The 57,084-nt window shown below is 63.5% G+C and carries 53 protein-coding genes and 3 tRNA genes (1 of these 56 cut by a window edge); 26 read left to right on the forward strand and 30 right to left on the reverse strand.

Annotated features, from left to right (window positions below):
• The 5 genes from N7333_RS00315 to N7333_RS00335 form a co-directional block, all read left to right on the forward strand.
• Positions 1–126 carry the final stretch of a hypothetical protein gene (locus N7333_RS00315; RefSeq protein ID WP_279858012.1) on the forward strand. The gene continues 1,404 nt to the left of window position 1, outside the view, so only the last 126 of its 1,530 coding nucleotides appear in the window; its start codon lies beyond the left edge, outside the window; its stop codon occupies positions 124–126.
• Positions 127–131: 5 nt separating this feature from the next.
• Positions 132–491, forward strand: coding sequence for a DUF2523 family protein (locus N7333_RS00320; RefSeq protein ID WP_129481800.1), 360 nt, complete (start codon positions 132–134; stop codon positions 489–491).
• A gap of 2 nt (positions 492–493) precedes the next feature.
• Positions 494–1,795, forward strand: coding sequence for a zonular occludens toxin domain-containing protein (locus N7333_RS00325; RefSeq protein ID WP_279858013.1), 1,302 nt, complete (start codon positions 494–496; stop codon positions 1,793–1,795).
• 121 nt (positions 1,796–1,916) lie between these two features.
• Positions 1,917–3,200, forward strand: coding sequence for a hypothetical protein (locus N7333_RS00330; protein ID WP_279858014.1), 1,284 nt, complete (start codon positions 1,917–1,919; stop codon positions 3,198–3,200).
• A complete protein-coding gene (locus tag N7333_RS00335) occupies positions 3,197–4,192 on the forward strand; it encodes a tyrosine-type recombinase/integrase (protein WP_279858016.1) in 996 nt (331 codons plus the stop codon). Before N7333_RS00330 ends, N7333_RS00335 begins: the two co-directional genes overlap by 4 nt.
• Here the strand turns inward: N7333_RS00335 and N7333_RS00340 are convergent.
• Positions 4,162–4,935, reverse strand: a complete 774-nt coding sequence (locus N7333_RS00340; RefSeq protein ID WP_279858018.1) for a hypothetical protein — start codon at positions 4,933–4,935, stop codon at positions 4,162–4,164. The two genes, N7333_RS00335 and N7333_RS00340, sit on opposite strands and share 31 nt — an antisense overlap.
• 207 nt (positions 4,936–5,142) lie before the next feature.
• Positions 5,143–5,219 (reverse strand) — tRNA-Met (locus N7333_RS00345).
• A 223-nt stretch (positions 5,220–5,442) separates the two neighbouring features.
• Here N7333_RS00345 and N7333_RS00350 point away from each other — a divergent pair.
• On the forward strand, positions 5,443–5,670 hold the full coding sequence (locus N7333_RS00350; RefSeq protein WP_003244658.1) for a hypothetical protein: 228 nt from the start codon (positions 5,443–5,445) through the stop codon (positions 5,668–5,670).
• Here N7333_RS00350 and N7333_RS00355 read toward each other — a convergent pair.
• Positions 5,667–6,020 (reverse strand): excalibur calcium-binding domain-containing protein, encoded by a 354-nt coding sequence (locus N7333_RS00355; RefSeq protein ID WP_129481804.1) that lies wholly within the window; start codon positions 6,018–6,020, stop codon positions 5,667–5,669. The genes N7333_RS00350 and N7333_RS00355 overlap by 4 nt on opposite strands.
• Before the next feature lie 138 nt (positions 6,021–6,158).
• Between N7333_RS00355 and N7333_RS00360 the strand changes: the two genes are divergently transcribed.
• Together N7333_RS00360 and N7333_RS00365 are read left to right on the forward strand one after the other, a co-directional pair.
• Positions 6,159–6,323 carry a hypothetical protein gene (locus N7333_RS00360; RefSeq protein ID WP_096825672.1) on the forward strand — a complete coding sequence of 55 codons (165 nt, stop codon included), beginning with the start codon at positions 6,159–6,161 and terminating at the stop codon, positions 6,321–6,323.
• 26 nt (positions 6,324–6,349) lie between these two features.
• Positions 6,350–6,796, forward strand: coding sequence for a hypothetical protein (locus N7333_RS00365; protein WP_129481805.1), 447 nt, complete (start codon positions 6,350–6,352; stop codon positions 6,794–6,796).
• Between the two features lie 8 nt (positions 6,797–6,804).
• On the opposite strand, the gene N7333_RS00370 is transcribed toward N7333_RS00365, so the two are convergent.
• The 4 genes from N7333_RS00370 to N7333_RS00385 form a co-directional block, all read right to left on the reverse strand.
• Positions 6,805–7,383, reverse strand: a complete 579-nt coding sequence (locus N7333_RS00370) for a hypothetical protein (protein ID WP_003244654.1) — start codon at positions 7,381–7,383, stop codon at positions 6,805–6,807.
• A gap of 101 nt (positions 7,384–7,484) precedes the next feature.
• Entirely contained in the window at positions 7,485–8,396 is a 912-nt protein-coding gene (locus tag N7333_RS00375; RefSeq protein ID WP_011921109.1) for a DMT family transporter, read from the reverse strand.
• 336 nt (positions 8,397–8,732) lie between these two features.
• Positions 8,733–9,440: a DNA/RNA nuclease SfsA gene (gene sfsA / locus N7333_RS00380; protein WP_129481806.1), complete on the reverse strand. Its 708-nt coding sequence runs from the start codon at positions 9,438–9,440 to the stop codon at positions 8,733–8,735.
• Positions 9,430–10,611, reverse strand: a complete 1,182-nt coding sequence (locus N7333_RS00385; protein WP_129481807.1) for a pyridoxal phosphate-dependent aminotransferase — start codon at positions 10,609–10,611, stop codon at positions 9,430–9,432. Before N7333_RS00385 ends, sfsA begins: the two co-directional genes overlap by 11 nt.
• Before the next feature lie 257 nt (positions 10,612–10,868).
• On the opposite strand from N7333_RS00385, the gene dksA reads away from it, so the two are divergent.
• From dksA to N7333_RS00470, 17 genes are all read left to right on the forward strand, one after another.
• Positions 10,869–11,315, forward strand: a complete 447-nt coding sequence (gene dksA, locus N7333_RS00390; RefSeq protein ID WP_003244648.1) for an RNA polymerase-binding protein DksA — start codon at positions 10,869–10,871, stop codon at positions 11,313–11,315.
• Between the two features lie 50 nt (positions 11,316–11,365).
• Positions 11,366–12,250, forward strand: coding sequence for a tRNA glutamyl-Q(34) synthetase GluQRS (gluQRS, locus tag N7333_RS00395; protein ID WP_129481808.1), 885 nt, complete (start codon positions 11,366–11,368; stop codon positions 12,248–12,250).
• 139 nt (positions 12,251–12,389) lie between these two features.
• Positions 12,390–12,566, forward strand: coding sequence for a hypothetical protein (locus tag N7333_RS00400; RefSeq protein WP_003244646.1), 177 nt, complete (start codon positions 12,390–12,392; stop codon positions 12,564–12,566).
• Positions 12,550–15,504, forward strand: coding sequence for a sensor histidine kinase (locus N7333_RS00405; RefSeq protein ID WP_003244645.1), 2,955 nt, complete (start codon positions 12,550–12,552; stop codon positions 15,502–15,504). Before N7333_RS00400 ends, N7333_RS00405 begins: the two co-directional genes overlap by 17 nt.
• A 53-nt stretch (positions 15,505–15,557) precedes the next feature.
• A complete protein-coding gene (locus N7333_RS00410; protein WP_012019565.1) occupies positions 15,558–16,991 on the forward strand; it encodes a sigma-54 dependent transcriptional regulator in 1,434 nt (477 codons plus the stop codon).
• Between the two features lie 826 nt (positions 16,992–17,817).
• Complete coding sequence (locus tag N7333_RS00415) at positions 17,818–19,209, forward strand: polynucleotide adenylyltransferase PcnB (protein ID WP_129481810.1); 1,392 nt, start codon at positions 17,818–17,820, stop codon at positions 19,207–19,209.
• The gene (gene folK / locus N7333_RS00420; protein WP_129481811.1) at positions 19,206–19,694 is read left to right on the forward strand and encodes a 2-amino-4-hydroxy-6-hydroxymethyldihydropteridine diphosphokinase; all 489 of its coding nucleotides are present in this window, start codon (positions 19,206–19,208) and stop codon (positions 19,692–19,694) included. Before N7333_RS00415 ends, folK begins: the two co-directional genes overlap by 4 nt.
• A 273-nt stretch (positions 19,695–19,967) precedes the next feature.
• On the forward strand, positions 19,968–20,768 hold the full coding sequence (gene panB, locus N7333_RS00425) for a 3-methyl-2-oxobutanoate hydroxymethyltransferase (RefSeq protein ID WP_003244641.1): 801 nt from the start codon (positions 19,968–19,970) through the stop codon (positions 20,766–20,768).
• Positions 20,765–21,622 (forward strand): pantoate--beta-alanine ligase, encoded by an 858-nt coding sequence (panC, locus tag N7333_RS00430; RefSeq protein WP_129481812.1) that lies wholly within the window; start codon positions 20,765–20,767, stop codon positions 21,620–21,622. The genes panB and panC overlap by 4 nt, the downstream gene beginning before the upstream one ends.
• Positions 21,623–21,700: 78 nt before the next feature.
• Positions 21,701–23,365 carry a glucose-6-phosphate isomerase gene (pgi, locus tag N7333_RS00435; protein WP_003244639.1) on the forward strand — a complete coding sequence of 555 codons (1,665 nt, stop codon included), beginning with the start codon at positions 21,701–21,703 and terminating at the stop codon, positions 23,363–23,365.
• A 290-nt stretch (positions 23,366–23,655) separates the two neighbouring features.
• Positions 23,656–25,593 (forward strand): acetate--CoA ligase, encoded by a 1,938-nt coding sequence (gene acs, locus N7333_RS00440; protein WP_012019570.1) that lies wholly within the window; start codon positions 23,656–23,658, stop codon positions 25,591–25,593.
• Between the two features lie 120 nt (positions 25,594–25,713).
• Positions 25,714–26,580, forward strand: a complete 867-nt coding sequence (locus tag N7333_RS00445) for an oxygenase MpaB family protein (protein ID WP_129481813.1) — start codon at positions 25,714–25,716, stop codon at positions 26,578–26,580.
• 84 nt (positions 26,581–26,664) lie between these two features.
• Entirely contained in the window at positions 26,665–27,846 is a 1,182-nt protein-coding gene (locus tag N7333_RS00450; RefSeq protein WP_252576689.1) for an acetyl-CoA C-acetyltransferase, read from the forward strand.
• Between the two features lie 142 nt (positions 27,847–27,988).
• Entirely contained in the window at positions 27,989–29,005 is a 1,017-nt protein-coding gene (locus N7333_RS00455) for a class I SAM-dependent methyltransferase (protein ID WP_129484209.1), read from the forward strand.
• 104 nt (positions 29,006–29,109) lie between these two features.
• Entirely contained in the window at positions 29,110–31,992 is a 2,883-nt protein-coding gene (locus N7333_RS00460) for a DUF748 domain-containing protein (protein ID WP_129484208.1), read from the forward strand.
• Complete coding sequence (locus tag N7333_RS00465) at positions 31,989–32,285, forward strand: DUF2845 domain-containing protein (protein ID WP_129484207.1); 297 nt, start codon at positions 31,989–31,991, stop codon at positions 32,283–32,285. Before N7333_RS00460 ends, N7333_RS00465 begins: the two co-directional genes overlap by 4 nt.
• A gap of 13 nt (positions 32,286–32,298) precedes the next feature.
• The gene (locus N7333_RS00470; protein ID WP_129484206.1) at positions 32,299–32,601 is read left to right on the forward strand and encodes a DUF2845 domain-containing protein; all 303 of its coding nucleotides are present in this window, start codon (positions 32,299–32,301) and stop codon (positions 32,599–32,601) included.
• A 153-nt stretch (positions 32,602–32,754) separates the two neighbouring features.
• Here N7333_RS00470 and N7333_RS00475 read toward each other — a convergent pair whose 3' ends face one another.
• The 17 genes from N7333_RS00475 to rlmE form a co-directional block, all read right to left on the reverse strand.
• The gene (locus N7333_RS00475; protein ID WP_003240584.1) at positions 32,755–32,952 is read right to left on the reverse strand and encodes a CsbD family protein; all 198 of its coding nucleotides are present in this window, start codon (positions 32,950–32,952) and stop codon (positions 32,755–32,757) included.
• Between the two features lie 54 nt (positions 32,953–33,006).
• On the reverse strand, positions 33,007–33,357 hold the full coding sequence (locus tag N7333_RS00480; RefSeq protein WP_003240582.1) for a BON domain-containing protein: 351 nt from the start codon (positions 33,355–33,357) through the stop codon (positions 33,007–33,009).
• Between the two features lie 396 nt (positions 33,358–33,753).
• A complete protein-coding gene (gene pnp / locus N7333_RS00485; RefSeq protein WP_003240580.1) occupies positions 33,754–35,862 on the reverse strand; it encodes a polyribonucleotide nucleotidyltransferase in 2,109 nt (702 codons plus the stop codon).
• A 171-nt stretch (positions 35,863–36,033) separates the two neighbouring features.
• Complete coding sequence (gene rpsO / locus N7333_RS00490; protein WP_003240577.1) at positions 36,034–36,303, reverse strand: 30S ribosomal protein S15; 270 nt, start codon at positions 36,301–36,303, stop codon at positions 36,034–36,036.
• A gap of 219 nt (positions 36,304–36,522) precedes the next feature.
• Entirely contained in the window at positions 36,523–37,443 is a 921-nt protein-coding gene (truB, locus tag N7333_RS00495; RefSeq protein WP_129484205.1) for a tRNA pseudouridine(55) synthase TruB, read from the reverse strand.
• Positions 37,444–37,445: 2 nt separating this feature from the next.
• Positions 37,446–37,835: a 30S ribosome-binding factor RbfA gene (gene rbfA, locus N7333_RS00500; RefSeq protein ID WP_003240572.1), complete on the reverse strand. Its 390-nt coding sequence runs from the start codon at positions 37,833–37,835 to the stop codon at positions 37,446–37,448.
• Between the two features lie 112 nt (positions 37,836–37,947).
• Positions 37,948–40,434 carry a translation initiation factor IF-2 gene (gene infB / locus N7333_RS00505; RefSeq protein ID WP_129484204.1) on the reverse strand — a complete coding sequence of 829 codons (2,487 nt, stop codon included), beginning with the start codon at positions 40,432–40,434 and terminating at the stop codon, positions 37,948–37,950.
• A gap of 27 nt (positions 40,435–40,461) precedes the next feature.
• The gene (gene nusA / locus N7333_RS00510) at positions 40,462–41,943 is read right to left on the reverse strand and encodes a transcription termination factor NusA (protein WP_003240569.1); all 1,482 of its coding nucleotides are present in this window, start codon (positions 41,941–41,943) and stop codon (positions 40,462–40,464) included.
• A 160-nt stretch (positions 41,944–42,103) separates the two neighbouring features.
• On the reverse strand, positions 42,104–42,562 hold the full coding sequence (gene rimP / locus N7333_RS00515; RefSeq protein ID WP_003240566.1) for a ribosome maturation factor RimP: 459 nt from the start codon (positions 42,560–42,562) through the stop codon (positions 42,104–42,106).
• Between the two features lie 129 nt (positions 42,563–42,691).
• Positions 42,692–42,768, reverse strand: a tRNA-Met gene (locus N7333_RS00520).
• 97 nt (positions 42,769–42,865) lie between these two features.
• Positions 42,866–42,951 (reverse strand) — tRNA-Leu (locus tag N7333_RS00525).
• A 7-nt stretch (positions 42,952–42,958) separates the two neighbouring features.
• Positions 42,959–43,336 (reverse strand): preprotein translocase subunit SecG, encoded by a 378-nt coding sequence (gene secG / locus N7333_RS00530; RefSeq protein ID WP_003240564.1) that lies wholly within the window; start codon positions 43,334–43,336, stop codon positions 42,959–42,961.
• Positions 43,337–43,339: 3 nt separating this feature from the next.
• Positions 43,340–44,095: a triose-phosphate isomerase gene (tpiA, locus tag N7333_RS00535; RefSeq protein WP_129482925.1), complete on the reverse strand. Its 756-nt coding sequence runs from the start codon at positions 44,093–44,095 to the stop codon at positions 43,340–43,342.
• Positions 44,096–44,160: 65 nt separating this feature from the next.
• Positions 44,161–45,498, reverse strand: coding sequence for a phosphoglucosamine mutase (glmM, locus tag N7333_RS00540; RefSeq protein WP_096825656.1), 1,338 nt, complete (start codon positions 45,496–45,498; stop codon positions 44,161–44,163).
• A 13-nt stretch (positions 45,499–45,511) separates the two neighbouring features.
• The gene (folP, locus tag N7333_RS00545; RefSeq protein WP_129482926.1) at positions 45,512–46,363 is read right to left on the reverse strand and encodes a dihydropteroate synthase; all 852 of its coding nucleotides are present in this window, start codon (positions 46,361–46,363) and stop codon (positions 45,512–45,514) included.
• Between the two features lie 8 nt (positions 46,364–46,371).
• Entirely contained in the window at positions 46,372–48,285 is a 1,914-nt protein-coding gene (ftsH, locus tag N7333_RS00550) for an ATP-dependent zinc metalloprotease FtsH (protein ID WP_129483039.1), read from the reverse strand.
• 172 nt (positions 48,286–48,457) lie between these two features.
• Positions 48,458–49,081, reverse strand: coding sequence for a 23S rRNA (uridine(2552)-2'-O)-methyltransferase RlmE (gene rlmE, locus N7333_RS00555; protein ID WP_003240552.1), 624 nt, complete (start codon positions 49,079–49,081; stop codon positions 48,458–48,460).
• Between the two features lie 90 nt (positions 49,082–49,171).
• On the opposite strand from rlmE, the gene yhbY reads away from it, so the two are divergent.
• Complete coding sequence (yhbY, locus tag N7333_RS00560; protein WP_003240550.1) at positions 49,172–49,483, forward strand: ribosome assembly RNA-binding protein YhbY; 312 nt, start codon at positions 49,172–49,174, stop codon at positions 49,481–49,483.
• A gap of 84 nt (positions 49,484–49,567) precedes the next feature.
• Here yhbY and N7333_RS00565 read toward each other — a convergent pair whose 3' ends face one another.
• From N7333_RS00565 to dnaJ, 6 genes are all read right to left on the reverse strand, one after another.
• A complete protein-coding gene (locus N7333_RS00565; RefSeq protein WP_049767410.1) occupies positions 49,568–50,008 on the reverse strand; it encodes a hypothetical protein in 441 nt (146 codons plus the stop codon).
• On the reverse strand, positions 49,986–50,462 hold the full coding sequence (gene greA, locus N7333_RS00570; RefSeq protein WP_012019582.1) for a transcription elongation factor GreA: 477 nt from the start codon (positions 50,460–50,462) through the stop codon (positions 49,986–49,988). The genes N7333_RS00565 and greA overlap by 23 nt, the downstream gene beginning before the upstream one ends.
• Positions 50,459–53,680, reverse strand: coding sequence for a carbamoyl-phosphate synthase large subunit (carB, locus tag N7333_RS00575; RefSeq protein WP_129482927.1), 3,222 nt, complete (start codon positions 53,678–53,680; stop codon positions 50,459–50,461). The genes greA and carB overlap by 4 nt, the downstream gene beginning before the upstream one ends.
• A gap of 36 nt (positions 53,681–53,716) precedes the next feature.
• On the reverse strand, positions 53,717–54,865 hold the full coding sequence (gene carA, locus N7333_RS00580) for a glutamine-hydrolyzing carbamoyl-phosphate synthase small subunit (protein ID WP_279858060.1): 1,149 nt from the start codon (positions 54,863–54,865) through the stop codon (positions 53,717–53,719).
• Between the two features lie 188 nt (positions 54,866–55,053).
• A complete protein-coding gene (dapB, locus tag N7333_RS00585) occupies positions 55,054–55,857 on the reverse strand; it encodes a 4-hydroxy-tetrahydrodipicolinate reductase (protein ID WP_003240540.1) in 804 nt (267 codons plus the stop codon).
• A gap of 47 nt (positions 55,858–55,904) precedes the next feature.
• Positions 55,905–57,032, reverse strand: a complete 1,128-nt coding sequence (gene dnaJ / locus N7333_RS00590; RefSeq protein WP_003240538.1) for a molecular chaperone DnaJ — start codon at positions 57,030–57,032, stop codon at positions 55,905–55,907.
• Positions 57,033–57,084 lie beyond the last annotated feature (52 nt).

A 57,084-nucleotide genomic window follows, 5' to 3' on the forward strand; every position in this document is an offset into this window, starting at 1 on the left:
ATCAGCACGGGCGGCGTGTCCCTGCGCATCTGCCCGGCCGACTACTCCGAACAGCTCTCCTACCTGCGCTATGTCCTGCTCCTGGCGGCCGCTGCCCTGGCCGCCGTCATTGTCCTCAGAGGGTAACCACCATGTTCGAATGGCTCGCTGGTTTTCTCGATCAAGTCATCGCCTTCTTCCAGTTCGTTTGGGACTTCCTCAGCTCCGGCATCTACGACTTCGTCAAAGACGGCCTCGTCCTGCTCACCAAAGCCGCGATCTATTCCTGGGTGCAAGTGCAACTGCTCGCCCTGGAAGTCGCCTATGAAGCGGCCCAAGGGGTCATGGATGACATCGGTCTTGCCGAAGCCGTGCGTGAGCGCTGGGGTGCACTGCCTGCCGAAGTGGTCAACGCGCTTAACTTCTTCGGCATCCCCCAGGCGCTGAACATCCTCTTCTCGGCGCTCTCCACCCGCTTCGCCCTCAAGTTCGTACCGTTCATAGGGCGCTAACCATGTCGATCAAAATCCACCACGGCCCCAACGGCTCCTACAAGACCAGCGGCGCCATTCAAGACGACGCCGTACCGGCCCTCAAAGAGGGTCGGTTGATCATCACCAACGTGCGTGGTTTCACCCTGGAGCGGGTGCTGCAGGTCATGCCCGATCTGCCGGAGTCGGTCGACATCATCAACCTCGACCTGGAACAGCAAGCCGACATGGAGCGCATGCGCACCTGGTTCCAGTGGGCACCCCGCGGCGCCTTCATCATCTTCGATGAAACCCAGCTCGTCTTCCCCAAAGCCTGGCGCGAACGCGACCTCGAGCGCTTCGACTTCCCTGGCGGCTCCGAAGCCGCCCAGGCCGCTGACCGGCCCATGAACTGGCTCGACGGCTGGACCCGCCACCGCCACTGGAACTGGGATGTGGTGCTCACCACCCCGAACATCAGCTACATCCGCGACGACATCCGCATGACCTGCGAGATGGCCTACAAGCATTCCAACCTTGCCGTCATCGGCATCAAAGGTCGCTACAAGGAGGCCCAGCATGACGCCCAGCTCAACCGGCCACCCGCCGAAGGCACCATCATTGAATACAAGCGAATCAAGCAGGAGACCTTCCGGCTCTACCAATCCACCGCCACCGGAAAAACCCAGGACACCAAAGCCGGAAAGAGCCTGCTCAAGTCGCCGAAGCTACTTTTTCTACTGGCATTTATTGCCTGCCTGTTTGTCGCTCTACTATCTCTCGGCACACCTAAGTTCGGCGCTCCTAGCAGCGCTCAAGCCCCTGCGCTCGATGCTGCTCCAGCTGCTTCGCCCGGTGTGGCGAGTCCTGCGCTTCCTGCTGATACGCGTCTTGATGCTGCTGGTGATCTTCTGGTTAACCAGCCGCCTGATGTACTGGCTGGTGAGCTGAACCACCCCTTTGCCCCGCGAACCTTTGCGGTTCGTGCACTGATGATCGCCCAGGCCGAAGGCAAGAACAGAGAGCTAGGCCTGTTCGACGTGATCGACAGCGACGGCCAGGTGCTCGGTCAATCCCTGGCCGACCTTCGCCAGCTTGGCTACCTCGTACGCATCCTCAGCCCCTGCATGGCCCATATCAGCCACCCCATGGGCTACTCCGGGCACGTCATGTGCCGTGGCCGACCACCACAGCGAGACAGCAGTGGCAACCGACAGGTAGCCAGTGGCATGTCCGCAGCTTCGCCCGTCCGCTCGGATGGCCTCAGCCGCTCACCGTCTACCTACACCCAAACGCGGGTGACCGTTGTGCCGGATAGTGAATATGCCTCCAGGCCGTGGCGGTGAGCGCGCCGCGAGCGAGCGGTTCAGTTCAGAGGGAGCGAGCGGCGCGCACGCCGCTGACGCCCCTGTAGCACGTCAGATAAACCAATTTTAGTAACCACGTTACACCAGAGAGATACAGAGAATGAGCGCACCAAAGGACTACTACCGCATCGATATCGAAACGGGGAAACAGACCCCGAAAAGTCGTCTGTTCTGTGATCCTCGTGCGGGTGGTTTCGTTGATCTGTCCAACGTCCGAATCCTGGCCTGTAGCGTCGATACCGTCCGCCAGTTGTATCGCGGCCTGATCCGCCCGGAAATCATGAGCCTGTTCGACAAGCCCGGCACCATCGTTGATTTCGCTGGCCAGCGCTGGCACTCCGGTCGCGTCAGCAAGGATTCTGGCTACCAGTACAAGCTGCAAAACGCTGACCTGGGGATCATCCTGCTGGTGAAGAACTTCAACGCCAAAATCGAGAACATCGGCCCACACCTGAAAATCGAGGTATCTCCGCATGCTATCGACGCTTTCTCGCCCGAGCGCCTGCAAGAGCGCCTGGACTACTACGCCAGCCACGTACTGACCAACGTCGAACGCAACCAATGCGCCGTTCATCTCGCGCTAGACCTGCAAGGATGGCAACCGCCCGCTGATCTGGTCGCCCGCATGCACTGCCGCGCACGCGCTGCCCGCGATATCTCTGGCATCAAGGAAATTCAGTGGACGCTGGAGTCTGCCACCTACGGCAAAGGCCAGTCCTACCTGTTCGGCTCCGCTGGTGGTGTCCAGCTCGGTATCTACAACAAGACCGAACAGGCCCGCTCCATCGACAAGCTCGACTACTGGGAGAACGTCTGGAAGCGTCGCGACAGCTTCGATGAAACCGACCCGGACAACTACAACCCTGATCAAGATGTGTGGCGCGTAGAGCTGCGTTATCACCACTCAGTCATCCAGCAATTCGCCTCCGGCTCGTTCGATCTGCACAGCGGCCAGACCATCGAAACCAACAGCTACGCTGCCTTCGCTCCGCACCTAGACGGCCTGTGGCGCTATGGCCTACGCCAATTCAAGCTGCTGGCTCGCCCTGGCTACTTCGAACCCATTTGGACACTGATCCGTGATGACGTGCGCGTGGATCTGCCGGTGGATTCCCTGGTGGATGAAACCGAGTACAAGCGCCAATACAAGACGTCTCGGGGCTTCTCGGGGAAGAACGTCGAGCTATTCCTGGGAAACTTCGTCAGCCTGCTGGCACGGGAGCGAGTGGGCGCTAGGCGAGCATTTCACCGGCTCAAGGATTGGGAGTGCTGGCCAGTGATCCGCGACCACTATGCCGCCAAGGGCATGGATGAAGACGGCCTGTATAAGCACATCAAGGGCATCCTAGAAGAACGGCATGTGCGCTGGGGGCGTGCTGTATGACGGCCAGGAAAGACGGCAATACCTGGACCGCTGACTTCTACGAAAACGGTCGCTCGGGTCGCCGCATTCGCAAGAAGGGCTTCAAGACCAAAGCCGCAGCCCAGCGCTATGAATCGGAGTTCTTCGCCAGCCTGACCAGAACCGGCCGACCGCTCGATGATCGCCTGTCGGATCTGGTGACGCTCTGGCATGACCTGCACGGCTGCTCGCTAAAGGACGCCAAGTATCGTTTGGCGCGGACATTGGCGACCGTCGAACGCCTGGGCGATCCAATGGCCTCCAACTTCGATGCCCTCGCCTGGGCACGCTATCGCCAGTCTCGCCTCAAGGATGTAAGCCCGCATACCGTCAATCACGAACAGCGTTACCTGTCGGCGGTCTTCTCCGAACTGATCCGCCTGGGTGCCTGGGTCGGCAACAACCCGTTGGCCAAGGTTCGTCAGATCAAGACCGACCAAACCGAGCTGACGTTTCTGACCCTGCAACAAGTCGAACAACTGCTGGAAGAGTGCAAGCGCTCGACCAACAACCACACCTATCCAGTTGCGCTGATCTGCTTGGCCACGGGGGCACGATGGGATGAAGCCGAGTCGCTGCAACGCGGTGCCATCTTCGGCGGCAAGGCCCACTTTCACAGAACGAAAAACCGCCAGTCCCGGTCGGTGCCCATCCCCAAAGAGGTCGAAGAGATTGCCTTAAAGGTGGGGATGCCTGGGAATGGCAGACTGTTCATGCCTTGCCGGTCGGCATTTCGATCTGCCTACCTGCGTTGCGGCTTCCATACACCGGGCCAGATGACCCATATCCTGCGACACACCTTCGCCAGCCATTACATGATGGGTGGTGGCGACATCCTGGGCTTGCAACGCATTCTCGGGCACTCGTCCATCACAATGACCATGCGTTATGCCCACCTGTCACCGGATCATCTGGAATCGGCGCTTAGATTCTCACCTTTGGCTCAAAGCGGAATTTTTGCGCCTAGCCGGTAGAAATGTTCCCAGCGACCTGAGCAGGGATTCTTCTGGCGCTCTACAGAGAAGAGGCCGGTTTTGGCTGCCAGGTCCTGCCAGCTTTTGCAGCCGTAGTGCGTGTAAGCGTCTTCTGAGCCGCCCTTGTGGACTATGTACTCAACGCCCTTTTGCAAAGAAACCTTTCCGCTCTCGTCTGCATAGAGCTTTCCGGCTTCGATAAGTGACTGGACCTCCTCGATCATCAACCAATCCTGCCCTGGAGGAAGTGGCTGGCCCACTAGCAAATTGAAAAAGATCTCTGATTGAACAAGATCCTTCACTTTGTCGCGGATTTCGCGCTGACTTTGCCGAACCACTTTCAGCGAATGAAAAACGGAGATAGCACGACCATTTAACTCGTTCAGTCGAACTAGGGCAGCCTCACAGCAGCCATCGCAACCCAAGTCGTACTGTGTCAGGAAGCTATGCACGAGGTGGTTTCGATCCTCGATCAGGTTGCAAAGATCCGCTTGGTGCCTGTCCCTGTCCCCAGGATGCATAACTACGCTGTGTGAGGCACTGAAAATGACTTGGTTGCTTTCCTCCTCCCTGGGTTCGGATATAGGAGGGGCGGTCACCAGAAACGACTCAAAAAGTTTTGAATTCAGCCCCCCTAGTGTCGACTTGCTAATTTCCGCTGCTCTCTTGGGGCCGCTAACAGGGTGGTTAGTGACCTGTGCTGCTAGGAGAAGGTTCTTGATCTGAAGCTCAACGGACTGCATGTTCGCTACGCATCGGCCAAATTCATATAGGACCTGATCGCGTAACGGGAGCTGATCTTTGTATTTCGACATGGGGAAGGGTATGTGGCCGCCTTGCTGGAAGCTTACCCTAGAGGAAGGAAACCCGCGTGGACATGGTGTAGTCACTCTGTAGTCACTACCCCAGAAACGACGAAGGGCTAGCCGAAGCTAACCCTTTGAAAAATATGGTGGCTACACCGGGACTTGAACCTGGGACATCAGCATTATGAATGCTGCGCTCTAACCGACTGAGCTATGTAGCCAACGTGGCGCGCATTTTCCGCGTCTCGCCTACCGCTGTCAACCCCAGATCATCGATAAATTTACGTTTTATCAAGCGGTTAGGCTTCGGTGGTGGTAACGCCCGCTACAGCTCGCTTCTGAGCCTGCGGCACAGCTTTGAACCGCTCGAACGGCGCTTGCGGGGCGATCGGGCGATGCCGGAAAATTCGTCGGCAATCGGCTGCAGCGCCGCCGCGCTGGCCCATGAACCAGGAGAACACCTTGAGAGCGAGAGACGACTTCGACGATCTGCGTGCGGAACGCGATGTGCCCACTCATTATCGGCACGAGCCCAACCGCTTCGCCGGGCTGTGGAAGCAGATCGCGATTGGGATCGTGGTCGGCTACAGCGTGCTGGGCATCATCAGCGCGGTTGTCTGGATGCTTGTGGCCCAGGTCGCACTGAGCAGCCTGTCGATCACCCTACCCTAACGTCCGCACCACTGCCCCTCACAGGGCACACCGTCGTTGTCACCGTCCATTCTGGTGCCAGGGCAGTTGCTCAGAAAGAAAATGGCTTCGGCACAGGAGGTCATCTGCGAGCAATGAGTGCGGCCATCGCAGCGGTATGGGTTGCCGGCGACCTGGGCAGCTGGTTGGCTGATGGAAGACGACGGGCGCAGGCTGTCGAGCGAGAAAGCCGAGCCTGGCTGGGTGACCACCGGGTTGCCCATTACCGAGCCGTCGTTGGCGATGTTGCTGATCACCGGGCTGCCGGGTTTGCTCAGGTAGAACTGCCAGAAGGCTGCACCGAGCAGCAGCATGACGAGCAGCTTTTTCATCGCGCGATCCTTGCTTGGCCTGTAATGGCTGACAGTATCGTCGTGCTCGGAATCCTTGGCGAGACTTGAGCACTGGCGCTCTTGCCATCCCCTGCCGGCCTCTGCATCCTGCGCCATTGTTTTCGCTCAGAGCCCGTCATGACGCCTATCCAGAATCTCGGCCTGGCACTATTCGTGCTGCTGTCCATCGGTATCGCCATCGGTCACAAGACCGAATGTGCAGATGGCCGAGTGGTGGAAACCTACCTGGCCAAGGGGCTGGCTTCGCAATTGCTCGGCCATGACCTGTGCCAACAACCCTGAATCCAAAGCTCATTAAGGAAGATGTGATGAAGAAATTCGCCTCGCTCGTCAGCTTCACCCTGCTGGGTGCCTGCGCCAATCTGGGTTCGCAGCCGCCGGTGCCGGTCACTTCGCCTGTGGTGCAGGCGTTTCGCGACATCTGTCTGCAGACGGCGCCAAGCTTCGCCGAGGCGCACAGCGTGGCGCGCCAGCACGGCGTCAGCGAAGTCACCGACATGGGCTTTGCCACCATCGGCTTCAATGCCGACAAGAGCCTGGGCATCCAGGTCAAGGCCGGTCATGAGTGTGTGGTCACCAGCGAGGTGCAGGAGGATGCGACCCTGACCCGCCAGTTGCTGACTGCCGCGGCGGTGAGCGCAGGCACCACGGTGCCGAGTCGGGTGCCAGTGAAAATGATGATTGCCGGGCAGCAGTTCATCCTGATGCACGACCGCAAGGGCGGCGAAGCCTTTGTGATGCTCAAGCCGGAGTAGCCGGCTCATCACTTGCGCCCCATGCGCCGGTGACCTTCCTTCGAGTGCCTGGGCCAAGGCTGGTGCGCGGTGACGGCGCGCCAATCCGGGTTGGCCGAGTACAGCCCCCAAGGGTCGGAAACCCAGGGCGGCGCGGTTTCGCCGATACTGTCATCGACGTAGATGTCGCGAGTGGGGTGGTAGATGCTGCTGTTATAGGCACCGTAGCGGGTGTAGACGACCGTACGTCCAACCCACTTCTCTTGCACGATGCATGGCACATCGTGCCGACCGACCACGCCAACCAACGCGCGGTCGATTTCCGTTACCACCATGAATGCCTGCACGATGCTGTCCGGGTACACCGCGAGCATCTTGCCGCGCTGCAGGCCATGCAGCGCCTCCACCTCCTCGCTGGTGGCGAGGAATTTGTGGCCGACCATGCCGTTCTGCAAAACCGGCAGAACGCGATCCAGAATGGCCTGGCCAAACCGCGCATTGCCACTGACGTGAAGCTTCCAGCCTTCGTCGGCGATATCCAGCCGATCCGTGAACCACATCCATCCGGACAGGCTTGAGTAGTTTCCGGTATAGGTGAAAGCAGGCATGACGAGCCCTCCTGATTGGCCATGAACGACAGCACTGAAGTTCGAAGGCTAGTCAAGGAGCGGCAGCCCGGCCAGAAGCGCCGCCGAAGGGCGCTTGGAAGTCAGGCCTTACTCGGCCGGGTCGCCAGCAGCAGGCCGCCGAAGATCATCGCGGCGCCAAGCCAGTGATAGAGCTGCAGGCTCTCGTTCAGCAGCACCCAGCCCAGCAGCGCGGTGAACACCGGCATCAGGTAGTTGGTCAGCGCGGCCTTGGCGGCGCCGACCACGCGGATGCCGTGGTTCCAGGCCAGGTAGGCCAGCAGCGAGGCGAACACGGCGGTGTAGGCGATGGCCGAGAGGTTGGCGACGTTCAGCGCCAGCTGCACGCCCTGCGCCAGTTCGTACAGGTAGAACGGCAGAATCAGCGGTACCCCAAGCAGGATGAACACGCCCAGCAGGGCCAGCGGCGGAATAGGCTGCAGGTAGGCGGCCCAGCGCCGCAGCAGCAGCGAATACAACGCCCAGTCCACCACGGCGAGCAACATGATCAGGTCACCCTGATTGAACGACAGGCTGGCCAGACGGCTCCACTGTCCCTGACTGATCAGCACCGCCAGGCCCACCACCGCCACCAGCATGCCCCACCAGGCGCGGCGTGCCGGCCATTCGTTGAGCAATAGCCCGGCGCCGATGAAGGTCACCAGCGGCAGGCAGGTGTTGACCAGCGAGATATTGATCGCCGCGGTGGTTTGCGCGGCGCTGTAGAGCAGCGAATTGTAGCCCGCGATGCCCAGGCCACCGAGCACCAGCAAGCGCCAGCCGGCCTTGGCCACGGCCGCACGATGGCGCCACAGCGGCACGGCCACGAATGGCAGCAGCAGCGCTAACGCCAGGCACCAGCGCCAGAACGACAAGGTGAACGGCGCGATCTCACCGGCGAAGGCACGCGCCACCAGGGCATTGCCGGACCAGCAGAGATTGGCCAGCAACAAGCCGAAGAAAGCCAGCGAGCGGGAATGGTTGAGTGCGTTCATAAAGCAAGCGCCACCCCTACAGGGCGGCGTTTATCTGAAAGGGGTTTGGCCGGTTGTGCGCGGTCACCGAGCGGGGAATGCTGAGCGATCATTGCGTAGCTTCCGAATAGACGGCTTTGCACCATACGGAGGCATTGGAAGCTTGGCAAGGTCGCAGGAGGCATGCGCAGGACGCGCCGGACGCACTAGCCTGGGACCCATGTCAGTTTTCCAGCGTGGCCGACCGCCCATTGAAGCGCATGCGCATTGACGCCAGGCCTCGTAGCGTCCAATCAACCAAGGGCGCCATACACGCGCAAAGGAGAGCCTCACGGCTAGAGGCTGCTACAGCGCACCTTACGCAAACACCTCCAGCCGGCGAACCAGCGAGATACCCTCAGGGCTGAGCTCGGCGCCGTAGGCCAGCACTTCCACACCCGCCGCTCTGGCTTCGCGCAGACCGGCGGCGTAGGCCGGATCGATGTCCTCCGCAGCCCGCACGGCGACGATGCCGGACAGATTCACGCAGTACAGCAGCACGGTACGTACACCTAGGCGCGACAGGGCGGCCAGCTCACGCAGGTGCCGGGCGCCACGCAGCGTCACCGCATCGGGAAAGGCCGCCACGTCGCTGCCATCGAAGCCCAGCGTCACGCTCTTGACCTCGACAAAGACCGGCCCGCTCGGATAATCCAGGCGAAAATCGGCGCGGCTGTTCTCCACACCATAGGGCACCTCGCGCTTGAGCGCGGTGAAGCCGGCCAGCTCGGTGATCAGCCCGGCACGCAGCGCTTCCTCCACCAGGGCATTGGCTCGCGCGGTGTTGATGCAGGCCAGGCGCCCTTGCGGCGTTTCGCTGATTTCCCAACTGCCCGCCAGCTTGCGCTTGGGATCGTTGCTGCGGCCGAACCACACCCGACAACCCTCGCTCATGCAGTTGAGCATCGAACCGGTGTTGGCGCAGTGAATGGTCATCGGCTCGCCGCTGGCGGTCTCGATATCGGCGAGAAAGCGCTTGTAGCGGCGTAGCAGGCGGCCTTCTTCCAACGGCGGATCAAAGCGCATCGGGGTTCCAGCTCTTCAAGCCGCGGGCGATGCGTTCGACCGCCTGCTGCAGGCGGTCGATGTTCTGCGTGTAGGCAAAGCGCACATGATGCCCGGCCTGGTAGCGACCGAAATCCAGGCCCGGGGTAAACGCCACGTGCTCGGTTTCGATGAAGTGGCGGCAGAAGGCGAAGGCATCGCCACCGAAGGCGCTGATATCGGCATATAGATAGAAGGCGCCCTCGGGCGTGGCGGCGATGCCGAAGCCCAGCTCGCGCAGGGCCGGTAGCAGATAGTCGCGGCGGCGCTGAAACTCGTGGCGACGCTCTTCGAGGATGGCCAGGGTCGCGGGCTCGAAGCAGGCCAGCGCGGCATGCTGAGCCATGCTCGGCGCGCTGATGTAGAGGTTCTGCGCCAGCTTCTCCAGCTCAGGCACGGCGTTCTCCGGCGCCACCAGCCAACCCAGGCGCCAGCCCGTCATGCCGAAATATTTGGAGAAACTGTTGAGCACGAAGGCCTCGTCATCTACCTCCAGCACGCTGGCGGCGTCGCAACCGTAGGTCAGGCCGTGGTAGATCTCGTCCACCACCAGATGGCCACCGCGCTGCTTGATGCAGCCGGCCAGGGCGGCCAGTTCATCCTTGTGCAGCAGGGTGCCGGTGGGGTTGGCCGGCGAGGCGACCAGCGCCCCGACGCTGCTCGAATCCCAGTACCGCTCGACCAGTTGCGGGGTCAGCTGATAACGCACGTCGGGGCCGACCGGCACCAGCTGTGCGGCGCCTTCCACCAGGCGCAGGAAGTGACGGTTGCAGGGATAACCGGGGTCGGCGAGCAACCAGTGCTTGCCCGGATCGACCAGCAGGCTGGCCGCCAGCAGCAGCGCACCGGAACCGCCCGGGGTGACCAGAATGCGCTGGGGGTCTACGCTCAAGCGGTAACGCTCGGCGTAGAAGCCGGCGATGGCCTCGCGCAGCTGCGGCAGGCCACGCGCGGCGGTATAGCGGGTATGCCCGGCAGCCAGGGCCGCCTGGCCGGCGCGGATGATCGGCTCTGCCGTGGTGAAGTCCGGCTCGCCGATTTCCAGGTGGATGACGTCGTGACCGGCGGCCTGCAGCTCGTTGGCGCGGGCCAGCAGGGCCATCACATGAAAGGGTTCGATGGCGCGACTGCGCGCACTGTAGAGCTGAGCCATGGGCCTGCCTTCACGGTTGCAAGGCGCGGATTCTAGCAGGGCAGGCGCGCGCCTCGGCAGGGGTCGTGCAGGCCGTTTCGCTTGCGGCCCGTGCTCATGCAGCTTTCGTTCACACCCTGGGCGAAGCAGAGACAACCGGGAGTAGCGCGCCCCGATTCGATCTGGTAAGTTCGCCCGCTTGCAGCCGCAGGGCCGGACAACCGCCTGGCAATGGAATAACCTGCGCGATGGATTCGAAAGAGTGAGAGGCGTCATCCATGCCCACAAAAGAAAAAGCCAAAAGCACCAGCCAGCTGATTCGTGGTTTCGAGCCTTATCAAGAGAAGAAAGGCGAGGAATACATGAGCGAGCCGATGCGCGCTCACTTCACCAGCATCCTCAACAAGTGGAAGCTGGAGCTGATGCAGGAAGTCGACCGTACCGTGCACCACATGCAGGACGAAGCGGCCAACTTCCCCGATCCGGCCGACCGCGCCAGCCAGGAAGAAGAGTTCAGCCTGGAGCTGCGTGCCCGTGATCGCGAGCGCAAGCTGATCAAGAAGATCGACGAGACCCTGCAGCTGATCGAAGACAACGAGTACGGCTGGTGCGACTCCTGCGGCGTCGAGATCGGCATTCGCCGCCTCGAAGCCCGCCCGACCGCGACCCTGTGCATCGACTGCAAGACGCTGGCGGAAATCAAGGAAAAGCAGATCGGTTCCTGATCTGACGACGGGGCGCTTAGGCGCCCCGCTCTGTTTCTGGCCTTCGCTTCATGAACACAGCCTATATCGGGCGCTTCGCCCCCACGCCCAGCGGCTATCTGCACTTCGGCTCGCTGGTCGCCGCCCTCGCCTCCTACCTCGATGCCCGCGCCGTTGGCGGCCGCTGGCTGCTGCGCATGGAGGATCTCGACCCACCCCGGGAGGTACCCGGCGCCCAGGATGCGATCCTGCGCACCCTGGAGTGCTACGGTTTCGAGTGGGATGGCGAGTTGGTGCGCCAGAGTGAGCGGCACGCCGAATACGCCGCCGTGATCGCCCGCCTGCTCAGTCAGGGCCTGGCCTATGCCTGCATCTGCTCACGCAAGCAGCTGGAAGGCTACGCCGGTATCTACCCGGGGTTCTGCCGCGATGCCGGCCACCCCGACCAGGACGCGGCGATCCGCCTGCGCGTGCCCGAGCTGGCCTATCACTTCGTCGACCGCGTGCAGGGCGAATTTCGCCAGCACCTGGGGCGCGAGGTGGGCGACTTCGTCATTCGCCGGCGCGACGGCCTGTTCGCCTATCAGCTGGCGGTAGTGCTGGACGATGCCTGGCAGGGTGTCACCGATGTGGTGCGCGGTGCCGACCTGCTCGACTCCACGCCGCGCCAGCTGTATCTGCAGGAGCTGCTCGGGCTGCCACAACCGCGCTACCTGCACGTGCCGCTGATCATCCAGCCCGATGGCCACAAGCTGGGCAAGAGCTACCGCTCGCCACCGCTGCCCGCCGACCAGGCCGGACCTCTGCTGCTGCGCGCCCTGCGTGCCCTGGGCCAGCAACCGCCCACCGAACTGCAAGGCGCCGCTCCGGCCGAGCTGCTGAGCTGGGGCCGCGCCAACTGGGACGCCACGCGCATTCCGCGCAGCCGCACCCTGGCAGAAGCGCAATTGAGGTAGGGTGCGCCGCGCGCACCAGTGCCTTGAGAAAACCTCGCACGGCCTCGGTGCGCACGGCGCACCCTACCCCGGCTTCAAGTTTGTGGCTTGAAACGCGCGGCATCCTTTACCATCGCGGCATCGTTCGACGAGATGCCACATGTATATCTACCGACTGGTTCTGATCCTGGTGGTGGGGATCTACCTGTTCTCCCCAGCCATCATGGACTGGTGGATCGACCCCAACGGCGCGTGGTATCGGCCCTATCTGCTGTGGCTGATCCTGATCGTCGTCACCTTCATTCTTCAGAGCCAACGCGATGCTGACGAGCTTTAGCCTGAGCGAACTGATCCTGATCAGCGCCGGCTATCTGCTGGTGCTGTTCGGCGTTGCCTGGGTCAGCGAACACGGTCTGATCCCGCGTTGGATCATCCGCCATCCGCTGACCTACACCCTGTCACTGGGCGTCTACGCCAGCGCCTGGGCCTTCTACGGCACGGTGGGCCTGGCCTATCAGTACGGCTACGGCTTTCTTGCCAGCTACCTCGGGGTGTCCGGTGCCTTCCTGCTGGCACCGGTGCTGCTTTATCCGATCCTGCGCATCACCCGCACCTACCAGTTGTCGTCGCTGGCCGACCTGTTCGCCTTCCGCTTTCGCAGCACCTGGGCGGGTGTGCTGACCACTCTGTTCATGCTGATCGGCGTACTGCCGCTGCTGGCCCTGCAGATTCAGGCGGTGGCCGACTCCATCGGCATCCTCAGCCGCGAGCCGCTGCAGGAGAAGGTGGCGCTGAGCTACTGCGGGCTGATCATCCTCTTCACCATTCTCTTCGGCGCACGCCATATCGCCACGCGCGAGAAACACGAGGGTCTGGTGTTCGCCATCGCCTTCGAATCGCTGGTCAAGCTGGTCGCCCTCGGCGTCATCGGCTGGTATGCGCTGTACCAGGTGTTCGGCGGCCCACGTGAACTGGAACTGTGGCTGGTGCAGAACCAGGCGGCGCTGGCCACGCTGCACACGCCGCTGCAGGAAGGTCCGTGGCGCACCCTGCTGCTGGTGTTCTTCGCCTCGGCCATCGTCATGCCGCACATGTATCACATGACCTTCACCGAGAACCTCAATCCACGCGCCATGGTCAGCGCCAGCTGGGGCCTGCCGCTGTTCCTGCTGCTGATGAGCCTGGCCGTGCCGCTGATCCTCTGGGCCGGCCTCAAGCTCGGCGCCACCACCAACCCGGAATACTTCACCCTGGGCCTGGGCATCGCGGTGAACAGCGAGGCGCTGGCGCTGCTCGCCTATGTCGGCGGCCTGTCGGCTTCCAGCGGCCTGATCATCGTCAGCACCCTGGCACTGTCCGGCATGGCGCTGAACCACCTGGTGCTGCCGCTGTACCAGCCACCGGCCGAAGGCAACATCTACCGCTGGCTGAAGTGGACCCGCCGCGCGCTGATCGCCTTCATCATCATGGCCGGTTACGGCTTCTACCTGCTGCTCGGTGCCCAGCAGGACCTGGCCAACCTGGGCATCGTCGCCTTCGTCGCCACCCTGCAGTTCCTGCCTGGCGTGCTCTCGGTGCTGTACTGGCAGACGGCCAATCGCCGCGGTTTCCTCGCCGGGCTGCTGGCCGGAATCAGCGTCTGGGCGCTGACCATGCTGCTGCCGCTGCTGGGCAATCTGGAAGGCTTCTACCTGCCGCTGTTCAACGTGGTCTACGTGCTCGACGACGCCAGCTGGCACCTGGCGGCGATCGCCTCGCTGGCCGCCAACGTGCTGGTGTTCACCCTGGTTTCGCTGTTCACCGAAGCCAGCCCCGAGGAAAAGAGCGCCGCCGAAGCCTGCGCGGTGGACAACGTGCGCCGCCCGCAGCGCCGCGAACTGGTGGCGGTATCGCCACAGGACTTCGCCGCCCAGCTGGCCAAACCGCTGGGCGCCAAGACCGCCCAGCGCGAGGTGGAGCAGGCCCTGCGCGACCTGCACCTGCCCTTCGACGAGGGCCGCCCCTACGCGCTGCGTCGCCTGCGCGACCGCATCGAAGCCAACCTCTCCGGCCTGATGGGACCGAGCGTGGCGCAGGACATCGTCGAGACCTTCCTGCCCTACAAATCCGGCAGCGAGGGCTACGTCACCGAGGACATCCACTTCATCGAAAGCCGCCTGGAGGATTACCAGTCGCGCCTCACCGGCCTGGCCGCCGAACTCGACGCGCTGCGCCGCTACCACCGCCAGACCCTGCAGGAACTGCCGATGGGCGTGTGCTCGCTGGCCAAGGATCAGGAGATCCTGATGTGGAACCGGGCCATGGAAGAGCTCACCGAGATTCCCGCGCAGCGCATCGTCGGCTCGCGCCTGTCGGCCCTGGCCGAACCCTGGCAGAGCCTACTGCAGGATTTCATCGAGCGTCCTGATCAACACCTGCACAAACAGCACCTGGCCGTCGATGGCCAGATCCGCTGGCTCAACCTGCACAAGGCCGCCATCGACGAGCCGCTGGCCCCCGGCAATAGCGGCCTGGTGCTGCTGGTCGAGGACCAGACCGAAACCCAGATGCTCGAAGACAAGCTGGTGCACTCCGAGCGCCTGGCCAGCATCGGCCGCCTGGCTGCCGGCGTGGCCCACGAGATCGGCAATCCCATCACCGGCATCGCCTGCCTGGCGCAGAACCTGCGTGAAGAGCGCGAGACCGACGCCGAGCTGGCCGAAATCAGCGGGCAGATACTGGAACAGACCAAGCGCGTCTCGCGCATCGTCCAGTCGCTGATGAGCTTCGCCCACTCCGGGGGCCACCAGCATAGCGACGAGCCGGTGTGCCTGGCCGACGTGGCCCAGGACGCCATCGGCCTGCTGTCGCTGAACAAGCGCAACTTCGAGATCCAGTTCTACAACCTCTGCGACCCGGAACACTGGGCCGAGGGCGATCCGCAGCGTCTGGCGCAGGTGCTGATCAACCTGCTGTCCAACGCCCGCGACGCCTCGCCACCCGGCGGCGCCATCCGCGTGCGCAGCGAGGCCAGCGAACATACCGTCGACCTGATCGTCGAGGACGAAGGCAGCGGCATTCCCAAGGCGATCATCGATCGCCTGTTCGAGCCGTTCTTCACCACCAAGGACCCCGGCGAGGGGACCGGCCTGGGCCTCGCGCTGGTCTATTCGATCGTGGAAGAGCATTATGGACAAATAACAATCGACAGCCCGGCCGACCCCGAGCGCCAACTGGGCACTCGCATCAGGGTCACCCTGCCAAGGCATGTCGAGGCGACGTCCGTAGCGATGTAAACAGCGAGAGAGGGTGCCAGCGGCACCTCCGTGACCGTCGAGAGACCGAATTGATGCCACATATTCTTATCGTCGAAGACGAAACCATTATCCGCTCTGCCTTGCGCCGCCTGCTCGAACGCAATCAGTACCAGGTCAGCGAAGCCGGCTCGGTACAGGAGGCCCAGGAGCGCTACAGCATTCCCACCTTCGACCTGATCGTCAGCGATCTGCGCCTGCCCGGCGCCCCCGGCACCGAACTGATCAAGCTGGCCGAAGGCACGCCGGTGCTGATCATGACCAGCTACGCCAGCCTGCGCTCGGCGGTGGACTCGATGAAGATGGGCGCGGTGGACTACATCGCCAAACCCTTCGACCACGACGAGATGCTCCAGGCCGTGGCCCGCATCCTGCGCGACCGCCAGGAAGCCAAGAGCGCACCGGCGCCAGCTGCCGCCGGCAACGCGCGCAGTGGCAGTGCCGAGAAGACGGCAGACAACGCCAACGGCGAGATCGGCATCATCGGCTCCTGCGCCGCCATGCAGGAGCTCTACAGCAAGATTCGCAAGGTCGCCCCCACCGACTCCAACGTGCTGGTGCAGGGCGAATCCGGAACCGGCAAGGAGCTGGTGGCGCGTGCCCTGCACAACCTCTCCAAGCGCGCCAAGGCGCCGCTGATTTCGGTGAACTGCGCGGCCATTCCGGAAACCCTGATCGAGTCCGAACTGTTCGGCCACGAGAAAGGCGCCTTCACCGGCGCCAGCGCCGGACGCGCCGGCCTGGTGGAAGCGGCCGATGGCGGCACCCTGTTCCTCGACGAGATCGGCGAACTGCCGCTGGAAGCCCAGGCGCGCCTGCTGCGCGTGCTGCAGGAAGGCGAGATTCGCCGGGTCGGCTCGGTGCAGTCGCAGAAGGTCGACGTACGCCTGATCGCCGCCACTCACCGCGACCTCAAGACCCTGGCCAAGACCGGCCAGTTCCGCGAAGACCTCTACTACCGCCTGCACGTCATCGCCCTGAAGCTGCCGGCGCTGCGCGAGCGCGGCAGCGACGTCAGCGAAATCGCCCAGGCCTTTCTGGTGCGCCAGTGCACGCGCATGGGGCGCGAGCCTCTGCGCTTCGCCCAGGATGCCGAACAGGCCATCCGCCATTATCCCTGGCCGGGCAACGTGCGCGAGCTGGAGAACGCCATCGAGCGCGCGGTGATCCTCTGCGAGGGCGCGGAGATTTCTGCCGACCTGCTGGGCATCGACATCGAGCTGGACGATCTGGACGATGACGACTTCGGCCTGCCCGCGGTAGCCGGCCAGAGCGCCGGCAACAGCCACGAACCGACCGAGGACCTGTCGCTGGAGGACTATTTCCAGCACTTCGTCCTCGAACATCAGGATCACATGACCGAAACCGAGCTGGCGCGCAAGCTGGGCATCAGCCGCAAGTGTCTGTGGGAACGTCGCCAGCGCCTGGGCATCCCGCGGCGCAAATCCGGCGTGACCAGTGGGCCTTGACGTCGCATCCAGGATGACAACCTCATCCTGCGCAGGTTCTACAGGTTGTTACCGAACCAATATCTCGTAACAAAAGCCGGGTCTAAAGGTAACGGAAACCCGGCTTTTTTCTACCCTCCCGATCACGTCGCATTGCCGCAAACCCTTGATTTAAAAGGAATCGCAAAAACTGGCACGGCATCTGCTTTATCTCTGGCACAACAACAATAACAAGCAATGCCCTACACAATAAGAACAAGACGCAACGACTCCAGAACAACAAAAACAACAAGGACGGAGGCGCAGCTAACTGATTCTTTTGGAGAGGAGTTGCCGCAAGGGGTTCTGCCCCTGCAACCAGACCGAGAACAACAAAACTGCCTTCAGGCAGCACCCGAACTGGTTGATTAATGGCAGCATCAGCGTCCAAAGAAATCCGTTTGCTATTGGCTCCCCACTCTAGGGAGCACCCGGTGAGCCACGGCGAGCCGGGAAGGGCCAAACAACAAGAACAACAGGCCCTCAATAACAACAAAAACAAAGCACGCACCAACTTGGGGGGGAGCTTCGGCTCCCCCAGTAGCTTCCGCTCCACGGATCCCCGCCTGCCGCTTTACACATCTTCTCCCGACACGATGCTAGAATCCGCAGCAAACATGCGGTCATCGTTTCGCAGACCGTTGAAAAACATTGACGAGGCAGCCAGAACACGGCCAGCACAACCGCGATCGCGATATCTACCTGAAGTGGATGAGCACCGAGGAAATGCTTCCAGCGCCGAGTTGCCGATGCAGGCTGTTTTTCAACCTGCGAGCCTGATCGGTCACCTCCCCACACAGTGCATCCCATGCTGAAGAAGCTGTTTACGTCTTTTCGCTCGCCCCTGCGCCGCGCGCCACGTCCTCGCAGCACGCCCGAAGTGCTGAGCAGCCGTCAACACCCGATCAATCGCAACGAGATCAGCCGTCACGCCATCAGCGTGGTCGAGCGCTTGCAGAAGGCCGGTTATCAGGCCTATCTGGTCGGCGGCTGCGTGCGTGACCTGCTGCTGGACATCGACCCCAAGGACTTCGACGTGGCCACCAGCGCCACGCCCGAGCAGGTGCGCGCCGAGTTTCGCAACGCCCGCGTCATCGGCCGCCGGTTCAAGCTGGTTCATGTGCACTTCGGCCGCGAGATCATCGAAGTGGCCACCTTCCGTGCCAACCACCCGCAAGGCGAGGAAGAGGAGAACAGCAACCAGGCCGCGCGCCACGAAAGCGGGCGCATCCTGCGCGACAACGTCTACGGCACCCTGGAGGACGACGCCCAGCGTCGCGACTTCACCATCAATGCGCTGTACTACGACCCGACGCAGGAGCACATCCTCGATTACGCCCGCGGCATGCATGACGTGCGCAATCACCTGGTACGCCTGATCGGCGATCCGGAACAGCGTTACCTGGAAGACCCGGTGCGCATGCTGCGTGCGGTGCGCTTCGCCGCCAAGCTGGACTTCGACATCGAGAAGCACAGCGCCGCGCCGATCCGCCGCCTGGCCCCGATGCTGCGCGACATCCCGGCAGCGCGTCTGTTCGATGAGGTGCTCAAGCTGTTCCTGGCCGGTTACGCCGAGTACACCTTCGATCTGCTGCTCGAACACGACCTGTTCGCCCAGCTGTTCCCGGCCAGCGGCGAGGCGCTCAAGCGCAATCCCGAGTACACCGAGAAGCTGATCCGCGAAGCGCTGATCAACACCGATGACCGTATCCACGACGGCAAGTCGGTCACCCCGGCCTTCCTCTTCGCCGCCCTGCTCTGGCCAGCCCTGCCGGCCCGTGTGCTGCATCTGCAAAGCAAGGGCATGCCGCCGATTCCGGCGATGCAGGAAGCGGCCCACGAGCTGATCACCGAGCAGTGCCAGCGCATTGCCGTACCCAAGCGCTTCACCATTCCCATCCGCGAAATCTGGGACATGCAGGAGCGCCTGCCGCGACGTAGCGGCAAGCGTGCCGACCTGCTGCTGGAAAACCCGCGCTTTCGCGCAGGTTATGACTTCCTGCTGCTGCGCGAGCGCGCTGGCGAAGACACCGAAGGCCTGGGCGACTGGTGGACCGACTATCAGGAAGCCAGCGACAGCCAGCGTCGGCAGATGATCCGCGATCTGGCCGGCAAACCGGAGGCGGCAGGCAGCGCACCGCGCAAACGCCGCCGCAGCGGCGGCAAACGCAAGCGCGGCGGTGAGAGCAGCGGCGAATGATGGAGCGGGTGTACGTCGGCCTCGGCAGCAATCTCGCCGAGCCGCTGCAGCAGTTGCGCAGCGCCCTCGCCGCGCTCGGTGAGCTGCCGCAAACGGCCCTGGTCGCTCACTCTTCCTTCTATGCCAGCGACCCGCTCGGCCCGCCGGACCAGCCACGCTACGTCAACGCCGTGGCGGCGCTGGATACCGAGCTGCAACCCTGGGAACTGCTCGACGCCCTGCAGCGCATCGAGCAGGAGCAGGGCCGCGTGCGCAAGGCCGAACGCTGGGGGCCGCGCACGCTGGATCTGGATATCCTGCTGTTCGGTGCCAGGCTGATCGACGACGAGCGCCTGTGCGTGCCGCACTACCATATGCACGCCCGCCCCTTCGTGCTCTACCCGCTGGCCGAGCTCGCAGCCGAGCTGCAGCTGCCGGATGGCCGCAGCCTCGCCACCCTCCTTGCCGCCTGCCCCTTTACCGGCCTGGAACGTCTGCCGGAATAGCGCGGCCCACGGTTGCAACACCGCCTCCACCGCGCCCCGTACCGATTCTCCTGCTACCCGACGCCAGCCCGCGCCGGCTCTAGCCCAGGCCGCTTCCGTCTACATTGGCGGTAACGCCAGTAACAGGGCGGTAACACCCGCAATTGACTTCACGCCCCCCCATCAGGACTATAGGCGTCCCGTCGCCCCGCGCCGGGCGCACCTTTATGCCAATCCAGGCCGGATTGCAGCCGGATAGAAGCGGTATACCGAGCCTGAGCGAGGACCCTTGAAATGCCTGACGTTACCCTGACCACACTGCAGAGCCTCAAGCAAGGCGGTGACAAGATCGCGATGCTGACCTGCTACGACGCCACCTTCGCCCGTGCGGCCTGCCAGGCTGGCGTCGATGTGCTGCTGGTCGGCGACTCCCTGGGCATGGTCCTGCAGGGTCACGACAGCACCCTGCCGGTCAGCGTCGAGGAAATGGCCTACCACACTGCCTGCGTGAAACGCGGCAATCAGGGCGCGCTGATCCTGACCGACCTGCCCTTCATGGCCTACGCCACGGCCGAACAAGCCATGAACAACAGCGCCCGGCTGATGCAGGCCGGCGCCCACATGGTCAAGCTGGAAGGCGCCGGCTGGCTGGCCGAACCGATCCGCCTGCTGGCCGAACGCGGTGTGCCGGTCTGCGCGCACCTTGGCCTCACCCCGCAGGCGGTGAACATCCTCGGCGGCTACAAGGTACAGGGCCGCCAGGAAGCCCAGGCGCGGCAGATGCGTGCCGATGCCATGGCCCTGGAACAGGCTGGCGCGGCCATGCTGCTGCTCGAATGCGTGCCCAGCGAGCTGGCGGCGGAAATCACCCAGGCGGTGAAGATTCCGGTGATCGGCATCGGCGCAGGCGCCGCTACCGATGGCCAGGTGCTGGTGCAGCACGACATGCTCGGCCTGTCGCTGTCCGGCCGCGCGCCGAAGTTCGTGCGCAACTTCATGGAGGGCCAGAGCAGCATTCACGGTGCTCTGAGCGCTTACGTCCAGGCGGTCAAGGACGGCAGCTTCCCTGCCGCCGAACACGGGTTCTCCGCATGAATACGGTCAAGACCCTGCGCGAGCTGCGTGCGGCCGTCGCCCAGGCACGTGCCGAGGGCAAACAGATCGGTTTCGTGCCGACCATGGGCAACCTGCATGCCGGTCACGCCTCGTTGGTGCAGATCGCCGCCCAGCGGGCCGACTTCGTGGTCGCCAGCATCTTCGTCAATCCGCTGCAGTTTGGCGCCGGCGAGGACCTGGACAAGTACCCGCGCACCCTCGCCGCCGATCAGGAGAAGCTGCTGGCGGCCGGCTGCCATCTGCTGTTCCACCCCGACGTTGCGGAAATGTACCCGCACGGCATGGGTGATCAGACCCGGGTGACGGTTCCCGGCGTCTCCGAAGGCCTGTGCGGCGCCAGCCGACCCGGCCATTTCGAGGGCGTGGCCACGGTGGTGACCAAGCTGTTCAACATGGTCCAGCCCGATCTGGCCGTGTTCGGCGAGAAGGACTATCAGCAGCTGGCCGTGATACGCGCCCTGGTGCAGGACCTGAACATGCCGATCCAGATCATCGGCGCGCCGACCCAGCGTGCCGAGGACGGCCTGGCGCTGTCCTCGCGCAACGGCTATCTGAGCGCCGAGCAACGCGCCGTCGCCCCGGCGCTGTACCGCAGCCTGCAAAGCATCGCCGAGGCGCTGCACCACGGCGCTCGGGATTATGCCCGGCTGATCGAAACCGCCCAGACGCAGCAGCGCGAGGCCGGCTTCACGCCAGACTACCTGGAGATCCGCAACGCCCTCAACCTGCGTCCGGCTCAGCTCGACGACCGCCACCTGGTGGTGCTCACCGCGGCGCATCTGGGCAGCACCCGCCTGATCGACAACCTTTTGGTTGAACTGGCGGGCCAGTAGCTGCATCCAAAGCCAGGCGGTTAAACTCGCGAGGCCCGGTCGCACCGGGCCTTTTGCTTTCCCGGATCAGGAGTTCCGATGGCCTACTACCAGCAGCCGCACGACATCACTCGCCTGCCCGCCTGGCAAGCCCTGCAGCAACATCGCGCCGAGATGGCCGGCTTCAGCATGCGCGAAGCCTTCGCCGGCGATCCCCGCCGCTTCCAGCGCTTTTCCCTCGACAGCTGCGGCCTGCTGCTGGACTACTCGAAGAACCTGATCACCGAAAAAAGCCTCGAGCTGCTGATTCAGCTGGCGGAACAGGCCGACCTGCACGAGGCCATCGCGGCCCTGTACAACGGCGAGCGGGTCAATGCCTCGGAAGGCCGCGCCGCGCTGCACACGGCGCTGCGCAGCCCCATCGGTCGCCGCCTGCTGGTCGATGGCAATGACATCATCCCCGAGGTGCACCGCGTGCTGAACCAGGTCACCGAACTGGTCAGTCGCATTCACAGCGGTCTGTGGCGTGGCTACAGCGAGAAGCCGATCAAGGAAGTGGTGAACATCGGCATCGGCGGCTCCTTCCTCGGCCCGCAACTGGTCTCCGAGGCGCTACGCCCGTTCACCCAGCGCGGCGTGCGCTGCCACTACCTGGCCAATATCGACGGCAGCGAGTTCCGCGAACTGACCGCCCGCCTCGATCCGGAAACCACCCTGTTCATCGTTTCCAGCAAGTCCTTCGGCACCCTGGAAACCCTCAAGAACACCCTGGCCGCACGCGACTGGTACCTGGCCATGGGCGGCCCGGAAGAACAGTTGCACCGTCACTTCATCGCCGTGACCAGCAACCGCAAGGCGGCCATCGAGTTCGGCATCGGCGAGGAGAACATCTTCCCCATGTGGGACTGGGTCGGCGGCCGCTACTCGCTGTGGTCGGCCATCGGCCTGCCCATCGCCCTGGCCATCGGCGTATCCAACTTCAAGGAGCTACTGGCCGGCGCCTACGCCATGGACGAGCACTTCACCCAGGCACCATTGGCCGAGAACATGCCGGTGCTGATGGCGCTGCTAGGCGTCTGGTACACCAATTTCTGGGGCGCGCAGAGCCACGCGATCCTGCCGTACGACCACTACCTGCGCAATTTCACCAAGCACCTGCAGCAGCTGGACATGGAGTCCAACGGCAAGAGCGTGCGCCAGGACGGCACGCCGCTGGACATCGCCACAGGCCCGATCATCTGGGGCGGCGTCGGCTGCAACGGCCAGCATGCCTACCACCAGCTGCTGCACCAGGGCCGCCTGCTGGTGCCGGCGGACTTCATCGTCCCGGTCAACAGCTACAACCCGCTGTCCGACCATCATCAGTGGCTGTTCGCCAACTGCCTGTCGCAGGCCCAGGCGCTGATGCAGGGCAAGACCCGCGAGGAGGCCGAGGCCGAGCTGCGCGCCAAGGGGCTGAGCGAAGACGAGGTGCAGCGCCTGGCGCCGCACAAGGTGATCCCCGGCAACCGGCCGAGCAACATCCTGGTGATGAACCGCATCGCGCCGTTCAACCTCGGTGCGCTGGTGGCGCTGTACGAGCACAAGGTGTTCGTGCAGAGCGCCATCTGGGGCATCAACGCCTTCGACCAATGGGGCGTGGAACTGGGCAAGGAAATGGGCAAGGAAGTCTACCAGCGCCTCACCGGCGCCAGTGGCGAACCGGCCAGCGACGCCTCCACCCAGGGCCTGATCGAGCACTTCCGTTCGCAGCATCGCGGCTGACCGCCCTGCCGCGGGCGCATGCGTGCGCCTAGCGGCAGAAGCGCTGCCAGTACTCCGCCGGCGTCACCCCCAGGGCCCGGCTGAAGGCATGCCGGAGGTTGTATGCACTTTCGAAACCGCTGCGCTACGGCGGGGCGACCCGTCGTCTGGTCGCCGCGCAGCTGGAACATGCGCCCGCCGGCTCGGTCAATCCTGTCAGGGGGCAAATCGAGTTGCATAGCCCTTGAACCTGCACGGGCTTGGATGCACCCTTGGACCTGTTGCGGACAAACAATTACAAGGACCCCGCCATGTTCGAGATCACCCGTCACCCCGTGGCCGACGCGGTGCGCCAGCGTGCACACCTGGATAACGACGCCTATCTGCGCCTGTACCAGCAGTCCGTCGAGCAACCCGATACCTTCTGGGCCGAGCAGGCCAAGGCCTTCCTCACCTGGTTCAAGCCCTGGGATCAGGTCCACAGCAGCGACCTGAAGCAGGGCCGCGCCGAGTGGTTCAAGGGCGGCCAGCTCAATGTCGCCTACAACTGCATCGACCGCCATCTGCAACAGCGCGGCGAGCAGGTCGCCATCATCTGGGAAGGCGACAACCCGGCCGAGTCGGCGCACATCACCTATAACAAGCTGCACCACAACGTCAGCCGCCTGGCCAACGTGCTCAAACGCCGCGGCGTGAAGAAGGGCGACCGGGTATGCATCTACATGCCGATGGTGCCGGAGGCGGCCTACGCCATGCTGGCCTGCGCACGCATCGGCGCGGTGCATTCGGTGGTATTCGGCGGCTTCTCCCCGGATGCCCTGCGCGATCGCATTCTCGATGCCGACTGCCGCACCGTGATCACCGCCGACGAGGGTGTGCGCGGCGGCAAGTACATCCCATTGAAGAACAACGTCGACAAGGCCCTGCAGAGCTGCCCGAACGTCTCCACCGTGGTGGTGGTCGAGCGCACCCAGGGTGACGTGGCCTGGGTGGAGGGCCGTGACCTCTGGTACCACCAGGCGCTCAAGGAGGTCGATGCCGACTGCCCGGCCGAGCCGATGGATGCCGAAGACCCGCTGTTCATCCTCTACACCTCGGGCTCGACCGGCAAACCCAAGGGCGTGCTGCATACCACTGGCGGCTATCTGCTCGGCGCGGCCATGACCCACAAGTACGTGTTCGACTACCACGAGGGCGACGTCTACTGGTGCACCGCCGATGTCGGCTGGGTCACCGGGCACAGCTACATCGTCTACGGCCCGCTGGCCAACGCCGCCACCACCCTGATGTTCGAGGGCGTGCCCAACTACCCGGATGCCTCGCGCTTCTGGCAGGTGATCGACAAGCACCAGGTCAACACCTTCTACACCGCTCCCACCGCCCTGCGTGCACTGATGCGCGAAGGCGAGGCGCCGGTCAAAGCCACCTCGCGTTCGAGCCTGCGTCTGCTCGGCACGGTGGGCGAGCCGATCAACCCCGAAGCCTGGGAATGGTATTTCCATGTGGTCGGCGACATGCGCTGCCCCATCGTCGACACCTGGTGGCAGACCGAAACCGGCTCCATCCTGATCACCCCGCTGCCCGGCGCCACCGACCTCAAACCCGGCTCGGCGACCCGCCCCTTCTTTGGCGTACAGCCGGTGCTGCTCGATGAGCAGGGCAAGGAGATCGAAGGCCCAGGCGCCGGCGTGCTGGCGATCAAGGCCAGCTGGCCGAGCCAGATTCGCAGCGTCTACGGCGATCACCAGCGCATGGTCGATACCTACTTCAAGCCCTACCCCGGTTACTACTTCACCGGCGACGGCGCGCGCCGCGACGAGGACGGCTACTACTGGATCACCGGCCGTGTCGATGACGTGATCAACGTCTCGGGGCACCGCATCGGCACTGCCGAGGTGGAAAGCGCCCTGGTGCTACACGACGCGGTGGCCGAGGCGGCGGTGGTCGGCTACCCGCATGACGTGAAAGGCCAGGGCATCTACGCCTATGTCACCCTGATGAACGGCCAGGAACCTTCCGACGAGCTGAAGAAGGATCTGCTGGCCCTGGTCGGCAAGGAGATCGGCAGCTTCGCCAAGCCGGAGCTGATCCAGTGGGCGCCGGGCCTGCCCAAGACCCGCTCGGGCAAGATCATGCGGCGCATCCTGCGCAAGATCGCCTGCAACGAGCTGGAGAACATGGGCGACACCTCGACCCTGGCCGACCCCAGCGTGGTCGACAGCCTGATCGATCAGCGCCTCAACCGCTGAGCCCACCGTAGGGTGCGCCGTGCGCACCAGGTCACTCGCCGCAGCGCATGAAGGTGCGCGCGGTGCACCCTGCGGACCTCCGCCTTGCGTCTGCCGAGCCGAGGTTCGACACTGCGCAGCATGGAAAGCCTACGTCGTCAGATCGAAAAACAGGTGCACAGCCTCACCGGCGCCTCGCTGGGCGTGCTCGACCTCGACCAGCCGCGCGGTGATGCCGGCCTGTTCGGCCCCGAGTCGATGGTCTGGGAAGTCCACGCCGACTTTACCGCGATGATGGTCGGCGGCATCTCCGCCCTGCTCCTGCAGATGCTCCATCCGCTGGCTTTGGCCGGCGTGTGGGATCACTCCACCTTTCGCCAGGACATGCTCGGCCGCCTGCGCCGCACCAGCCTGTTCATCGCCGGCACCACCTACGGCGGGCTGCACGATGCCGAACAGCTGATCGACAAGGTGCGCCGCATCCACCTGCAGGTGACCGGCAGCGCGCCGGACGGTCGCCCCTATCGCGCCAGCGATCCCGAGCTGCTGACCTGGGTGCATGTCTCCGAGGTCAGCCAGTTTCTCGCCGGCTACCTGCGCTACGTCGACCCGCAGCTGCCGGTGGCCGAGCAGGATCGCTACTACCGCGAAGTGGCGCTGATCGCCGAACGCCTCGGCGCGCAGGACGTGCCCCAATCGGCTCAGGCCATCGCCGACTATCTGCAGCGCCTGCGCCCGCAACTGCTCTGTGATGAGCGCACCCGCGAAGTGGTGCGACTGCTGTACGCCGCGCCGATGCCGAGCATTCTCGCCAAACCGTTCGGCAACCTGATGCTGCAGGCCGGCGTCGACCTGCTGCCGGACTGGGCCAGCGACCTGCTCGGCGAACAGCAGGCGGCCTGGCGCCGGCCCCTGATCCGCGCCAGCGTGCAACGCACCGCCAACGTGCTGCGCTGGGCCGTGCGCAACAGCGCTGCCCAGCGCGCGCGCCGTCGCCTGCAGCCCTAGGAGGCGTGGCTGGCCGGTCACGGTCAGCCATGCGACCATCAGCCTCTTTCCGGTCATTGTCTGAACCGATTCGAGGACCAGCATATGCAAGACGTCGTCATCGTCGCCGCCACCCGCACCGCCATCGGCAGCTTCCAGGGCAGCCTGGCGGAGATTCCCGCGCCCGAACTCGGCGCCATCGTCATCAAGCGCCTGCTGGAGCAGACCGGCCTCGATGCCGCCCAGGTCGATGAAGTCATCCTCGGCCAGGTGCTCACTGCTGGCTCCGGGCAGAACCCTGCACGCCAGGCCGCCATCCGCGCCGGCCTGCCCCATGCCGTACCGGCCATGACCCTGAACAAGGTCTGCGGCTCGGGCCTCAAGGCCCTGCACCTGGCCACCCAGGCCATTCGCTGCGGCGATGCCGAGGTGATCATCGCCGGCGGCATGGAAAACATGAGCCTGGCACCCTACGTGCTGCCCAAGGCGCGCACCGGCCTGCGCATGGGCCACGCCCAGTTGCAGGACAGCATGATCCTCGACGGCCTGTGGGATGCCTTCAACGATTACCACATGGGCATCACCGCCGAAAATCTGGTGGAGAAATACGGCATCAGCCGTGAAGCCCAGGACGCCTTCTCCGCCGAGTCGCAGCGCAAAGCCGTGGCCGCTATCGAGTCCGGTCGTTTCGACACAGAAATCACCCCGGTACTGATTCCACAGCGCAAGGGCGATCCTGTCGCCTTCGCCCGTGATGAGCAGCCGCGCGCCGGCACCACCGCCGAATCCCTGGCCAAGCTCAAGCCGGCGTTCAAAAAGGACGGCAGCGTCACCGCCGGCAACGCCTCCAGCCTCAACGACGGCGCCGCCGCCGTGCTGCTGATGAGCGCGAGCAAGGCGCAATCGCTGGGCCTGCCGGTGCTGGCGAAGATTGCCGGCTACGCCAACGCCGGTGTCGACCCGGCGATCATGGGCATCGCCCCGGTGTCGGCCACCCGTCGCTGCCTGGACAAGGCCGGCTGGAGCCTGGCCGATCTGGACCTGATCGAAGCCAACGAGGCCTTTGCTGCGCAGGCATTGTCGGTTGGCCAGGAGCTGGGCTGGGATGCCGACAAAGTCAACGTCAACGGCGGCGCCATCGCTCTGGGTCACCCCATTGGCGCCTCGGGCTGCCGCGTGCTGGTGACCCTGCTGCACGAGATGATCCGCCGCGACGCGAAGAAAGGTCTGGCCACCCTGTGCATCGGTGGCGGTCAGGGTGTGGCGCTGGCCATCGAGCGCAATTAAGCAACCCGAACACCGTAGCCCGGATGCAATCCGGGGAGCCCATCCCGGGCTCCCCCCGGATTGCATCCGGGCTACCTCATGGTGCTGAGGCGAGCGGTTTTCTTGATAAACTGCCGGCCTTCCTTTCTCCGAGACGCCGCGCATGCCCTCTCTTGACCAGGCGCTGCGCGCCGCCCTCGACGCCCGCCAGAGTCTTCTGGCCGAACTGCATGCCCAGGGCACCGACTGCTACCGACTGTTCCATGGCAGCCAGGAAGGTGCGCCAGGCCTGACCGTCGACCGCTACGGCCCGCAGCTGCTGGTACAGAGCTTTCATCAGCCGTTGCAGGCAGATGATCTGCACAGCATCACCAGCAGCGTCGAAGCCCATCTAGGGCACCGCCTGCTGCCGGTCTACAACGACCGCTCCCAGGGCAACTCGCGCATCGACCGCGATCCGGCGCTATTTCTGGCCAGCGATGCCGCCCTCGAAGACCAGGTCGGCCACGAGTGGGGGCTGAACTACCGCGTGCGCGGCCGCCATGCCGGGCAGGATCCGCTGCTGTTTCTCGATCTGCGCAACGCCCGCGGCTGGGTCAAGGCCAACAGCGCTGGCAAGTCCGTGCTCAACCTGTTCGCCTACACCTGCGGCGTCGGCCTGTGCGCCGCGGCTGGCGGCGCACGCGAGGTGACCAACCTCGACTTCGCTCAGGGCAACCTGGCCGTGGGTCGCGAGAACGGCGAGCTGAATCCCGAATTGCCGAGCATGCAGTTCATTCAATCCGACTACTTCCCGGCCATCCGTCAGCTGGCCGATCTGCCGATCACCAGCCGCCGCGGGCAGAAGCTGTCGAGCTATCCGCGCCTGCAACCACGCCAGTTCGATCTGGTTTTCCTCGACCCGCCGGCCTGGGCCAAGAGCGCCTTCGGCACGGTCGACCTGCTGCGCGACTACCAGAGCCTGCTCAAACCGGCGCTGCTGGCCACCGCAGAAGGCGGCACCCTGGTGTGCTGCAACAACCTGGCGAAGGTGGCGCTGGAGGACTGGCGCCAGCAGGTGCTGCGCTGCGCGGAGAAACTCGGCCGCCCGGTACGCGACTGCCAGGTGCTGACACCCGCCGCCGATTTCCCATCCACGGACGCCAGGCCGCCGCTGAAAACCCTGATCCTGAGGCTCTAGCCAGGCGCCGCCGGAGAAAAATGCGCGGGGTGCGGCACGCCCGGAACCGAACCGCCGTGCCATACTCCAAGGCATCTCTTCGTCTGGATAGATGACGCCCCGCCATGCCCAAAGGACTGAAGCGCGCGCTGAGCGCCCTGTTGATCACCCTTTTCCTCTACAGCCTGATCGGCTTTCTGATTCTGCCGGGCGTGGCCCTGCGCATCGCCAATCAGCAACTGGCGCAGCTCGCCACGGTGCCCGCGTCGCTGCAGCGACTGCAGCTCAACCCGTTCAGCCTCGAACTCAGCCTCTGGGGCCTGCGCATCGGCGATGCCGAGCAGGAACATCTGGGCTTCCAGCGTCTGTACGCCAATCTCGAGCTGGACAGCCTGTGGAGCGGCGCACTGCACCTGGCGCAGGTGGAACTCGATGGCGCCCGCACCGAGGTGCTGTTCGCCAAGGACGGCACGCTGAACCTGACGCAGCTGTTCCGCCTGCCGGAAAGCTCGGCGCAGAACGAGGACAGCGACAGCGAGCCTTTCCCGCTGCGCATCGACAACCTTCACCTGCGCGAGAAGGCGCTGCACTTCCAGGACCTGCGCCCCAGCGAGCCGGTGGAATTCGCCTACGATGCGCTGGATGTGGAGCTGCACAACCTCAGCACCCTGGCTGGCGACAACGCCAGGATGACGCTCACCGCACGTGGCCCGTACGGCGGGCATGTCGACTGGCAGGGTCAGGTCAGCCTGAGCCCGCTCACCTCCAGCGGCAGCCTGCAGATCACCGACGGCCGCCTGCGCGCCTTCTGGCCCTACGTGCGCGACGCCCTGCCGCTGGTGCTCAAGGAGGGTGAGGTCGATCTCAGCAGCGACTACCGACTGGACCTGTCCAAGGGCACCGAACTGCAGCTGAGCAAGATCAAGGTGCAGTTGGCCCCCTTCGCCATCGACGATCCGTCGGGCAAGCCGCTGGTACGCCTGCAACGCCTGGATATCGACAACAGCAGCCTCGATCTGGCCAAACAACAGGTGGTGATCGGCCAGGTACGCAGCCAGGGCCTGGAGGCCTGGGCGGCACGTGAGGCCGACGGCCAGCTGGACTGGCAGAAGCTGTTCGCCAAACCCGACGCCGCCGAGAGCGAAGCGCCCAAGCCCGCGGCGTCGCCCGGCGAGAGCAAGCCCTGGCAGGTGCTGCTGCAGGATGTACAGCTGCGTGACTACAAGGCCCACCTGGCCGACCGCGTACCGCAGCAGGAAGTGGCCGTGGATGTCGGCCCGCTGAACCTCGACCTGAAGAACTTCGACAGCCTCGGCGACAAGCCTTTCGAGCTCAGGCTCGATAGCGGCCTGGGCAGGCAGGGCAAATTGCAGGCGTCGGGTACGGTGCAACTGAGCCCGACCAGCGCACAGCTCAAGGTCGCCACCCAGGACATCGACCTGCGCCTGGCGCAGGCCTATCTGAGCCCCTTCATTCGCCTCGAACTGCGCAGCGGCCTGCTCGGCAGCGACCTCGACGTGCAGCTCAAGAGCACCGAGCCCTTGGCGCTCAGCGTCAGCGGCAACGCCAGGGTCGATCAGCTGCACACCCTCGATACCCTGCGCGAACGCGATTTCGTGCGCTGGAAGCAGGTGCGAGTCAACGGTCTCGACTATCGACATGGCCAAAGTCTGGCCATCGAACGCGTCGAACTGGATCAGCCCTATGCGCGCTTCGTGATCAACGAGAACCTGACCACCAACGTCAGCGAACTGATCGTGCCGCAACCGGCGACACCGAACGAGAGCAAGGCGGATGCCGGCAAGCCTTTGGCGATCCGCATCGGCGGCGTGGCCATCAATGACGGCTCGGCCAACTTCGCCGACTTCAGCCTGACGCCCAGCTTCGCCACCGCCATTCAGCAGATGAACGGGCGCATCGGCGTGCTCGACAACCAGAAGCCGCAAGCGGCCAGCGTGGACATCCAGGGCAAGGTGGACCGCTACGCGCCGATGAGCATCAAGGGCAAGCTGACGCCTTTCGATCCGCTCAACAGCCTGGATATCGCCACCAGCTTCAAGAACGTCGAGCTGACCACCATCACCCCCTATTCCGGCAAGTTCGCCGGCTACCGCATCCGCAAGGGTCGTCTCAACCTGGACCTGCACTACCGTATCGAGAAGGGCCAGCTCAACGCCGAGAACAAGGTGCTGGTGGAAAACCTGCAGTTGGGCGAGCGAGTCGACAGCCCGGACGCGGTCGATCTGCCGATTCGCCTGGCGGTCGCCCTGCTCAAGGACACCCAGGGCCGCATATCCATCGAACTGCCGGTACAGGGCGACCTCAACAACCCCGAATTCAGCGTCATGCCCATCGTCTGGCAGACGCTGCGCAACCTCGTGCTGCGCGCCGCGCAGGCGCCGTTCAAGTTCATCGCCGGCCTGGTTGGCGGCAGCGACGTCGACCTCAGCACCGTGCCCTTCTCGGCCGGCTCGGCGCAGTTGGAAGGCGACGCCCGCCAGGCCCTCGACACCCTGGCCAAGGCGCTGCAGGAGCGCCCGAATCTGCGTCTGGAGGTGGAAGGCCAGAGCGCACAGGGCGCCGACGGCCCGCTGCTGGCCGAACAGCGCCTGCAACGCGAATTCCGCGAGGGCTGGTACAAGGTGCTGCAGCGCCGTGGCGACAAGGTTCCGGCCAGCCCCGACGAACTGGAAGTGGGCGAAGACGAGCAGGCCGCCCTGCTCGAAGGCATCTACCGTACTCGCCTCAAGCAGCAGCCGCCGGCCGAGTGGGCCGCGCTCGACGAAAAGCTGCGCGCGCAGAACATGCGCGAGGCGGTGCTGGACTCCTGGGCGCAGAGCAAGCTGCTGCTGCGCCAACTGGCTCAGCAACGCGCTGCAACCATCAAGGATTACCTGGTCGAGCAGGGTGGGCTGTACGATGAGCGCATCTACCTGATCGACGTCAACCTGGGTGAGCCCGAAGCCGATGGGCGCGTACTCACCGCTCTGCATCTGGACAGCCAATGAACATGCGCAGCCTGCTCGTCATTCCATTCGCAGCCCTGTTCAGCACGGCTCTGTGGGCCGACACCCTGCGCTGCGGCAGCCAGCTGGTCAGCCTGGGGGATCGCAAGTTCGAGGTCGAGCGCAAATGCGGCGCCCCCATGCACCAGGATCCCATCGGTTATACGCTGGGCTCCTACGATCGCCGCGAGTTCATGATCGAAGAGTGGGTCTACGGCCCGAGCAACGGCATGCTCAGCATCCTGCGCTTCGAGGGCAATCGCCTGGTCGCCATCGAGCGGCGGCGCGAACGCTGAGCGGGAGAATCCCATGCGCAAACTGAACTACCTGATGTTGCTGCTGTGCCTGCCGCTGGCGGCCCAGGCATCCTCTACCTATCGCTGCGGCAGCGCCCTGGTCAGCAAGACGGCGCCCACCAGCGAAGTGCTGAGCAAGTGTGGAGAGCCTTCCAGCCGCGACTTTCTCGGCTACAAGGAGGTGGTCGATGCCTATGGTTTCCGTAACGAGGTAAACGTCGAGGAATGGGTATACGGGCCGAACAACGGCATGTACCACTTCCTGCGTTTCGAGGGGGGCAGGCTCAGCGAGATACGAAGCAAGCGCGGCTCATGAGCCCCGCCCCGCATGCCCGGCCACAAAAACCAAGGCCCCGCCGGTCACACCGGCGGGGCCTTTGAGCATCCATGCCTTGGCTATCCATGCTGATCGGCGTCCGTACCTGCAGCCATCCGTGCTGGTGCGGCATCCCTACCAGGCTATCCGAGCTCAGAGCTTGTCGCTGAAATCGCGCAGCTCTTGCTGGGCCTTTTCCTTGGTCCAGCCATAGCGTTCCTGCAGCTTGCCGGCGAGATAGTCGCTGTGACCGTCGGCGACGTTCAGATCGTCGTCGGTGAGGTTGCCCCAGCGCTCCTTGATGCGGCCACTGAGCTGCTTCCATTTACCTTTGATGATGTCGCTGTTCATGGTCTTTCTCCCGGTGACGGGGAAGCGGCCGGCGTGAGCCGGCCACTTCGTTGATTAGTCAGCCGCTTTCAGGGCATCGGCGGAAACGTCACGCACGCCTTCGATTTCCTTGGCCTTGGCGATGGCCAGGTCGCGCTCGGCATCGGTGGCAACCGTACCGGACAGGGACACCACGCCCTGGTTGGTCTCGACCTTGATGTCCAGCCCGCTCAGATTCTGGTCAGCGATGAAGGTCGACTTCACCTTGCTGGTGATCCAGGTATCGGAGACCGCTTGCCCGGCACTGTCCATAGTGTCGTTGGCTGCGAGCATGGTCGGCTGGGCAAGCGCGGCCGAGGCGAGCGGCAGGCTCAGTACGGCGGCGGTCAGAGTGGCAGCGGCAAAACGGTTGATTGGCTGTTTCATGGATTGGACTCCTGTACTTTCCAGACAATCTGCAAGCCAGCTCCTGGCTGCAGGTTCACCAGTACTATCGCAAGCGCTGTGCCAGTTTCCGGAAAAGGAATAAATCCTTATAAATCAGCAATTTATAGATATGGCAAAACCGGCTTTTGATTGCATTTCGCCGAGTTGGGGAAAATCTCCCGGGCAATTTGCATGATTTATTCGGTACTACCGTACCTGAATGCGAACACCGGGTGACGAATCGCCTGGGCAATGGATCCCGAGCACCTCGGCAAGACAGACCGCATGCCACTGCCGCTTCGGTAATAGGCGAACACAAGCAGCGCCAGGCCTGGCGATCAGGCACAAAAAAGGGCTCCCGCAGGAGCCCTTCTCGTTCGAACCGGCGAACCGTGCTTAGACCCCGGAGGCCTCGGCAGCAGCTACGTCCTTGATCGACAGTTTGATACGGCCGCGGTTGTCCACGTCCAGTACCAGTACCTTCACTTCCTGACCTTCCTTCAGTACGTCGGTGACCTTCTCCACGCGCTGATCGCTCAGCATGGAGATGTGCACCAGACCGTCCTTGCCCGGCAGGATGTTGACGAAGGCGCCGAAGTCGACGATGCGCTCGACCTTGCCGACGTAGATCTTGCCGATCTCGGCTTCGGCGGTGATGGCCAGCACGCGCTGCTTGGCAGCCTCGGCGGCATCCTTGGTTTCGCCGAAGATCTTGATCGAGCCGTCGTCTTCGATGTCGATCGAAGCCTTGGTCTCTTCGCAGATCGCGCGGATGGTGGCACCACCCTTGCCGATGACGTCGCGGATCTTGTCCTGATCGATCTTCATCGCCAGCATGGTCGGCGCGTTGGCCGACAGCTCGGTGCGCGACTGGGAAATGACCTGGTTCATCTGACCGAGGATGTTCAGGCGAGCTTCCAGCGCCTGCTCCAGGGCCTGCTCCATGATCTCTTCGGTGATGCCCTGGATCTTGATGTCCATCTGCAGCGCGGTGACGCCCTTGGCGGTACCGGCTACCTTGAAGTCCATGTCGCCCAGGTGGTCTTCGTCACCGAGGATGTCGGTCAGAACGGCGAATTTCTCGCCCTCCAGCACCAGACCCATGGCGATACCGGCAACCGGCGCCTTCATCGGCACGCCGGCGTCCATCAGGGCCAGGGAGGCACCGCAGACCGAAGCCATGGAGGAAGAACCGTTGGACTCGGTGATCTCCGACACCACGCGGATGGTGTACGGGAACTCGTCGTCCTTCGGCAGCATGGCGGCAACGCCACGACGGGCCAGACGGCCGTGGCCGATTTCGCGGCGACCGGCGCCACCCATGCGGCCACACTCACCGACCGAGAACGGCGGGAAGTTGTAGTGCAGCATGAAGGGGTCTTTCTTCTCGCCTTCCAGGGTGTCGAGCAGCTGCGCGTCGCGGGCGGTGCCGAGGGTGGCGACGACCAGAGCCTGGGTTTCGCCACGGGTGAACAGAGCCGAGCCGTGGGTCTTGTCCAGTACGCCGACTTCGATCTTCAGCGGGCGTACGGTGCGGGTGTCGCGACCGTCGATACGCGGCTTGCCGTCGACGATGTTCTGGCGCACGGTGCGGTACTCGATCTCACCGAAAGCGGCCTTGACCTCGTCGGCAGCGAACTTGCCTTCGCCTTCGCCGGCCAGGGCAGCGATGACCTGCTCACGCAGCTCGTCCAGACGGTTGTAGCGGTCCTGCTTGATGGTGATGGTGTAGGCCTGGCTGATGGCCTCGCCGAACTGGCTGCGGATGGCGTCCAGCAGCGGGGTATTGGCGGCCGGAGCCTGCCAGTTCCAGGTCGGCTTGCCAGCTTCGGCAGCGAATTCCTTGACGGCCTGGATCACGGCCTGGAATTCCTGGTGGGCGAACAGCACGGCGCCGAGCATCTGGTCTTCGGTCAGCTCGTCAGCTTCGGACTCCACCATCAGCACGGCGGTCTCGGTACCGGCGACGACCATGTCCAGGCTGGAGGCCTTGAGCTGCTCGTAGTTCGGGTTCAGCAGGTAGCCGGTGTCCGGGTGGAAGGCCACGCGGGCGGCACCGATCGGGCCGTTGAACGGGATGCCGGAAACGGCCAGGGCAGCGGAGGTACCGATCATCGAAGCGATGTCCGGATCGGTCTTCTTGCTGGTGGAAACGACGGTGCAGACGACCTGCACTTCGTTCATGAAACCTTCGGGGAACAGCGGGCGGATCGGACGGTCGATCAGGCGCGAGGTCAGGGTTTCCTTCTCGCTCGGACGGCCTTCACGCTTGAAGAAACCGCCAGGAATCTTGCCGGCAGCGTAGGTCTTTTCCTGGTAGTGCACGGACAGCGGGAAGAAGCCCTTGCTCGGGTCGGCGGTCTTGGCACCGACCACGGTGACCAGCACGGTGACGTCGTTGTCGACGGTCACCAGCACGGCACCGCTGGCCTGACGGGCGATGCGGCCGGTCTCGAGGGTTACGGTCGATTGACCGAACTTGAACTGTTTGATTACCGGGTTCACGGTGTTTTCCTTCTCTTTGTTGCCTTTGGGGGAAATCTGAAAGCGGCATGGGAGTCGGACCCGATGCATCCTTCGAAAAGCCAAAAGCTGGAAGCCCGCAGCCGCACTCCGGGGTAAGCCCCGAGGTGCCGCTGCGAACTTCCAGCTTCCAACTTGTGCAGCTCGCGTCTATTAACGACGCAGGCCCAGGCGACCGATCAGGGCGCTGTAACGAGTGGTGTCCTTGCCCTTCAGGTAGTCCAGCAGCTTACGACGCTGGTTAACCATACGGATCAGACCACGACGGCTGTGGTGGTCCTTACCGTTGGCCTTGAAGTGGCCTTGCAGCTTGTTGATGTTGGCGGTCAGCAGGGCTACCTGCACTTCCGGGCTACCGGTGTCGCCTTCAGCTTGCTTGTACTCGTTTACGATCTGGGCTTTTTCTTCAACGCTGAGTGCCATGTTGGCTTCCTCTCATCTGGAAACTGCCGAAGCAGTCTCAATAGGCCGGGAATCGCTTCCCGTGTTTTAAAAAGAGGCATGACCGTGCCTACTAACAGCCACCCTCGCAATCCCGACGCTGGTATCGCCAGCCTCAGGTTTCGACCTCTCGGCCGAACCGTTCGGTGCTACGCACCGGTAGAATCCGTCCGGGCCTTGAGGCCCGTGTCTCCACCCGTGCTACGCACCGGTATAAATCAATCGACGCGGGGCAATGCGCCCGTCGTCGCTCACTTCACCGATGCCGATGAAGCGACCATTGTGATCCTGCACGCGCACCATGCCGAACTTCGGCGCTTCCGGTGCCCGTACCGGTTGCCCCTGCAACCAGTAGAACGCGCTGTGCTCGGAAAACTGCAGCAGCGGCCAGTCCAGCAAACCGCTGTCGACCGGCTGCAGGAAGCGATCGAGCGCTTCGCTGCCACCTTCGGCGTGCACCGCCTCCAGCTCTTCCAGGGTCACGGTACGCGCCAGCTCGAAGGGACCGGCCTTGGTTCGACGCAGCTCGGCGACGTGTGCGCCACAACCGAGCAATTGGCCGAGGTCCTCGACCAGGGTACGAATGTAGGTCCCCTTGCTGCAGTCCACGGACAGACGCGCCTGCTCGCCTTCGAGGGCCAGCAATTCCAAGCGCGCAATAGTAACAGAACGCGCTTCGCGCTCCACTACTTCGCCTGCACGGGCCAGCTTGTACAGCGGCTGGCCGTCCTTCTTCAGGGCCGAATACATTGGAGGTATCTGTTTGATTTCTCCACGAAAACGCGGCAACAGGGCCTCGATTTCAGGGCGACCAACGGTCACCGGGCGTCGCTCGAGCACCTCACCTTCGGCGTCGCCGGTGGTGGTGGTCACGCCCAGTTGCGCCACGGTCTCGTAGCCCTTGTCGGCATCGAGCAGGTACTGGGAAAACTTGGTCGCCTCGCCGAAACACAGCGGCAGCACGCCGGTTGCCAGCGGATCGAGGCTGCCGGTATGCCCGGCCTTCTCTGCATTGAGCAGCCAGCGCACCTTCTGCAGGGCCGCGTTGGAGGTAAAGCCGCGCGGCTTGTCGAGCAGGATGATGCCGTCGACCTTGCGGCGAATACGTTTGACCTGCGCCACGCTCAACCCTCGCTGCCGTCCTGGTGCTTGCGGTCTTCCGCCACCGCACGCTCGATCAGCGCCGACAGCTCGGCGCCACGGCGGATGCTGGCGTCGTAGTGGAAGTGCAGCTGGGGGATGGTGCGCACCTTCATCGACTTGCCCAGCAGCATGCGCAGATAACCGGCCGCCTCGCCGAGAATCTCCAGGTTGAGCTTGATCTGCTCGGCATCGTCGTCCTTGCCCATCACGGTGATGAACACCTTGGCGTGGGACAGATCGCGGCTCACGTCGACCGCAGTGATGGTTACCAGACCCAGGCGCGGGTCCTTGATCTCGCGCTGGATCAGCACTGCCAGCTCGCGCTGCATCTGATCACCGATACGCTGGGTACGGCTGTAATCTTTGGCCATTTCTTACTTACCTTTCCTTCGCCCGCATGCCTTGGCGGCAGCGGACGTAAAAGCGGCAAACGCCCGGCCGCGCATGAGCGGGGCCGGGCGTTGCGTGATCGGGATGCCGCGCTTACAGGCTGCGCGCCACCTGGACCTTCTCGAACACTTCGATCTTGTCGCCGACCTTGACGTCGTTGTAGCTCTTCACGCCGATACCGCACTCCATGCCGTTACGCACTTCGGCGACGTCGTCCTTGAAGCGACGCAGCGATTCCAGCTCGCCTTCGAAGATCACCACGTCCTCGCGCAGTACGCGGATCGGACGGTTGCGGTACACGGTACCCTCGATGACCATGCAGCCAGCGACGGCGCCGAACTTCGGCGAACGGAACACGTCACGCACTTCCGCGGTGCCCAGGATGTTCTCGCGAACATCGCTGCCGAGCATACCGGTGAGGGCCTTCTTGACGTCTTCGATGATGTCGTAGATGACGTTGTAGTAGCGCATGTCGAGGCCTTCGGACTCGACGATCTTGCGCGCACCGGCGTCAGCACGGACGTTGAAGCCGAACAGCACGGCATTGGAAGCCAGCGCCAGGTTGGCATCGGACTCGGTGATACCACCGACGCCGCCACCGACCACACGCACCTGTACTTCGTCGTTGCCCAGGGTGCTGAGCGAGCCTTGCAGGGCTTCCAGAGAACCACGCACGTCGGCCTTGAGGACGATGTTGAGGGTCTTCTTCTCTTCCTGGCCCATGCTTTCGAAGATGTTTTCCAGCTTGCCGGCGTGGGCACGAGCCAGTTTGACCTCGCGGAACTTGCCCTGACGGAACAGCGCGACTTCGCGGGCCTTCTTCTCGTCGGCCACCACCATCATCTCGTCACCGGCATCCGGCGTGCCATCCAGGCCGAGGATCTCGACCGGAATCGACGGACCGGCTTCCTTGATCGGCTTGCCGTTCTCGTCGAGCATGGCACGCACGCGGCCGTAGTTGACGCCGACCAGGACCATGTCGCCCTGACGCAGGGTACCGTCCTGAACCAGCACGGTAGCCACCGGGCCACGGCCCTTGTCCAGGCGCGACTCGACCACCACACCACGACCAGGCGCGGTCGGAGTGGCCTTCAGTTCGAGAACCTCGGCCTGCAGCAGCACGGCTTCGAGCAGCTCGTCGATACCGGTACCGGCCTTGGCGGAAACCGGTACGAACGGTGCGTCGCCGCCCCACTCTTCCGGAATCACGTCCAGCGCGGCCAGGCCGTTCTTGATGTTGTCCGGGTTGGCTTCCGGCTTGTCCATCTTGTTCACCGCAACCACGATCGGCACGCCAGCTGCTTTCGCATGCTGTACGGCTTCCTGGGTCTGCGGCATCACGCCGTCATCGGCTGCGACGACGAGAATGACGATGTCGGTGGCCTTCGCACCACGGGCACGCATCGCGGTGAACGCGGCGTGACCGGGGGTGTCGAGGAAGGTGACCATGCCGCGGTCGGTTTCCACGTGGTAGGCGCCGATGTGCTGGGTGATGCCACCCGCCTCACCGGAAGCCACCTTGGCACGACGGATATAGTCGAGCAGCGAGGTCTTACCGTGGTCGACGTGACCCATCACGGTCACCACCGGCGCGCGGGACATGGCCTCGCCTTCGAACTTCAGCGACTCGGCCAGTTGTTCTTCCAGCGCGTTGTCGCTGACCAGCTTGACCTTGTGACCGAACTCTTCGGCGACCAGTTGAGCGGTCTCCTGGTCCAGCACCTGGTTGATGGTCACCGGGGTGCCCATCTTGAACATGAACTTGATGACTTCGGCGGCCTTGATCGACATCTGCTGGGCCAGGTCGGCCACGGTGATGGTTTCGCCAATGGCCACGTCGCGCACCACCGGGCCGGCCGGAGCCTGGAAGCCGTGCTGGTTGCGCTTCTTCATCTTGGCCTTGCCGCGACCGCCACGACGGAAACCGTCGCTCTCTTCGTCGACGCTGCGCGGTGCGACACGCGGAGCCGGCGCCTTCTCCTTGAGGGTCGGGCGATGCTGCGCGTGCTTGCGGTCACGACGCTCGTCTTCGTCGCTGCGCGCCTTCTCGGGGCGACGCACTTCCTCTTTCTTGCGCTCGACTTCGACGACCGGCGCCGCAACCACCGGCTCGCTCAGCGGAGCCGGTGCTGCTGCCGGTGCCGGTGCTTCGCTCGTAGCGGCCGCAGCCTGACGCTTGGCCTCTTCTTCAGCCTTGCGCTTGGCTTCTTCCTCGGCCTTCAGGCGCTCGGCCTCGGCTTCGGCACGCTGAGCCTCGAGCTCGCGCTGCTTCTCGGCCTCGAGCTCTTCCGGGCTGCGCTTGACGAAGGTCTTCTTCTTGCGCACTTCAACGCTGATGGTCTTGCTACCAGCCACCCGCAGGGTGCTGGTGGTCTTGCGCTGCAAGGTAATCTTGCGCGGCTCTTCGACCTTGTCGCCGTGACTGCTCTTGAGATGGGCCAACAGGGCCTGTTTCTCACTATCGGTCACTACTTGTTCGGCATTGTCGTGGGACAAGCCGGCTTCACGCATCTGCTGCAGCAGGCGCTCTACCGGGGTGTCGACCACTTTGGCCAGTTCTTTCACCGTGACTTGCGTCATGCATCTTTCTCCTCAGGCCGCAACCGCTTATTCGAACCAGTGGGCTCGAGCGGCCATGATCAGCTTGCCGGCACGTTCTTCGTCGATGCCGTCGATGTCGAGCAGGTCGTCGATCGACTGCTCGGCCAGGTCTTCACGGGTAATCACGCCGCGCAGCGCAAGCTCTAGAGCCAGCGCCTTGTCCATGCCTTCCAGTTCCAGCAAATCATCTGCCGGATGGGCATCGGCCAACTTCTCCTCGTTGGCGATCGCCTTGGTCAGCAGACGATCCTTGGCCCGTGCACGCAGCTCGTTGACGATCTCCTCGTCGAAGCCATCGATGCTGAGCATTTCTTCCATGGGTACGTAGGCAATCTCTTCGAGACTGGTGAAACCCTCTTCGACCAGGACTTGAGCCAGCTCTTCGTCGACTTCCAGCTCGTCGATGAAGGACTGCATGATGTCGCCGGTTTCCGCCTGCTGCTTGGCCTGGATGTCCGCTTCGGTCATCACGTTCAGGGTCCAGCCGGTCAGCTGGCTGGCCAGGCGTACGTTCTGACCGCCACGGCCGATGGCCTGAGCCAGGTTGTCTTCGGCGACGGCGATGTCCATGGCATGGGCATCTTCGTCGACGATGATCGCTGCCACCTCGGCCGGCGACATGGCGTTGATGACGAACTGCGCGGGGTTGTCGTCCCACAGCACGATATCCACGCGCTCACCGCCCAGCTCGCCGGAAACGGCCTGCACGCGCGAACCGCGCATGCCGATGCAGGCGCCCTGCGGGTCGATGCGCTTGTCCTTGGAGCGCACGGCGATCTTGGCGCGCGAACCCGGATCACGGGAGGCGGCCTTGACGTCGATCAGCCCTTCGGCGATTTCAGGTACTTCGATGCGGAACAGCTCGATCAGCATTTCCGGCGCTGTACGCGACAGGATCAGCTGCGGGCCGCGGTTCTCGGTACGGATTTCCTTGAGCAGGGCACGCAGGCGCACACCGACGCGGAAAGTCTCGCGCGGGATGATGTCTTCGCGGGCCAGCAGCGCCTCGGCATTGTTGCCCAGGTCGACGATGACGTTGTCGCGGGTGACCTTCTTCACGGTACCCGAGATGATCTCGCCCAGACGCTCGCGGTAGGCATCGACCACCTGGGCGCGCTCGGCTTCGCGCACCTTCTGCACGATGACCTGCTTGGCGGTTTGCGCAGCGATGCGACCGAACTCGATGGACTCGACCTTCTCTTCGAGCACATCGCCGATCTTGGCCTTGGCTTCAACGGCCTGCGGCATGTCCTCGGTCAGCTGATAGGCCGGATCTTCGAACTCGGACTCGTCGACCACGGTCCAGCGACGGAAGGTTTCGTAGCTACCGTTCTGACGATTGATCGACACACGCAGATCGACTTCGTCTTCGAAACGCTTCTTGGTGGCGGTCGCCAGAGCCAGCTCCAGCGCCTCGAAAATCACGCCGGCCGGTACACCCTTCTCGTTGGATACCGACTCAACAACCAGCAGTACTTCTTTGCTCATCGTACGCCTCGCCTTTCGCAATCCATTGGTTCTGCGCAATCCGCGTCACGTTCACGCCATTGGCGCTACACCCGTGCGCTGCCGCGCTACCTTCGCGCCATCTGTGTCGCTCGTGCTGCACCGATAGTCGGCAGCCCGGCAGCGACGCAGAATCCGCATCTCAATCAAATCGGGGGATGATATTGGCCTTGTCGATCAGATCGATCGGCAACAGATACTCGTGGTCATCCACCTGTACCACCACGTCCTGCTCCTCCACGCCGCGGAGGAGGCCCTGGAAATTGCGACGCCCCTCGAAGGGCGAGCGCAACTTGATCTTCACCTGCTCACCGACATGCGCCGCGAACTGCTCAAGCGTGAACAACGGTCTATCCATGCCAGGAGAAGAAACTTCCAGCGTGTACTCCGAGGAAATCGGGTCCTCGACGTCGAGCACACCACTGAGCTGACGGCTGACGATCTCGCAATCGTCGATCAGGATGCCATCGGCCTTATCGATATAGACACGCAGCAGCGAATGACGCCCCTGCGACAGGAACTCGATGCCCCAACACTGATAACCGAGCGCTTCGATTACCGGGGCCAACAAGGCCTGCAACTGTTCTAGCTTGCTCGACACTTAACGGCCCTCGTGCATGCTGTGCAAATAAAAAATGGGCGAAACGCCCATCCCTTCAACCCACCGGAAATACCGGCGGACATTGTCTTTCAGCTAACAAAAAGCCCCTGAAAAGGGGCCTGCTGAAACTGGTTGCGGGGGCAGGATTTGAACCTACGACCTTCGGGTTATGAGCCCGACGAGCTACCAGACTGCTCCACCCCGCGTCAAAGCTGGGCCGGAATTATACGGCCACCCCCTGGCGAGGGTCAACCAAACACTCCAGCAACAAGAAAGCCCGCGAACTGCGGGCTTTCTTGAGTATGGTACCGAGGAGGGGACTCGAACCCCTACAGCCTATGGCCACTACCACCTCAAGGTAGCGTGTCTACCAATTCCACCACCTCGGCAAAACTGTTACTGCTCTGGAGCCTCCGGCACATCCGAAGCATCGGATGCTGGAGCTTGCTCTTCGAGCACCGGCACGTCTTCGACCGCCGGCTTTTGCTGGACTTCCAGAACCGCTGGATCTGGCAGACCAACCTGACTCAGTGCATCAGCTTTCTCTTTAGCAAAGAACGCTAAGCCCAAGCTAGTAATGAAAAAACCGGTGGCGAGTATAGCAGTAAACTTACTCAGAAAGGTAGCGGAACCTTGGCTTCCGAAAACAGTTGCCGAAGCACCCGCACCGAAAGAGGCGCCAGCATCAGCACCCTTGCCCTGCTGCAACAGCACCAGAACCACTACACCGATCGCACCCAGCAGGTGCAGAACAACAATGACTGTTTCCAGCATTCTTCAGTTTCCTGCAGCGCGACAGATCGCACCGAATTCATCCGCATTCAGAGAGGCGCCACCTACAAGCCCCCCATCGATATCCTGCATGCCGAACAACTCGGCTGCACTGGCGGCCTTTACACTGCCGCCATAAAGAATTCTCAGCTCACTGGCCACCTGCGCATCCAGCTGCGCGACCTGCGCGCGGATAGCTGCATGGACTTCCTGAGCCTGCTCGGGCGTAGCGGTCAACCCGGTGCCAATGGCCCAGACAGGCTCATAAGCGACAACGGCGTTGTTCAGGGCCTGGACGCCAAGAGCGTCTATCACCGCCGCCAACTGACCACCCACCACACCCAGCGTCGCATTCGCTTCACGCTGCTCACGGGTCTCACCGACGCAGAGCACAGGGGTCAGCCCCGCCTTCTGCACCGCCGCAAACTTGCTAACGACCACCTCGTCACTTTCACCCAGAATCAGGCGACGCTCGGAGTGACCGACCAGCACCAGTTCGCAACCGCCATCGACCAACTGACTCACTGCCAGCTCACCGGTCAAGGCGCCCTGCTCCACCTGCGCTGCGCAATCTTGCGCCCCAACTTTCACTACCTTGCCTGCCAGGCCTTCAACGACCTGCGCGACATGCAGACTGGAGGGAAACACCGCGACATCCACCTCGACAGGCAACTCCTGCCGACGCAACCCTTCGATCAGCTCTGCGACGCTGGCGCGGGTACCGTGCATTTTCCAGTTACCGGCGACCAAGGGGCGACGCATGTTTTACCTCGTCGATCAAAGAGGGCGCAGATGTTACCCAAGAGCACCCTCGGTAGCAAGCTCAATCAAGCACAGACTTCGGCAACAATCTTAGCCAATTCATCGGCATAGCTGCGCACGCTGCTTTCTTCGTCACCTTCGACCATCACTCGCACCAGCGGCTCGGTACCGGACTTGCGCAGCAGTACGCGGCCGCGCCCGGCCATACGCTCGGTCACCCGCGCGCAGGCCTCTTTCACCGAAGGGTGCTCGAGCGGATCGACCGCACCGGACAGGCGCACATTGACCAGCACCTGCGGGCATTTCTTCAGATCGCTGCGCGCCTCGACCAGGCTTTGCCCACGGCGCTTGAGCGCCATCAGCACCTGCAGCGCGGCGATGATCGCATCGCCCGTGGTGGTGTGCTGGAAGCACACCAGATGCCCCGAGTTCTCGCCGCCCAGTTGCCAGTTGCGCGCCAGCAGCTCGGCGATCACGTAACGATCGCCCACCTTGGCGCGAACGAAGGGGATGTTCAGCTCGGCCAGCGCCAGCTCCAGCCCCAGGTTGCTCATCAGCGTGCCGACCACGCCACCGCGCAGCCGCCCACGCTCCTGCAGGTCGCGAGCGATGATGAACAGCAGTTCGTCACCATCGACCACCGCACCATATTGATCGACCATCAGCACGCGGTCGGCGTCGCCGTCGAAGGCGATACCCAGATCGGCCTGCTGCGCCACCACTTCGGCCTGCAACGCGGCGATATGCGTGGAGCCGCAACCGTCGTTGATGTTCAGCCCGTCGGGCTGCGCCGAGATGACCCGCACCTCGGCACCCAGCTCGCGAAACACGCTTGGCGCGACCTTGTAGGCAGCGCCATGGGCGCAATCGATGACGATCTTCAGCCCCTTGAAGCTGGTACCACTGGGCACGCTGCCCTTGCAGAACTCGATATAGCGACCGGAAGCATCGTTGATCCGCGAAGCCTTACCGATCCCGGCAGACTCGACCACCGTCATCGGTTGGTCGAGCAGCTCTTCGATCATCGCCTCGACGTCATCCGGCAGCTTGGTGCCTTCACTGGAGAAGAACTTGATGCCGTTGTCGTCATGCGGATTGTGCGAGGCGCTGATGACGATACCGGCATCGGCCTGGAAGGTCCGGGTCAGATAGGCAATGGCCGGCGTCGGCATCGGGCCGAGCAGTTGCACATCGGCACCCGCTGCAGCGAGGCCGGCCTCCAGGGCCGACTCGAACATGTAGCCGGAAATGCGCGTGTCCTTGCCGATCAGGATGCGGCACTTGCCTTCCTTGCGAAACGCCATGCCCGCCGCCCAGCCGAGCTTGAGCATGAAGTCCGGAGTGATGGGGAACTGCCCGACGCGGCCACGGATGCCATCGGTGCCGAAGTATTTTCTAGCCATAACGCTTTCCTTGTTATTGCGCTGCCTCGACCGCAGCGATCATGCGCACCACGTCCACCGTTTCGGCAACATCGTGCACACGCAGAATATTCGCGCCCTTGGTCAGGGCAAGAGCCGCCAACCCCAGGCTGCCATAGAGCCGCTCGCCGACCTCGTGACCAAGCACCTTGCCGATCATGCTCTTGCGAGAAACGCCTACCAGCAAGGGCCTCCCCAGTGCCAGGAGCTCGCCCATGTGTTTGAACAGGGCGAGATTGTGCTCCAGTGTCTTGGCAAAACCAAAGCCCGGATCGAGCACGATCCGCTCGGCGGGAATACCGGCTGTCGCGCACGCCGCCATGCGCTCGACGAGAAAATCACGCACCTCGACAACGATGTCCGGGTACTGCGGATTGTCCTGCATGGTCCCCGGTTCGCCGCGCATGTGCATCAGACACACCGGCAGACCCGTGTCTGCCGCAGCATCCAGCGCGCCGTCACGCTGCAGCGAGCGTACGTCATTGATCAGCCCGGCCCCAAGCCTCGCGCTTTCGCGCATGACGGCCGGCGTCGAGGTATCCACGGAAATGATCACGTCGAGCTCACGAGCGATGGCTTCGACCATCGGCGCCACGCGCTCCAGCTCCTCGGTCGGCGAAACGCTGCGCGCCCCAGGACGGGTGGACTCCCCCCCGATATCGATCAGCGTCGCACCAGCGGCGACCATCGCCTCGGCATGGCGCAGCGCAGCGTCACGGGCAACGAAGAGACCGCCGTCGGAGAATGAATCGGGCGTGACGTTGAGGATGCCCATCACTTGCGGACGGGACAAATCAAGAAGCCGGCTGCCACAGGGCAGCCGGCTCGGGTATTGCCGTTCGAACATAGACGACCTTAGTGCTCGGCCGCCGGCCCGCCAATGGGCTTCTCGGGACGATCAACCTCGTCGACTTTGGCCTGCGGGGCACCGGAGTCGCCGCCACCGTCCCAACCACGCGGTTCGCGCGGCTCGCGACCGTTCATGATGTCGTCGATCTGCTCGGCGTCGATGGTTTCGTACTTCATCAGCGCTTCGGCCATGGCGTCGAGCTTGTCGCGGTTTTCCACCAGCAGCTTTTTGGCGGTGGCGTAGCACTCGTCGATGATGCGGCGCACCTCTTCGTCGATCTGCTTGGCGGTTTCACCGGACACATTGCTGTGCTGGCTGCCCATGCTACGACCGAGGAACACTTCGCCCTCTTCTTCGGCATACATCAGCGGGCCGAGCTTCTCGGACAGGCCCCACTTGGTGACCATGTTCTTGGCCAGCTGCGTGGCGCGCATGATGTCGTTGGATGCACCGGTGGTGACACCATCGAAGCCCAGGGTCATTTCCTCGGCGATACGGCCACCGAACAGCGAGCAGATCTGACTGATCAGGGCGCGCTTGCTGAGGCTGTAGCGATCCTCTTCCGGCAGGAACATGGTCACGCCCAGGGCACGACCGCGCGGAATGATGGAAACCTTGTAGACCGGATCGTGCTCGGGCACCAGACGACCGACGATGGCGTGGCCCGCCTCGTGGAACGCGGTGTTGAGCTTCTCCTTGTCGGACATGACCATGGTCTTGCGCTCGGCGCCCATCATGATCTTGTCTTTGGCGAGCTCGAATTCCTTCATCTCCACCAGGCGCTTGCCAGCACGAGCGGCGAACAGCGAGGCTTCGTTGACCAGATTGGCCAGATCGGCACCGGAGAAACCCGGGGTACCGCGTGCGATGACCGCCGGATTGACGTCGTCGCCCATCGGCACCTTGCGCATGTGCACTTTCAGAATCTGTTCGCGACCGCGGATATCCGGCAGGCCGACCACCACCTGACGGTCGAAGCGGCCGGGACGCAGCAGCGCCGGGTCCAGAACGTCCGGACGGTTGGTGGCTGCGATGACGATGATGCCGTCGTTCATCTCGAAGCCATCCATCTCCACCAGCAGCTGGTTGAGGGTCTGCTCACGCTCGTCGTGACCGCCGCCCATGCCGGCGCCACGATGGCGACCGACGGCATCGATCTCGTCGATGAAGATGATGCACGGCGCGTGCTTCTTGGCCTGGTCGAACATGTCGCGCACGCGGCTGGCACCGACGCCGACGAACATCTCGACGAAGTCGGAACCGGAAATGGTGAAGAACGGCACTTTCGCTTCGCCGGCCACGGCCTTGGCCAGCAGCGTCTTGCCGGTACCCGGCGAGCCGACCATCAGCACGCCACGCGGGATGCGGCCACCCAGGCGCTGGAACTTGCCCGGATCGCGAAGAAATTCCACCAGCTCGCTGACCTCTTCCTTGGCCTCGTCGCAACCGGCGACGTCGGCGAAGGTGGTCTTGACCTGGTCTTCGGAGAGCAGGCGCGCCTTGGACTTGCCGAAGCTCATCGGCCCGCCCTTGCCACCAGCGCCGCCCTGCATCTGGCGCATGAAGAACATGAACACAGCAATGATCACAAGAATCGGGAAGCTGGCCACCAGCAGCTGGGTCCAGATGCTCTGCTGCTCGGGCTGCTTGCCTTCGATGACCACGTTGTTGTCGATCAGGTCACCGATCAGGCCACCGTCCTGAATCGCCGGGCGGATGGTCTTGAAGCCTTCGCCGTCGGTGCGCTTGCCGGTGATCACGTAACCATCGACGGTGACGCGCTCGACGCGCCCTTCCTTCACCTGCTCGATGAATTGCGAGTAGCTCAGGGTCTGCGGCTCGCTCGGGCTGGAGAAGTTGTTCATCACGGTAACCAGTACCGCCGCGATGATCAGCCACAGGATCAGATTCTTTGCCATGTCGTTCAATTAGCTACCCTCTGAAGCAGGCCTCGTGGCGAAGCGGGCTTCCCATGACGACCAGTGATATACCGACTAACTTACACCAAACGCCCGCATCCCGCAGGCGCCGTCTGTAACCCTTTATGAGGTTTCTGCCACTGAGACCGACAGGGCGGACACCAGTTTCAACTCACAAGCCGCGAAAGCCACGCGCCAACAAATACTGCTCACGCGAACGATCGCGCGAGGACAGCGGTTTGCGCATCTGCACCTTGTCGAAGCTGTCGCGCACCTGCCTGTGGTAGGTGTCGAAGCCTTCACCCTGGAAAATCTTGATGAGGAAATCGCCGCCGGGGCGCAGCACGCGCCCGGCCAGATCCAGCGCCAGTTCGCACAGGTACATGGCGCGCGGCTGATCGGCCGCCCTCACCCCACTCATATTGGGGGCCATATCGGAAATAACAAGGTCGACCGGATTCTCGCCAATGGCCTCGAGAATGCGCGCGAAGACCGCATCGTCGGTGAAGTCGCCCTGAATGAAGGTGACATCGGGAATGCTGTCCATTTCCAGAATGTCCGAGGCGATCAGACGCCCCTTGTCGCCGATCACCCGACTGGTGACCTGCGACCAGCCGCCCGGCGCGGCGCCGAGATCGACCACGGTCATGCCCGGACGCAGGATGCGATCCTTCTCCTGGATCTCCAGCAGCTTGTAGCTGGCGCGCGAGCGATAGCCGTCCTTCTGCGCCATCTTCACGTAAGGATCATCGAAATGTTCTTTCAGCCAACGCTGGCTGGTCTTGGAACGTGCCACTGAAACCTCGAACTCAACGGGCCATGAATAACTGCGCGGGCTCGGGTAAGATAGGCGCCGTTTTCCAGACCGAATTAGGTACTAACGATTATGCCGCTCACTCAAGAGCAGAAGAAACAATTCAAATCTATCGGCCACCACCTGAAACCTGTATTGATCGTGGCGGACAATGGTTTGACCGAGGGCGTGCTGGCCGAACTGGACCGCGCACTCAACGACCACGAGCTGATCAAGGTACAGCTGCGCCTCGCCGAACGCGAGGATCGTCAGGCCGCCATCACCGCCCTGTGCGAAGCCGGCCGCGCCGAACTGGTGCAATCGATCGGCAAGGTCGCCCTGCTCTATCGCAAGAACCCCAAGCCCAATCGCAACCTGTCCAACGTGATTCGTTATCAGGGCTGAGCAGGCGCGGGAGCGGACTCATTCGCGGCTGGGCAGGCATCACACCAAGCCCTGGTCGCAAATGACTCGCTCCTGCACAGGCTGCTAGCGCCTGAGTGGCGCGCCTGGCACAGGCTGCAGCACCAGCAGCAACCCGCAGAAAGCCATCACCAGATAGCTGAAGCGTAGCCAGTACTGGGCCTCGGGCCAGTAGTGCAGCGTCACAAAGTAACTCAGGGCCATGACCGCAACGGTCAACAGCAACTGCCCACGCATATCCCGCAGCAGACTCGGCAACCCCTCGCTTCGCAGCAGGGCGAAGGCCTGCAGCGCAACGCAGACTGCCGCCAGGCCGACCAGCAGCGGCACCAGGCGCTCGGCTATCTCCTGCACCAGCAAGGGCGCCAGGCCCGTCTGGCCGATGGCAGGCAGAATGACGAACTGCAACAACCACAAGCCGCCGACCCAGAGGGTCTGGGCCAGCTGCCAACTGACGGCAGCGGCCCGCGACGGCTGTTGCGGCTTAAATGTGGCGGACTTCGACAATCTCGTACTCGACCAGGCCACTGGGGGTCTGCACGCCGACCACGTCACCCTCGCTCTTGCCCACCAGGGCACGGGCAATGGGCGAACCGACGGAGATCTTGCCCTGCTTGATGTCGGCTTCGTCTTCGCCAACGATCTGGTAGGTCACGCTTTCGTCAGTCTCGACGTTGGCGATTTCCACCGTGGTGCCGAAGATCACCTTGCCGGTGTGCTCGATGCTGGTGACATCGATGATCACCGCATTCTGCAGGCGACCTTCGATATCACGCACGCGCGCCTCGACCATACCCTGCTCTTCACGCGCGGCATGGTATTCGGCGTTTTCCTTGAGGTCGCCCAGTTCGCGAGCCTCGGCGATCGCCTGGCTCAGTGCGGGACGACGCACCTTGGTCAGGTGCGCCAGCTCTTCTTCCAGGGCGCGAGCGCCCTGGACGGTCATGGGGTACTTGTTCATGCCTTGATTCCTGCATGCAGATCCTGCAGCCGGCGCACGGTCTTCTCGGGACCGAACTTGAGCGCCTCACAGACCGCCTGACCCGCCGCGATGGTGGTGGTGCAGTAGATCTTGTGCTGCAGAGCGTTACGACGGATCGAGTAGGAGTCAGCGATGGATTGACGCCCCTCGGTGGTATTGATGATCAGGGTGACTTCGTCGTTCTTGATCATGTCGACCACGTGCGGACGACCTTCGGTCACCTTGTTCACGCGGCGTACCGGCAGGCCGGCAGCCTCGATCACCTTGGCGGTACCGGCAGTGGCGACCACTTCGAAGCCCAGGCTGACCAGATCGCGTGCGACCTGAACGGCCTCGGCCTTGTCGTCCTCACGCACGCTGATGAAGGCGCAACCGGAATTCGGCAGGATCTCGCTGGCACCCAGCTGGGCCTTGGCGAAGGCTTCGCCGAAGCTGTCGCCGACGCCCATGACTTCACCGGTGGACTTCATCTCCGGGCCGAGGATCGGGTCGACGCCCGGGAACTTGGCGAAGGGGAACACCGCTTCCTTGACGCTGAAGAACGGCGGGATGATTTCCTTGGTGTAGCCGACTTCGGCCAGGGTCTTGCCGGCCATGACGCGCGCCGCCACCTTGGCCAGCGACTCGCCGACGCACTTGGAAACGAACGGCACGGTACGCGAGGCGCGCGGGTTCACTTCGATGACGTAGATGTCCTCACCCTGCACGGCCATCTGCACGTTCATCAGGCCGACCACGCCGAGCTCCAGAGCCATCTTCTTGACCTGCTCGCGAATCTCGTCCTGGATGTGCGCCGGCAGCGAGTACGGCGGCAGCGAGCAGGCGGAGTCACCGGAGTGCACGCCGGCCTGTTCGATATGCTGCATGATCGCACCGATCACCACGGTCTCGCCGTCGCTGACCGCGTCCACGTCCACTTCGATGGCGCAGTTGAGGAAGCGATCCAGCAGTACCGGGCTGTCGTTGGACACCTTCACCGCTTCGCGCATGTAGCGCTTGAGCTCTTCTTCCTGATAGACGATTTCCATCGCCCGACCGCCCAGCACGTAGGACGGACGCACCACCATCGGGTAACCGATGCCCTTGGACAGCGCCAGGGCTTCGTCTTCGCTGCGCGCAGTGGCGTTGGCCGGCTGACGCAGGTTCAGGCGCTGCACCATCTGCTGGAAGCGCTCGCGGTCTTCGGCGCGGTCGATGGCCTCGGGGCTGGTGCCGATGATCGGCACGCCGGCTTCTTCCAGGGCGCGGCAGATCTTCAGCGGGGTCTGGCCGCCGTACTGCACGATCACGCCTTTGGGCTGCTCGACGCGGACGATTTCCAGCACGTCCTCCAGGGTCACCGGCTCGAAGTACAGGCGGTCGGAGGTGTCGTAGTCGGTGGAGACGGTTTCCGGGTTGCAGTTGACCATGATGGTCTCGAAACCGTCTTCACGCATGGCCAGTGCGGCGTGTACACAGCAGTAGTCGAACTCGATGCCCTGGCCGATACGGTTCGGACCGCCGCCGAGGATCATGATCTTCTCGCGGTTCGACGCGTTGGCCTCGCACTCTTCCTCGTAGGTCGAGTACATATAGGCGGTGTCGGTGGCGAATTCGGCGGCGCAGGTGTCCACGCGCTTGTACACCGGCAGCACTTTCAGCTTGTGGCGGTGGGCACGCAGGCTCTTCTCGGAAACGCCCAGCAGCTTGGCCAGACGCGCATCGGAGAAGCCCTTGCGCTTGAGCTTGAACATCAGGTCGTAGTCGATGGCGGACAGGCCGAGGGTCTGCACGGTGGCTTCGTCCTTGATCAGATCCTCGATCTGCACCAGGAACCACTCGTCGATACGGGTCAGCTCGAACACTTCGGCAACGCTCTTGCCGGCGCGGAAGGCATCGGCCACGTACCAGATACGGTCGGCGCTGGGCACGGTCAGCTCGCGACGCAGGGTGCTCTCGGCTTCCGGGTCGTTCAGGTCGAGCTTCGGATCGAAGCCGGCAACGCCGACTTCCAGACCGCGCAGGGCCTTCTGCACCGACTCCTGGAAGGTACGGCCGATGGCCATGACTTCACCCACGGACTTCATCTGGGTGGTCAGGCGGGCATCGGCCTTGGGGAATTTCTCGAAGGCGAAGCGCGGGACCTTGGTTACCACGTAATCGATGGCCGGCTCGAACGACGCCGGGGTGCGACCGCCAGTGATGTCGTTGGACAGCTCGTCGAGGGTGTAGCCGACCGCCAGCTTGGCGGCGATCTTGGCGATGGGGAAGCCGGTGGCCTTGGAGGCCAGTGCCGAGCTGCGCGACACGCGCGGGTTCATCTCGATCACCACCATGCGCCCGGTGTTCGGGCAGATGCCGAACTGCACGTTGGAGCCGCCGGTTTCCACGCCGATCTCACGCAGCACCGCCAGCGAGGCGTTGCGCATGATCTGGTATTCCTTGTCGGTCAGGGTCTGCGCCGGGGCCACGGTGATGGAGTCGCCGGTGTGTACGCCCATCGGGTCGAAGTTCTCGATGGAGCAGACGATGATGCAGTTGTCCTTCTTGTCACGGACCACCTCCATCTCGTATTCCTTCCAGCCGATCAGCGATTCGTCGATCAGCAGCTCGTTGGTCGGCGACAGGTCCAGACCGCGGGCGCAGATTTCTTCGAATTCTTCACGGTTGTAGGCGATGCCGCCGCCGGTGCCGCCCATGGTGAAGCTGGGGCGGATGATGCAGGGGAAGCCCACCATCTCCAGCACGCCGTAGGCTTCTTCCATGCTGTGGGCGATACCCGAACGCGGGCAGGCCAGGCCGATGTCCTTCATGGCCTTGTCGAAGCGCGAGCGGTCTTCGGCCTTGTCGATGGTGTCGGCGTTGGCACCGATCATCTCGACGCCGAACTTTTCCAGCACGCCGTGGCGCTCCAGGTCCAGGGCGCAGTTCAGCGCGGTCTGGCCGCCCATGGTCGGCAGCAGCGCGTCCGGACGCTCCTTCTCGATGATCTTGGCCACGGTGGCCCACTTGATCGGCTCGATGTAGGTGGCGTCGGCCATGGCCGGGTCGGTCATGATGGTGGCCGGGTTGGAGTTCACCAGGATGACGCGGAAACCTTCTTCCTTCAGCGCCTTGCACGCCTGGGCGCCGGAGTAGTCGAACTCGCAGGCCTGGCCGATGACGATGGGGCCGGCGCCGAGGATCAGGATGCTTTTGATGTCTGTACGTTTTGGCATAGCGGTTACTCGAATCCTTGGGTCAGTCGGCGGGGCTTAGCGGCGCTTGGCCATGGCTTCGATGAAGCGGTCGAACAGCGGGGCCACGTCGTGCGGGCCGGGGCTCGCCTCCGGGTGGCCCTGGAAGCTGAAGGCGTCCTTGTCGGTGAGCTCGATACCCTGCAGGGTGCCGTCGAACAGCGACTTGTGGATCGGCCGCAGGTTGCTCGGCAGGCTGCCTTCATCCACGGCGAAACCGTGGTTCTGGCTGGTGATCATCACCACGCCGGTATCCAGGTCCTGCACCGGGTGGTTGGCGCCGTGGTGGCCGTGGCCCATCTTCAGGGTCCTGGCGCCGGAGGCCAGGGCCAGCAGCTGGTGGCCGAGGCAGATGCCGAACACCGGAATCTCGGTTTCCAGAATTTCCTTGATCGCCTTGATCGCATAGTCGCACGGCTCGGGGTCGCCAGGGCCGTTGGAGAGGAACACGCCATCGGGATTCAGGGCCAGCACTTCGCTGGCCGGCGTCTGCGCCGGTACCACGGTCAGGCGGCAGCCACGGGCGACCAGCATGCGCAGGATGTTCAGCTTCACGCCGTAGTCATAGGCAACCACGTGATACGGCAGGTCGGCAGCGGCGATCTCCGGATGGCTGTCGCTTTCCAGGTTCCACACGCTGGAGCGCCACTCGTAAGACTTGTCGCAGGTGACTTCCTTGGCCAGGTCCATACCCTTGAGGCCCGGGAAACTGCGCGCCAGTTCCAGCGCTTTCTCTTCGGTGGCGTCGTCACCGACCAGGATGCAGCCGTTCTGCGAGCCTTTCTCGCGCAGGATGCGGGTCAGGCGGCGGGTATCGATACCGGCGATGGCGACGGTGCCGTTCGCTTTCAGGTACTCGTCCAGCGGTTGCTTGTCGCGCCAGTTGCTGGAGGTCAGCGGCAGGTCGCGAATGATCAGGCCAGCAGCCCAGACGCGATTGGACTCGGCATCTTCCGGGGTGGTACCGGTGTTGCCGATGTGCGGGTAAGTCAGGGTGACGATCTGCTGGGCATAGGACGGATCGGTAAGGATTTCCTGATAGCCGGTCATGGCGGTGTTGAACACCACCTCTCCGATCGTCTGGCCATCGGCCCCGATGGAATCGCCGCGAAAAATGCTGCCGTCAGCAAGGGCCAAAATGGCAGGTTTGGGGGCTGGCTTAGTCAAGAAGACCTCCGTCTCGATCAAGGCTTGAAGCAAACGCAGGTTGTAAAAAAGCGGGATGACGTGTGAAGGTCATCCCGCTTTTTTATTTGAGCCATTCTGCGTAACTTTAGTGGACACACTAAAACAGGAAGCTTACAGGAAAACCCTTTTTCGGTCCACCCGATAAGACGCCCAGTCACACATTCGCGTCAGCGCAGCCCCAGCACGTCCTGCATGTCGTACAGGGCAGGCGAACGCTGCTGCAGCCACAGCGCCGAACGCACCGCGCCCTTGGCAAAGGTCATGCGGCTGGAAGCCTTGTGGGTGATCTCCACACGCTCGCCGTCGGCGGCGAACAGCACGGTGTGATCCCCTACCACGTCGCCGGCACGCACGGTGGCGAAACCGATGGTCTCGCGCTCGCGCGCCCCGGTCTGACCTTCGCGGCCATACACGGCGACCTTCTGCAGATCACGCCCCAGCGCATCGGCGACCACTTCACCCATGCGCAGCGCCGTGCCGGACGGCGCATCGACCTTGTGCCGGTGATGCGCTTCGATTATCTCGATATCCACGTCATCGCCCAGCACGCGGGCGGCGGTATCCAGCAGCTTCAGGCACAGGTTGACGCCGACGCTGAAGTTGGCGGCGAAGACGATCGGGATCTGCTTGGCCGCTTCGCTCAGCTGCTGCTTCTCTTCCACGGTAAAGCCGGTGGTGCCGATCACCATGGCCTTGCCGGCCTGACGGCAGACCTCCAGGTTCTTCAGCGTTACCGACGGGTGGGTGAAATCGATCAGCACGTCGAAATCATCGACCACCGCCGCCAGATCACCCGCCAGGGTCACGCCGATCTTGCCCAGGCCGACCAACTCACCGGCATCGGCACCGATCAGGCTGCTGTCGGCGCGATCGATGGCCGCGCTGAGCGTTGCGCCCTCGGCCTGACTCACGGCCTCGATCAGGGTCTTGCCCATGCGCCCGGCGGCGCCCATCACTGCAATACGTTGCATACATCAGCTCCAAGCCGTCGCCCCGGCATTGCCGGGGCGCTTTGGGGTTAAACGTCGCCGAAGAAGCGCTTGACGCCCTCGAACCAGCCACTGGCCTTGGGCGAGTGGGAGTCATCGCCCTGCAGCGACTTGCGGAACTCATCGAGCAGCTCGCGCTGACGCTTGTTCAGGTTGACCGGCGTTTCCACCGCGACCCGGCACATCAGATCGCCCGCCGCGCCGCCGCGCACCGGGGCCACGCCCTTGCCGCGCAGACGGAACAGCTTGCCGGTCTGGGTGCCTTCGGGGATCTTCAGCTTGACCCGGCCATCGAGGGTCGGCACTTCCAGCTCGCCGCCCAGCGCCGCATCGGCGAAGCTGATCGGCACTTCGCAGTACAGGTGCTTGCCGTCACGCTGGAAGATCGCATGCTCACGGACGTTGACCACCACGTAGAGGTCACCAGCCGGACCGCCATGCGTACCGGCCTCGCCCTCGCCGGACAGGCGAATGCGGTCACCGGTATCGACGCCCGGCGGCACCTTGACCGACAGGGTCTTGCTCTCTTCCACGCGCCCCTGACCGTGGCAGCTGCCGCAGGGGTCGGTGATCATCTTGCCGCTGCCGTGGCAGCGCGGGCAGGTCTGCTGCACGGAGAAGAAGCCCTGCTGCATGCGCACCTGACCGATACCACCACAGGTGGTACAGGTGACCGGGCTGGTGCCCTTCTTGGCGCCGGTACCATCGCAGGTCTTGCAGCCGACCAGGGTCGGCACGCGAATGGTCACGGTGGTGCCGCGCACCGCTTCTTCCAGGTCCAGCTCCAGGGTGTAGCGCAGATCCGAGCCGCGCTGGGCGCCGCCGCGCGAGCCACCGCGGCCACCGCCGAAGAAGTCGCTGAACACGTCGCCGAAGATGTCGGAGAAGTTGGCACCGCCGAAACCGGCGCCACCGCCGCCGCCCATCTGCGGGTCGACGCCGGCATGGCCGTACTGGTCGTAGGCCGAACGCTTGCCGGCGTCGGAGAGCACTTCGTAGGCCTCGTTGGCCTCCTTGAATTTCTCTTCGGCGCCCTTGTCATCCGGGTTGCGGTCCGGGTGGTACTTCATCGCCAAACGCCGATAAGCCTTCTTCAATTCGGCTTCGCTGGCGCCGCGCTCGACCCCCAGTACCTCGTAATAGTCACGTTTTGCCATAGTTGTGCTGCACTCTCAGATTCGTGAGCTCCAGATACGCCGACGCGGGAGA

Origin of the sequence: Pseudomonas sp. GD04158, assembly GCF_029834875.1 — a bacterium.
GTDB lineage: Bacteria > Pseudomonadota > Gammaproteobacteria > Pseudomonadales > Pseudomonadaceae > Aquipseudomonas > Aquipseudomonas hydrolytica.

Coding starts and splice junctions, on each gene's coding strand:
- N7333_RS00320 (WP_129481800.1), top strand. CDS start 132: ATGTTCGAATGGCTCGCTGGTTTTCTCGATCAAGTCATCGCCTTCTTC.
- N7333_RS00325 (WP_279858013.1), top strand. CDS start 494: ATGTCGATCAAAATCCACCACGGCCCCAACGGCTCCTACAAGACCAGC.
- N7333_RS00330 (WP_279858014.1), top strand. CDS start 1,917: ATGAGCGCACCAAAGGACTACTACCGCATCGATATCGAAACGGGGAAA.
- N7333_RS00335 (WP_279858016.1), top strand. CDS start 3,197: ATGACGGCCAGGAAAGACGGCAATACCTGGACCGCTGACTTCTACGAA.
- N7333_RS00340 (WP_279858018.1), bottom strand. CDS start 4,935: ATGCAGTCCGTTGAGCTTCAGATCAAGAACCTTCTCCTAGCAGCACAG.
- N7333_RS00350 (WP_003244658.1), top strand. CDS start 5,443: ATGAACCAGGAGAACACCTTGAGAGCGAGAGACGACTTCGACGATCTG.
- N7333_RS00355 (WP_129481804.1), bottom strand. CDS start 6,020: ATGAAAAAGCTGCTCGTCATGCTGCTGCTCGGTGCAGCCTTCTGGCAG.
- N7333_RS00360 (WP_096825672.1), top strand. CDS start 6,159: ATGACGCCTATCCAGAATCTCGGCCTGGCACTATTCGTGCTGCTGTCC.
- N7333_RS00365 (WP_129481805.1), top strand. CDS start 6,350: ATGAAGAAATTCGCCTCGCTCGTCAGCTTCACCCTGCTGGGTGCCTGC.
- N7333_RS00370 (WP_003244654.1), bottom strand. CDS start 7,383: ATGCCTGCTTTCACCTATACCGGAAACTACTCAAGCCTGTCCGGATGG.
- N7333_RS00375 (WP_011921109.1), bottom strand. CDS start 8,396: ATGAACGCACTCAACCATTCCCGCTCGCTGGCTTTCTTCGGCTTGTTG.
- sfsA (WP_129481806.1), bottom strand. CDS start 9,440: ATGCGCTTTGATCCGCCGTTGGAAGAAGGCCGCCTGCTACGCCGCTAC.
- N7333_RS00385 (WP_129481807.1), bottom strand. CDS start 10,611: ATGGCTCAGCTCTACAGTGCGCGCAGTCGCGCCATCGAACCCTTTCAT.
- dksA (WP_003244648.1), top strand. CDS start 10,869: ATGCCCACAAAAGAAAAAGCCAAAAGCACCAGCCAGCTGATTCGTGGT.
- gluQRS (WP_129481808.1), top strand. CDS start 11,366: ATGAACACAGCCTATATCGGGCGCTTCGCCCCCACGCCCAGCGGCTAT.
- N7333_RS00400 (WP_003244646.1), top strand. CDS start 12,390: ATGTATATCTACCGACTGGTTCTGATCCTGGTGGTGGGGATCTACCTG.
- N7333_RS00405 (WP_003244645.1), top strand. CDS start 12,550: ATGCTGACGAGCTTTAGCCTGAGCGAACTGATCCTGATCAGCGCCGGC.
- N7333_RS00410 (WP_012019565.1), top strand. CDS start 15,558: ATGCCACATATTCTTATCGTCGAAGACGAAACCATTATCCGCTCTGCC.
- N7333_RS00415 (WP_129481810.1), top strand. CDS start 17,818: ATGCTGAAGAAGCTGTTTACGTCTTTTCGCTCGCCCCTGCGCCGCGCG.
- folK (WP_129481811.1), top strand. CDS start 19,206: ATGATGGAGCGGGTGTACGTCGGCCTCGGCAGCAATCTCGCCGAGCCG.
- panB (WP_003244641.1), top strand. CDS start 19,968: ATGCCTGACGTTACCCTGACCACACTGCAGAGCCTCAAGCAAGGCGGT.
- panC (WP_129481812.1), top strand. CDS start 20,765: ATGAATACGGTCAAGACCCTGCGCGAGCTGCGTGCGGCCGTCGCCCAG.
- pgi (WP_003244639.1), top strand. CDS start 21,701: ATGGCCTACTACCAGCAGCCGCACGACATCACTCGCCTGCCCGCCTGG.
- acs (WP_012019570.1), top strand. CDS start 23,656: ATGTTCGAGATCACCCGTCACCCCGTGGCCGACGCGGTGCGCCAGCGT.
- N7333_RS00445 (WP_129481813.1), top strand. CDS start 25,714: ATGGAAAGCCTACGTCGTCAGATCGAAAAACAGGTGCACAGCCTCACC.
- N7333_RS00450 (WP_252576689.1), top strand. CDS start 26,665: ATGCAAGACGTCGTCATCGTCGCCGCCACCCGCACCGCCATCGGCAGC.
- N7333_RS00455 (WP_129484209.1), top strand. CDS start 27,989: ATGCCCTCTCTTGACCAGGCGCTGCGCGCCGCCCTCGACGCCCGCCAG.
- N7333_RS00460 (WP_129484208.1), top strand. CDS start 29,110: ATGCCCAAAGGACTGAAGCGCGCGCTGAGCGCCCTGTTGATCACCCTT.
- N7333_RS00465 (WP_129484207.1), top strand. CDS start 31,989: ATGAACATGCGCAGCCTGCTCGTCATTCCATTCGCAGCCCTGTTCAGC.
- N7333_RS00470 (WP_129484206.1), top strand. CDS start 32,299: ATGCGCAAACTGAACTACCTGATGTTGCTGCTGTGCCTGCCGCTGGCG.
- N7333_RS00475 (WP_003240584.1), bottom strand. CDS start 32,952: ATGAACAGCGACATCATCAAAGGTAAATGGAAGCAGCTCAGTGGCCGC.
- N7333_RS00480 (WP_003240582.1), bottom strand. CDS start 33,357: ATGAAACAGCCAATCAACCGTTTTGCCGCTGCCACTCTGACCGCCGCC.
- rpsO (WP_003240577.1), bottom strand. CDS start 36,303: ATGGCACTCAGCGTTGAAGAAAAAGCCCAGATCGTAAACGAGTACAAG.
- rbfA (WP_003240572.1), bottom strand. CDS start 37,835: ATGGCCAAAGATTACAGCCGTACCCAGCGTATCGGTGATCAGATGCAG.
- infB (WP_129484204.1), bottom strand. CDS start 40,434: ATGACGCAAGTCACGGTGAAAGAACTGGCCAAAGTGGTCGACACCCCG.
- nusA (WP_003240569.1), bottom strand. CDS start 41,943: ATGAGCAAAGAAGTACTGCTGGTTGTTGAGTCGGTATCCAACGAGAAG.
- secG (WP_003240564.1), bottom strand. CDS start 43,336: ATGCTGGAAACAGTCATTGTTGTTCTGCACCTGCTGGGTGCGATCGGT.
- tpiA (WP_129482925.1), bottom strand. CDS start 44,095: ATGCGTCGCCCCTTGGTCGCCGGTAACTGGAAAATGCACGGTACCCGC.
- glmM (WP_096825656.1), bottom strand. CDS start 45,498: ATGGCTAGAAAATACTTCGGCACCGATGGCATCCGTGGCCGCGTCGGG.
- folP (WP_129482926.1), bottom strand. CDS start 46,363: ATGTTCGAACGGCAATACCCGAGCCGGCTGCCCTGTGGCAGCCGGCTT.
- ftsH (WP_129483039.1), bottom strand. CDS start 48,285: ATGGCAAAGAATCTGATCCTGTGGCTGATCATCGCGGCGGTACTGGTT.
- yhbY (WP_003240550.1), top strand. CDS start 49,172: ATGCCGCTCACTCAAGAGCAGAAGAAACAATTCAAATCTATCGGCCAC.
- greA (WP_012019582.1), bottom strand. CDS start 50,462: ATGAACAAGTACCCCATGACCGTCCAGGGCGCTCGCGCCCTGGAAGAA.
- carB (WP_129482927.1), bottom strand. CDS start 53,680: ATGCCAAAACGTACAGACATCAAAAGCATCCTGATCCTCGGCGCCGGC.
- dapB (WP_003240540.1), bottom strand. CDS start 55,857: ATGCAACGTATTGCAGTGATGGGCGCCGCCGGGCGCATGGGCAAGACC.
- dnaJ (WP_003240538.1), bottom strand. CDS start 57,032: ATGGCAAAACGTGACTATTACGAGGTACTGGGGGTCGAGCGCGGCGCC.